The 57,671-nt window shown below is 48.9% G+C and carries 48 protein-coding genes and 1 pseudogene (1 of these 49 cut by a window edge); 23 read left to right on the top strand and 26 right to left on the bottom strand.

Going from position 1 to position 57,671, the window contains the following annotated elements; translation table 11 throughout:
- Positions 1-80: 80 nt before the first annotated feature.
- Positions 81-1,964 (bottom strand): cytochrome-c peroxidase, encoded by a 1,884-nt coding sequence (locus ACYVF1_RS24485; RefSeq protein ID WP_461083865.1) that lies wholly within the window; start codon positions 1,962-1,964, stop codon positions 81-83.
- Positions 1,965-2,079: 115 nt separating this feature from the next.
- The gene (locus tag ACYVF1_RS24480) at positions 2,080-2,868 is read right to left on the bottom strand and encodes a TrmH family RNA methyltransferase (RefSeq protein WP_461083863.1); all 789 of its coding nucleotides are present in this window, start codon (positions 2,866-2,868) and stop codon (positions 2,080-2,082) included.
- Between the two features lie 103 nt (positions 2,869-2,971).
- Between ACYVF1_RS24480 and tamL the strand changes: the two genes are divergently transcribed.
- A complete protein-coding gene (gene tamL, locus ACYVF1_RS24475; protein WP_461083861.1) occupies positions 2,972-5,536 on the top strand; it encodes a translocation and assembly module lipoprotein TamL in 2,565 nt (854 codons plus the stop codon).
- 367 nt (positions 5,537-5,903) lie between these two features.
- On the opposite strand, the gene ACYVF1_RS24470 is transcribed toward tamL, so the two are convergent.
- The 5 genes from ACYVF1_RS24470 to ACYVF1_RS24450 form a co-directional block, all read right to left on the bottom strand.
- Positions 5,904-6,767 (bottom strand): NmrA family NAD(P)-binding protein, encoded by an 864-nt coding sequence (locus tag ACYVF1_RS24470; RefSeq protein WP_461083859.1) that lies wholly within the window; start codon positions 6,765-6,767, stop codon positions 5,904-5,906.
- A gap of 105 nt (positions 6,768-6,872) precedes the next feature.
- The gene (locus ACYVF1_RS24465) at positions 6,873-7,565 is read right to left on the bottom strand and encodes a helix-turn-helix transcriptional regulator (protein ID WP_461083857.1); all 693 of its coding nucleotides are present in this window, start codon (positions 7,563-7,565) and stop codon (positions 6,873-6,875) included.
- 328 nt (positions 7,566-7,893) lie between these two features.
- A complete protein-coding gene (locus ACYVF1_RS24460; RefSeq protein ID WP_461083855.1) occupies positions 7,894-8,094 on the bottom strand; it encodes a hypothetical protein in 201 nt (66 codons plus the stop codon).
- Positions 8,095-8,381: 287 nt separating this feature from the next.
- Positions 8,382-9,920, bottom strand: a complete 1,539-nt coding sequence (locus ACYVF1_RS24455) for a hypothetical protein (protein WP_461083853.1) — start codon at positions 9,918-9,920, stop codon at positions 8,382-8,384.
- Positions 9,921-10,150: 230 nt separating this feature from the next.
- The gene (locus ACYVF1_RS24450) at positions 10,151-10,519 is read right to left on the bottom strand and encodes a VOC family protein (protein WP_461083851.1); all 369 of its coding nucleotides are present in this window, start codon (positions 10,517-10,519) and stop codon (positions 10,151-10,153) included.
- Between the two features lie 104 nt (positions 10,520-10,623).
- On the opposite strand from ACYVF1_RS24450, the gene ACYVF1_RS24445 reads away from it, so the two are divergent.
- Positions 10,624-11,220, top strand: a complete 597-nt coding sequence (locus ACYVF1_RS24445) for a MarR family winged helix-turn-helix transcriptional regulator (protein WP_461083849.1) — start codon at positions 10,624-10,626, stop codon at positions 11,218-11,220.
- Between the two features lie 241 nt (positions 11,221-11,461).
- Here the strand turns inward: ACYVF1_RS24445 and ACYVF1_RS24440 are convergent, their stop codons facing one another.
- From ACYVF1_RS24440 to ACYVF1_RS24425, 4 genes are all read right to left on the bottom strand, one after another.
- Positions 11,462-12,964 carry a RagB/SusD family nutrient uptake outer membrane protein gene (locus ACYVF1_RS24440; protein WP_461083847.1) on the bottom strand — a complete coding sequence of 501 codons (1,503 nt, stop codon included), beginning with the start codon at positions 12,962-12,964 and terminating at the stop codon, positions 11,462-11,464.
- A 41-nt stretch (positions 12,965-13,005) separates the two neighbouring features.
- Positions 13,006-16,527: a SusC/RagA family TonB-linked outer membrane protein gene (locus tag ACYVF1_RS24435; RefSeq protein WP_461083845.1), complete on the bottom strand. Its 3,522-nt coding sequence runs from the start codon at positions 16,525-16,527 to the stop codon at positions 13,006-13,008.
- 25 nt (positions 16,528-16,552) lie between these two features.
- The gene (locus ACYVF1_RS24430; protein ID WP_461083843.1) at positions 16,553-17,563 is read right to left on the bottom strand and encodes a FecR family protein; all 1,011 of its coding nucleotides are present in this window, start codon (positions 17,561-17,563) and stop codon (positions 16,553-16,555) included.
- Positions 17,564-17,643: 80 nt separating this feature from the next.
- A complete protein-coding gene (locus ACYVF1_RS24425) occupies positions 17,644-18,315 on the bottom strand; it encodes an RNA polymerase sigma factor (RefSeq protein ID WP_461083841.1) in 672 nt (223 codons plus the stop codon).
- Positions 18,316-18,635: 320 nt separating this feature from the next.
- On the opposite strand from ACYVF1_RS24425, the gene ACYVF1_RS24420 reads away from it, so the two are divergent.
- The 4 genes from ACYVF1_RS24420 to ACYVF1_RS24405 all read left to right on the top strand — a co-directional run bounded on the left by ACYVF1_RS24420 (position 18,636) and on the right by ACYVF1_RS24405 (position 21,862).
- Complete coding sequence (locus ACYVF1_RS24420) at positions 18,636-19,979, top strand: hypothetical protein (RefSeq protein WP_461083839.1); 1,344 nt, start codon at positions 18,636-18,638, stop codon at positions 19,977-19,979.
- Between the two features lie 192 nt (positions 19,980-20,171).
- Positions 20,172-20,570, top strand: coding sequence for a nuclear transport factor 2 family protein (locus tag ACYVF1_RS24415; RefSeq protein WP_461083837.1), 399 nt, complete (start codon positions 20,172-20,174; stop codon positions 20,568-20,570).
- Between the two features lie 112 nt (positions 20,571-20,682).
- Positions 20,683-21,174, top strand: coding sequence for a hypothetical protein (locus tag ACYVF1_RS24410; protein ID WP_461083835.1), 492 nt, complete (start codon positions 20,683-20,685; stop codon positions 21,172-21,174).
- Between the two features lie 160 nt (positions 21,175-21,334).
- Positions 21,335-21,862, top strand: coding sequence for an AAA family ATPase (locus tag ACYVF1_RS24405; RefSeq protein ID WP_461083833.1), 528 nt, complete (start codon positions 21,335-21,337; stop codon positions 21,860-21,862).
- Between the two features lie 122 nt (positions 21,863-21,984).
- Here the strand turns inward: ACYVF1_RS24405 and ACYVF1_RS24400 are convergent, their stop codons facing one another.
- The 7 genes from ACYVF1_RS24400 to ACYVF1_RS24370 form a co-directional block, all read right to left on the bottom strand.
- Positions 21,985-22,251, bottom strand: a complete 267-nt coding sequence (locus tag ACYVF1_RS24400) for a hypothetical protein (RefSeq protein WP_461083831.1) — start codon at positions 22,249-22,251, stop codon at positions 21,985-21,987.
- Positions 22,252-22,255: 4 nt separating this feature from the next.
- The gene (locus ACYVF1_RS24395) at positions 22,256-23,128 is read right to left on the bottom strand and encodes an alpha/beta fold hydrolase (RefSeq protein ID WP_461083829.1); all 873 of its coding nucleotides are present in this window, start codon (positions 23,126-23,128) and stop codon (positions 22,256-22,258) included.
- Positions 23,125-23,748, bottom strand: a complete 624-nt coding sequence (locus tag ACYVF1_RS24390) for a LysE family translocator (RefSeq protein ID WP_461083827.1) — start codon at positions 23,746-23,748, stop codon at positions 23,125-23,127. The genes ACYVF1_RS24395 and ACYVF1_RS24390 overlap by 4 nt, the downstream gene beginning before the upstream one ends.
- Positions 23,745-24,881: a hypothetical protein gene (locus tag ACYVF1_RS24385; protein ID WP_461083825.1), complete on the bottom strand. Its 1,137-nt coding sequence runs from the start codon at positions 24,879-24,881 to the stop codon at positions 23,745-23,747. The genes ACYVF1_RS24390 and ACYVF1_RS24385 overlap by 4 nt, the downstream gene beginning before the upstream one ends.
- Positions 24,859-25,629 (bottom strand): NRDE family protein, encoded by a 771-nt coding sequence (locus ACYVF1_RS24380; protein WP_461083823.1) that lies wholly within the window; start codon positions 25,627-25,629, stop codon positions 24,859-24,861. The genes ACYVF1_RS24385 and ACYVF1_RS24380 overlap by 23 nt, the downstream gene beginning before the upstream one ends.
- A 175-nt stretch (positions 25,630-25,804) precedes the next feature.
- On the bottom strand, positions 25,805-27,283 hold the full coding sequence (locus ACYVF1_RS24375; RefSeq protein WP_461083821.1) for a sigma 54-interacting transcriptional regulator: 1,479 nt from the start codon (positions 27,281-27,283) through the stop codon (positions 25,805-25,807).
- Positions 27,280-31,191 (bottom strand): ATP-binding protein, encoded by a 3,912-nt coding sequence (locus ACYVF1_RS24370; protein WP_461083819.1) that lies wholly within the window; start codon positions 31,189-31,191, stop codon positions 27,280-27,282. Before ACYVF1_RS24370 ends, ACYVF1_RS24375 begins: the two co-directional genes overlap by 4 nt.
- A 309-nt stretch (positions 31,192-31,500) precedes the next feature.
- On the opposite strand from ACYVF1_RS24370, the gene ACYVF1_RS24365 reads away from it, so the two are divergent.
- The 13 genes from ACYVF1_RS24365 to ACYVF1_RS24305 are packed head-to-tail and all read left to right on the top strand — an operon-like array spanning position 31,501 to position 39,680.
- Positions 31,501-32,001, top strand: coding sequence for a YHS domain-containing (seleno)protein (locus ACYVF1_RS24365; protein WP_461083817.1), 501 nt, complete (start codon positions 31,501-31,503; stop codon positions 31,999-32,001).
- 53 nt (positions 32,002-32,054) lie between these two features.
- Complete coding sequence (locus ACYVF1_RS24360) at positions 32,055-32,573, top strand: hypothetical protein (RefSeq protein WP_461083815.1); 519 nt, start codon at positions 32,055-32,057, stop codon at positions 32,571-32,573.
- Positions 32,574-32,584: 11 nt separating this feature from the next.
- A complete protein-coding gene (locus ACYVF1_RS24355; protein WP_461083814.1) occupies positions 32,585-32,995 on the top strand; it encodes a DoxX family protein in 411 nt (136 codons plus the stop codon).
- Positions 32,996-33,020: 25 nt separating this feature from the next.
- On the top strand, positions 33,021-33,470 hold the full coding sequence (locus ACYVF1_RS24350; protein ID WP_461083812.1) for a YHS domain-containing (seleno)protein: 450 nt from the start codon (positions 33,021-33,023) through the stop codon (positions 33,468-33,470).
- 16 nt (positions 33,471-33,486) lie between these two features.
- Positions 33,487-34,248 (top strand): DUF1223 domain-containing protein, encoded by a 762-nt coding sequence (locus ACYVF1_RS24345; protein WP_461083810.1) that lies wholly within the window; start codon positions 33,487-33,489, stop codon positions 34,246-34,248.
- Between the two features lie 23 nt (positions 34,249-34,271).
- The gene (locus ACYVF1_RS24340; protein ID WP_461083808.1) at positions 34,272-34,775 is read left to right on the top strand and encodes a DM13 domain-containing protein; all 504 of its coding nucleotides are present in this window, start codon (positions 34,272-34,274) and stop codon (positions 34,773-34,775) included.
- A gap of 28 nt (positions 34,776-34,803) precedes the next feature.
- Entirely contained in the window at positions 34,804-35,547 is a 744-nt protein-coding gene (locus ACYVF1_RS24335) for a hypothetical protein (protein ID WP_461083806.1), read from the top strand.
- Between the two features lies 1 nt (position 35,548).
- Positions 35,549-36,109, top strand: a complete 561-nt coding sequence (locus tag ACYVF1_RS24330; RefSeq protein WP_461083804.1) for a YceI family protein — start codon at positions 35,549-35,551, stop codon at positions 36,107-36,109.
- A 32-nt stretch (positions 36,110-36,141) separates the two neighbouring features.
- Complete coding sequence (locus ACYVF1_RS24325; RefSeq protein WP_461083802.1) at positions 36,142-37,356, top strand: type III polyketide synthase; 1,215 nt, start codon at positions 36,142-36,144, stop codon at positions 37,354-37,356.
- 19 nt (positions 37,357-37,375) lie between these two features.
- The gene (gene msrB, locus ACYVF1_RS24320) at positions 37,376-37,876 is read left to right on the top strand and encodes a peptide-methionine (R)-S-oxide reductase MsrB (protein WP_461083800.1); all 501 of its coding nucleotides are present in this window, start codon (positions 37,376-37,378) and stop codon (positions 37,874-37,876) included.
- Between the two features lie 14 nt (positions 37,877-37,890).
- A complete protein-coding gene (gene msrA / locus ACYVF1_RS24315) occupies positions 37,891-38,529 on the top strand; it encodes a peptide-methionine (S)-S-oxide reductase MsrA (protein WP_461083798.1) in 639 nt (212 codons plus the stop codon).
- The gene (locus ACYVF1_RS24310; RefSeq protein WP_461083796.1) at positions 38,530-39,435 is read left to right on the top strand and encodes a UbiA family prenyltransferase; all 906 of its coding nucleotides are present in this window, start codon (positions 38,530-38,532) and stop codon (positions 39,433-39,435) included.
- A 32-nt stretch (positions 39,436-39,467) separates the two neighbouring features.
- On the top strand, positions 39,468-39,680 hold the full coding sequence (locus ACYVF1_RS24305; RefSeq protein ID WP_461083794.1) for a hypothetical protein: 213 nt from the start codon (positions 39,468-39,470) through the stop codon (positions 39,678-39,680).
- Positions 39,681-39,858: 178 nt separating this feature from the next.
- Here the strand turns inward: ACYVF1_RS24305 and ACYVF1_RS24300 are convergent, their stop codons facing one another.
- The 3 genes and pseudogenes from ACYVF1_RS24300 to ACYVF1_RS24290 all read right to left on the bottom strand — a co-directional run bounded on the left by ACYVF1_RS24300 (position 39,859) and on the right by ACYVF1_RS24290 (position 43,667).
- Entirely contained in the window at positions 39,859-42,018 is a 2,160-nt protein-coding gene (locus ACYVF1_RS24300) for an alpha/beta hydrolase family protein (RefSeq protein ID WP_461083792.1), read from the bottom strand.
- Positions 42,019-42,070: 52 nt separating this feature from the next.
- Positions 42,071-42,796 (bottom strand): annotated as a pseudogene (locus ACYVF1_RS24295) (RagB/SusD family nutrient uptake outer membrane protein).
- A gap of 391 nt (positions 42,797-43,187) precedes the next feature.
- Positions 43,188-43,667, bottom strand: a complete 480-nt coding sequence (locus tag ACYVF1_RS24290) for a hypothetical protein (RefSeq protein WP_461083790.1) — start codon at positions 43,665-43,667, stop codon at positions 43,188-43,190.
- Positions 43,668-44,772: 1,105 nt separating this feature from the next.
- On the opposite strand from ACYVF1_RS24290, the gene ACYVF1_RS24285 reads away from it, so the two are divergent.
- From ACYVF1_RS24285 to ACYVF1_RS24270, 4 genes are all read left to right on the top strand, one after another.
- On the top strand, positions 44,773-47,853 hold the full coding sequence (locus ACYVF1_RS24285) for a SusC/RagA family TonB-linked outer membrane protein (RefSeq protein WP_461083788.1): 3,081 nt from the start codon (positions 44,773-44,775) through the stop codon (positions 47,851-47,853).
- A 14-nt stretch (positions 47,854-47,867) separates the two neighbouring features.
- Entirely contained in the window at positions 47,868-49,535 is a 1,668-nt protein-coding gene (locus ACYVF1_RS24280; protein ID WP_461083786.1) for a RagB/SusD family nutrient uptake outer membrane protein, read from the top strand.
- Positions 49,536-50,421: 886 nt separating this feature from the next.
- A complete protein-coding gene (locus ACYVF1_RS24275) occupies positions 50,422-50,940 on the top strand; it encodes a BLUF domain-containing protein (protein WP_461083784.1) in 519 nt (172 codons plus the stop codon).
- 128 nt (positions 50,941-51,068) lie between these two features.
- Complete coding sequence (locus ACYVF1_RS24270) at positions 51,069-53,609, top strand: PAS domain-containing sensor histidine kinase (protein WP_461083782.1); 2,541 nt, start codon at positions 51,069-51,071, stop codon at positions 53,607-53,609.
- Between the two features lie 487 nt (positions 53,610-54,096).
- Here ACYVF1_RS24270 and ACYVF1_RS24265 read toward each other — a convergent pair whose 3' ends face one another.
- The 5 genes from ACYVF1_RS24265 to ACYVF1_RS24245 form a co-directional block, all read right to left on the bottom strand.
- Positions 54,097-54,288: a hypothetical protein gene (locus tag ACYVF1_RS24265; protein WP_461083780.1), complete on the bottom strand. Its 192-nt coding sequence runs from the start codon at positions 54,286-54,288 to the stop codon at positions 54,097-54,099.
- Positions 54,289-54,319: 31 nt separating this feature from the next.
- Positions 54,320-54,667: a hypothetical protein gene (locus ACYVF1_RS24260; protein WP_461083778.1), complete on the bottom strand. Its 348-nt coding sequence runs from the start codon at positions 54,665-54,667 to the stop codon at positions 54,320-54,322.
- Between the two features lie 424 nt (positions 54,668-55,091).
- Positions 55,092-55,700, bottom strand: a complete 609-nt coding sequence (locus ACYVF1_RS24255) for an HD domain-containing protein (protein ID WP_461083776.1) — start codon at positions 55,698-55,700, stop codon at positions 55,092-55,094.
- A 12-nt stretch (positions 55,701-55,712) separates the two neighbouring features.
- Positions 55,713-57,635, bottom strand: coding sequence for a cyclic nucleotide-binding and patatin-like phospholipase domain-containing protein (locus ACYVF1_RS24250; protein WP_461083774.1), 1,923 nt, complete (start codon positions 57,633-57,635; stop codon positions 55,713-55,715).
- A protein-coding gene (locus ACYVF1_RS24245) for an adenylate/guanylate cyclase domain-containing protein (protein WP_461083772.1) crosses the window boundary here: on the bottom strand, positions 57,619-57,671 show its 3' portion. The gene runs 1,621 nt beyond the window's last position; only the last 53 of its 1,674 coding nucleotides appear in the window; the start codon falls outside the window, past its right edge; it ends in the stop codon at positions 57,619-57,621. The genes ACYVF1_RS24250 and ACYVF1_RS24245 overlap by 17 nt, the downstream gene beginning before the upstream one ends.

The following is a 57,671-nucleotide window of genomic DNA, read 5'->3' as shown; positions in this document are numbered from 1 at the left end:
GGCATACGTAACGTTGCCCTGTCGCAACTTTACAACCCTACAACCTTATAACTCTATAACTATTTTACATTAGGAAAGTATCAATACCGCCCTCCCGGTTTTCGGCGATTCCAGGCTGGGTGCCCTTCAACGATGGGTAGTTGACGAGGACGTGCCGTAAGGCCAGTCGTGTCGGTCAGGGCCTTCATGAAAGCAACCAGCGCATGTTGTTCATGGGCGGTCAGGTGGAGTGAATCTTCGGCTAGGGTTTGTCCTTCCAGGTCGATACCGATTCCTTTGCCACCACCCCGGTTGTAGAAATCCACGACCTGATCCAGCGTTTTATAAGCACCATTGTGCATATACGGAGCCGTCAGCGCCACGTTACGTACCGTCGGCGTTTTGAAAGCAAATCGGTGAAGATTTTTCCCGAATGGCCCAAATTTCCCGACATCGGCATCGAGTCGCGCACGGCTTGTTTTCGGGTGTCGGGGTACGCCGATGATTTCGCTCTCCACTTTTTCAAAATGGGGCGGTACGTATCCGTTATAAATTGGGAAAAAGTGACACGTGGCGCAACGGCCTTTACCCAGGAACAAATTGAGTCCCAGCCGTTCATCAGACGAAATGGCTACGTCTTCACCACGCAGATAACGGTCAGGCCGGGCGTTCAGGCTTGTGAGGCTGCGAACGTAGCAGGCAAGCGCGTTACGTATATTTACCGGCGAGATACCGTCTGAGAAAGCGCTGGTAAACAGGGTTTTATATTGTAAACTGGCTCCTAATTTTTCAACGATTTCTTCAGGAGAAGTACGCATTTCGTGCGCATTTTTCAGAACGTCGTGCGCCTGATCTTCTAAATAAATAACCCGTGAATCGTAGAACTGCGCCTTCTGCAAACCGGCATTCAGCAACGTAGGGGCATTGCGATTTACCCGTTTTATAGGGTTTCCGAAAGCCCGGCTTTTACTACGTCCATCCGTAAAGGCACGTTCGGGCTGATGACAGGATGCACAACTACGGGCGTTATTTCCGGATAATAGAGGATCGAAAAACAACGTCCGACCCAGCGCTACCTTCTGCGGACTACTGGCAAACGCCCGAAAATTAGTTACGTAGTCAGACCGAAACGCTCCTGAATCTGACAACGTAGCAGCCGTCGGTGACAGAAAACGGCCACTCGCCGGAGCCGGAATTTTCAGCTCCTGGCGCGTCTGCTGCAAGGCCCGACAGAGCGGGTAAAGCTGCTCCCGAATAAACGTAACACGATCGAACGTATCAAAATCAGTGGCCTCTTCTACGGCCTGAATTGTCGATTGCCAGCGCTTTTCGACCTGGGCCGCAATTGGTTGGTGTAATCGTACCAGATAAGGACGTAGCACCGAATGCATCGCTCGCAGCGACGTAGCAGTTTCGGATAAACCGCTACGTGTTTCGGGCGCATCGTATCCGGTTATGCCCAGCGTTAAAAGTCGAAATAATTGCTGACGAACAGCTTCCAGAATATCGGTATCATTCAGAAGATTGGCGGGTATTCCCTGCTCCAACCGCGACGAATAGGAAATCAATACGTTCAATTCGCGGGTCAGATCTACTTTTTGATTGGCATCGTAAGTGGGGAATAAATATGTTTCTACTACCTGCAAACCAGTCGGTTGTATAACAAACTGACCTGGTTCATAAATTTCAGCTTCCGGCACCGGCGGACCATTGACGTGGGTTGCCAGAAATGGCTGATAAAATTCCAGCAACCATTCGATACGTTTATAAAGTTGACGACTCCGTTTGAAAGCAAGCTGTAGTGAATCCGTTGGGGCGTCCGCAGCGACGAAATTGGCCAGTTGCTGTACCTGTTCATGAAAACGCGTTTTATCGACCATGAACTGCTGGTACACCATCTGCCCTGTGGGGTCGGGCGGTGACGACTTCGGCAGAAATGCCGGGCCAATCAGTACCAGTAAAAACAGTGCTAGCAGTCGATGCATGAACCTGATTATGAGCTTCTTTTCAAAGATGGTACGTATATAATCTCTTGACAAAATGGCACGCGTATCATCATCGAAAATAATGATTTTTTTCCAGAAATAGGCTATTAACTGGTCAATGCGCCCCCGACAGGCTCTGGCTACCGGGGCCCGTAAGCCGCCGAATATTATCCAGCAACACGGCCGTAGCAATGCCTACGTTGAGCGATTCGGCATTACCATAACGCGGAATAGTGACACGCTGCGTTACATACTTCGCTACGTCGGCGCTGATGCCATTCGATTCGTTACCCATCACCAGATAACCCGACACAGCAAAGGCCAGTGAATGAACATCGTGACCGTCTAGAAAGGCACCATATACTACGTTAGTCGGCTGTTTGCTGGCCTGCTGAAGCACCTTTACTACGTCGCCATACCACCAGTTTACGCGGGTGAAGGAGCCTTTGCTGGCCGAAATCACTTTAGGGTTGTAGACGTCGGCGGTGGTACCGGAACATAAAATTTTCCGAATGCCATACCAGTCTGCAATCCGTAATATGGTCCCCAGATTGCCGGGATCGCGTATATCGTCCAAAATCAGCACAATCTCATCTGTTTCAGCCAATAGTGGGACGTTTTCTTTCGTTCTGACCACAGCCAGGGCAGCATTGTTGCTTTCGAGCGTTCCCATACGGGTCAGGTCGGAGGCCGACACGATTTCCACGGGAGTTCGTTGGCGGTCTGTCAGGTGAGCGTTTTCTTTGTAAAATAGTTCAGTAGCCACCACGACTTCGGTTTCGAAGTCAGACTGTAGAACCTCCTGAACGCTTTTGGCACCTTCTACCAGAAACGCGCCGTGCTGCTGCCGGTATTTTTTCTGGTGCAACGACTGAATATATTTAAGCTGATTTTTGGAAAGCATGGAAAAAAAGTATGATATACGATATATGATGTATGACTGGCTTAGGAAGCATATATCATACATCACACATCATACATTAAAAATAAGTCTGCTGATAGTAGTTGTGTCTTTATCGTCCTGTTTTAGCTCGAAACAACTCCGCAGAAATGAATATATTCTAACGTCGCAAACGATTCGGGACAACAAAACCATTTCGGATGAAGACCTGGAAAGCCTGATTCCCCAAAAACCGAACCGGCGACTTCTTGGGTTGCCCATTACCCCCCAGCTCTGGTTTTATCAAATTGGTCAGCGAAAATACGACCGCGAAGCCGCCATTCGTGAGTTGCAGGCCAAAACTAACGAATTTGAACAGCAAAGTCAGTTATTGGCCAATCAACCTGACGCTCTTAAAAAACTGAATCGACGGTACGAGCGTAAATTAAAAAAACTGCGGGTTCGGGCTGAAGAAGGCAATTGGACCATGCGCAACCTTGGCGATCCACCCGCTTATTTTGCCGAGCAGGATGCCAAGGCAAATGCGGCCAAAATGCAGAAATATTTATCCGACAAAGGTTTTTTTAACGCTCAGGTTGGCTATAAACTCGATACGTTACGTCGGCGTCAGATTCGGGTGAACTATCTGGTGGCTGAGCACGCGGGATTCTATCTGCGAAATATTTACTACGAAATTGCGGATTCTAAGGTTGATTCAATAGTCCGGAAATCGCTTGAGGATTCAAAACTTCAACCCGGCGTGCGGTTCGATTTCGACAATATGACGGCGGAACGAATCCGTATCGAGACACTGCTACGTGATCAGGGTTATTATGGGTTCTCTCGCCAATACATTAGAGCTACCGATGTTGATACGGTACGGCGCGGAACAGATCGGTTTCAGCTAGGCGACACCACTAGGCGGAAAGTCGATTTGGTTTTACAAATTGCCAACCCGCCGGGCCGGTCAAGTCATCCGATTTACCGCATTGGCGACGTAGAGGTACGTATCAGCCCCAACGGTGATACCGACGTACTGGGCACAACGCAGGGTCCTACTGTAGCTGGGGCATCGTCTTCCCGATACGACACCATTCAACGAGATGGCATTCGGTATCTGCTGGGCAGTAGAAACATGTCTATGTCGTTGCTGGAAAGTAAAATTCTGTTTCGTCCCAATCAGCTTTATAGCCAAACCAACTATCGTGATACCCAGCGTCAGTTGTTTTTGCTCAACCAGTTCAAGTTCGTAAACCTCAACTTTATCGATACCACGAATCGGCGCTTACGAACACTCATTACGGCTTCTCCGCTCGACAAATACGATTATACATTCGAAGGAGGGGTGTTTGTACTAGCGCAAACTACGCCGGGACCATTTGCCAACGTAACGTTTCGGGCACGCAACCTGTTTGGGGGTCTGGAAACCTTTGAAACAACGGTACGTTATGGTCTGGAATACCAAACTGGTTTTGATACCGATCAATCCAGCAAGCAGATTTTTTATCGATCGAACGAATTTGGCGTAATCAGTTCTCTTACGTTCCCACAAATTCTGTTTCCGGGTCGCGGGCGATTTTTTTTCAACCGATACAACCCACGAACGCAAGTCAGTTTGAGCTTTAACAACACCGTTCGGCCCGATTACAAGCGCTCACTGCTACGTTCGACGATGGCCTACAACTGGCAAACGACGCCATCGAAACAGTTTAGTTTCCTGGTTGCAGACATCAACCTGATTAATGCCAATTTCGATACACAACTAGGAGAAGCATTTAAGGCACAGCTTGAACAACAATCGGAAGCAGGCAGTACAGTTTATTTAAGTTTTCGGAAATCGCTCAGTTCAAGTTTTAGCTTTGCCTACACCTACAACACCAACGTACCGGGGCAAAATCGGCGGGCCAATTTCTTCCGCACGGCCATCGAATCAGGCGGTACTACGTTAAATTTCTTTTCTAATAAAACCATCGAGCACTGGAGCGACTCGTCTGTAACCGGGCTTCAGTTTTATAAATTTATACGTCTAACCGTCGATTATCGTCATTATATTCCAATCCGTTCGCGCACTACGTTAGCGTTTCGCTTTAACACAGGAATTGTGTACGGTTATGGCCCTAACCAGACAGCCCCTTACGAAAAGCTATTTTTTGCTGGCGGCAGCAACAGTATTCGAGGATGGCTTCCCCGTCGGTTAGGCCCTGGTTCTGAAGTGCCTCAGCCAACACGCGATTATCCGACCGTTCCCATTTTTAGCCAGCGAGATCGACGGAGCGAACAATTTGCCTACACCTTTGAAAAACCCGGTGATATGCTCATTGAAGGATCAGCCGAATTACGGGGACGACTATTTAGGCTCGGTGCGGATATTAATGGAGCTTTGTTCATTGATGCAGGTAACGTATGGGCGATTCGGAATAACCCCAGGCGCGTGGGCGAACAATTTCAGCTTGATACGTTTATTCCGCAGATAGCAGTCGGTACGGGCGTCGGGCTACGTATTGACTTCTCTTTCTTCGTCATTCGACTTGATGGCGGTATTAAAGTTTGGGATCCCGCCCGTCGTTATCAGCTTGAGCCCGACGGCCCATTCTATGACGAGCGCTTCATGCTCCGCGAATTTTCGTTCCGTCGGTTATCGACTGGAAAAAATCCCTTGATTATAAATTTCGGCATTGGCTACCCTTTCTAATACGTAGCGTGAGCTTAGGCTCGCAGGTTACCCGTTAAAACTGCAGGCTTACAAACATATTTCGTCTACTCCCCACAGGTATCGGCGCCTGCAAGCCAGAACTATAACCACTTAACACAATTTAACTATGTGTGCCTCAATTAAGCCATAAACGGCCCTTTTTAAAAAATGGGCTAACAGATGGGGACTTTTATTTGCCAAAATGACAAAATTCCTTCGTCTCAAGTGTGAGCGTTTTACGAGATTTGACAATCAGTGGTGATAATCGTCCATTACTCAAAGAATAGTATCTTTTATCATGATTGACTCGATGACTTCCAATTTTGCGGCAGAATCTGACCAGTCATGCAGATTCTGCCGCAAGAGCTTACTGGCTCTGCTCGACGAGTGCGGAAATGTACATCTGTAAAGTAATGCCCCCCCGGATGGGATCATCCGGTAGCTCGTAGGCTTGTGCCAACGTAATAGCTGTCATGGCCGCCATTGACTTCGCGGCTGGCCCAGAAAAGCCCATCTGCTGCAAACTACTCACCCAGGCTTCGCGCGGTGTCTCAACCGCTTTAACTTCTTTGCCCAAAGCAACGCCAAAGGCGGCAGCCACCTCAGCCGATGAGTAACGTTCTGGCCCTTCTACGTAGTGAAGGCCAGTTTGTTCGACCGGTTCCTGCAAAAGGCGAGCCCCTACCGCCCCCAGATCCTGCGGGGCTACCATCGGCAACTTGAAAGCAGGTGGGTAGAGCGTGTGCACCTGACCGGCCTGCTGAGCCGTGGCCAGGGCCATATCCCAGTTACTCATGTAGTAGGCCGCCCGAATGATACTGGTGGGAATGCCCGTCTTGAGCAAACCCTGTTCCAGTTCGTAAAGCACGCCCAAGTCGCCTATCCGATCACCTGGCTGCGCTGCATAGACCGACTCAGCCACGATTTTTTCGAGACCTGAATCGGTTAGGGCGGCTAGAATCGATTGGACACTTCGGCGTTCTTCCTCAGCCGTATCAGTGGTGATGGGGGCAGGTGGATTAAGCACAAACAGGCGTTTGCCCTGCTGAAATATCGTCCGCAACGACTCGGTGTCATACACATTCACAACTGCGACAGCAGCTCCCTTTTGCTGCCAGGCCTCCCTTTTTTTTGCGTCATGAGTGATCACGGTAACGGGCTCTCCTTTATCCAGCAAAGATTGAGCAACGGCCGATCCAACATGGCCTGTGGCCCCCAGAATAATGTACATAGCAATTTTTCGTTTAAAAAGTTGAGTGAAAGGCAGCGCCACCGCGGGTGCCCAGCGCAAAGCTAGGTGGGCTCGCTGACAAGGGTATGTCAGGGGTGGTCGCTTTTATTCACCCAGCATATCGAAATATTGCTTCAAGGTGAGCGGATGGGGGGTAAACGTTTCGGACAGCACGTCCAACTGCTCGATGCGGTCAAGCCGAAAGATGCGATAGGCACCTCGTAATCTACACCAGCCTACTAAGAGCCAGTTTTCCTGGGTGCTCATCAGCAGGGCGAACGGTTCTAAAACCCGGTGGGTCAGTTCGCCAGATGCCGCCCGGTACACGACCTGTACTCGTTGAAAACTGGTCAGCGCGTTTTGCAAGGTAGCTAGATAACGGCTGCTGGATTGGGCATGGGCATACACTTTCAGGCGCGAGGCCAGCCAGTTGGCCTTCTCCTGGGTGGAGCCACGCAGTACAGCCTTGAGCTTGGCAAGGGCCTGCTGATAGGCCTCGATCAGCGATGAATCGGGTTGAGTTTGGATGAGGTGTTCTACTGTAATGAGCGCATTGGCTTCCGTCTGGGTGAACGAAACCGGTGGCAATCGGTATCCTTCGACCAACGAATAGCCCCTGCCTTCCTGGGTCAGAATTGGCACTCCGGCGCTTTCAAGGGTTTTCATGTCCCGGTAGATGGTGCGCACGCTGACCGAAAAGCGGTTAGCCAGCTCGGATGCGGTTATCAATTGCTTGGTCTGTAAGAGGGTTTGAATTGCAACCAGTCGGGCTAGTCGTGTTGGTTCTTCATCAGCCATATGTGCTTATTAACTGAGTGGAAGGCTGAAATGATTAAAGAAGTTGCATCGTTATTAGATACACAAAATGTCAATGTGAGTGACGGAATAACCGTCTCTGGTTGGAGCCATTACGTGACAATCAGAACTTGAGGCTGCAAATCTGAAACTATTGACTGGCCCTTTCGATTCGTCGGCTTTGAAAACCCAGCTAACGTCGAACCTATTCGTGAATTGCCATAGCTGCCAAAGGGTACCGAATGGAGTTGTTGAAACGTTCGCGTGTCCCGGTCAGCCCCTTCAGCAAGTTTGGCAAATACCGATTTAATTTCCTGGCAGTTATCTACAATCAGGAACTAACCGTATTGCCGGTTGAGAATCCAGCGCAGGAGGAGCCATCCAGTCGGCAGCCAAAATATTGATGGCACCGCTTTTTGGCTGCCCATTCATCATGCGATTGTGTTTTTCGGGGAAACTGGTCCTTCATGGGTAATACACCCAGTTTGGTTAGGGTCAACTCGTCCCCCAGACATTGCTGATAAAAGGACATAGCCTCAGTACGATTGACGTCAAATAAGCAGATTGACATTGTCCGTGTTCTACTAGGGCCAGCCATTCGGCTCTTCGAGCAGTTGCCCCCCCAATACGCTCGGCTCTCCAAGCGTCATCTCGGGGTTTGGCGTCACTCACCTGCGTTACTCTGTATTACGTAATTGAGCGAGCTAATTACCCAGTTGTTGACGTACATAAATGAACCTTCCTGCGTCTCACGCAGGAAGGTTTTGTGAGAATATAAAATGTGGATGCAATCTGTTCTTATAGGTAATCAAGTTTAGATTATTTCTTCTCCAGTAACTGCTTCATCAAGGCTTTCATTTCTGCCATTTCAACCTTCAGTTTCTGATTCGCTTTCTCCTGCTCAATACTATACAACGTCAACTCCTCCACCTTCTCCAATAACGTAGCGTTCATCTTTACTAGGTCTACCCCTTCCTTTACCACCTCTTCCGCCGAGGGTACACCCGGTAAGTGGCCATATTCCCGAATATAGGAGGCAACCCCAGTCAATGGGCGTAGTGTATAAGAGTCGGAAAATACTTTATCACTCCACTGGTTGACATTATCAATCGTCAACCGATGTTTGGCGAGCACCGTTTCACCCTGCTCGTTGACGGTCAGAAATTGATCCGTTGCTCCTTGGCGGATGGAGTTAGAAAGGTGAGCAAATTTAATTTTGCCGTTGTTACGTAGATGAATCGTACCGCGTACATCCAGGGGGAATTGAGGGGAATCGGTGCCAATCCCTACCGCAATACTGGTATTAGTCGGATCTCCCAACACAATGGCATTATTTAAGGCAACCCGGGCATTACTGCCAATGGCAACTACGTTCTGCAGATTACTACCGGCCACCTGAGTATTATTGCCCACTAGTACATTATCGCTTCCCGCCGTGAGCGCTGTTGCCGACCTGGGCCCAACAATGATGTTATTATTGCCCGTGGTCAGATTGCTACCCGCCTGATACCCTACGACCGTGTTACTGTTGCCGCTCGTGCTCGATTCACCCGCCCGATTACCGACATAGGTATTTTGGATACCCGTCGTGTTGGCACTGCCCGCCGAGGATCCCAGAAAGGTGTTGACTCCTCCGGTGGTATTATTCGACCCAGTGCCGTAGCCTAGGAACGTATTGAGTCGGCCTGTGGTGTTAGCCTGGCCGCTATAACTCCCCACAAAGGAGTTGAACTGGCCCGTGGTGGTGCTTTGTCCGGCCAGAGAACCTACAAAGGTATTATCCGTACCGGTGGAGTTATTCTGACCAGCTTGATAGCCCAGAAACGCATTGTCGCCCCCCGTATTGGCATAGCCTGTGCCTGAACCCACAAATACATTATGAATACCCGTCACATTGGTATAACCCGATTCATAGCCAATAAACACATTATAATCGGCCCGATTGAAATTACCCGCCTGGTAACCTAAAAAGCTGTTGCCTGTCAGGGTCCTACCCGGGTTGGTAGAACTGACATCGGAACTGGCCCAGTAGGAGGCTGCATTGGTACCAATAAACACATTTTTGGAGCCATTGATGAACCAGCCTCCTGCATTCAGGCCAACGGCTGTGTTTTCGGAGCCTCTGGTGCTGTTGCCTGAGTTGGCCCCCATAAACGTATTTCCGTAGCCGTACGGATAATCAGGCCTATTGGGAATGCCGGGCAAATTATCCAGGAATCCATACGTTGTATTGAAACTACCATAGGTTACATCATTGCCAATACCCATTAGCAGATTGGTTTTATTTCCCTGAGCGCTTAGGGGGGTAATCAGGCTTGGCGCTACCAGTAGAGCGCATAAAAAAAGTAGCTTGTCCATCGATAAACTTGATAGGTTGATCATGTAAGCAATTGACACATCAAGCATTTAAGAAGCAAGAACTTTACGGGGTAATTCAGGGTAGTTTTGAGCGAACGGTCAACGGATAGCATTCGATCCACTGATTGGGAGCCTATGCTGCTGGCAGCACTACCCCGTCTTTAATGACCTTTGTACTTTGGAACTAATCCCCTGCAGGCATAGGGTCCGGCAGCACTACTTGCTTATGCTTACTGGTTCTTAGTCATCCAAAAGCGCAGGATGTTACCGTCAGGATCCTTGAAGCTGGCAATAAAAGCCCCTTCCCCTAAATCCACGATGGGATGAATTAAGGTAATGCTGTGAGTTGATACAAAGCGATCAATGTCATCCACCTCAAAGGACAGGACCGTATTAACGTTCGCTTGCGTATTCCCTCTTTGTTTCAGCACCGCATAATGAATCCCCTTGTAGTCGCATTCCCAATGTTCAGGCGTATTGCCATGCCGGTTCAACGCTAGCGGAATACCTAATACTTCACGATAAAATGTTGCCAGCCGTTCTGGCTCAGGTGAGGACATGATCACCCCCGTCAACCCTTTCACTCGTAATGCATCCATAATTATATCATTTATGATGTTTAATTTGCAAAAGTACATCATTAATGATTATATACCACATAAATGATATTTTATATTTTACATTTACATCAAATATGATTTATATGAATAAGGCCGTTGAACTGCTCAATCTTTGGGCGAGCTATGAACAAGAAAATCCCAAATCGGATTTAGCCCAGTTCTGCCAGGCTTACTTAGCGAGCCAGCAGCCAAAAGATAGTTTAGCTTCCTTTTGGCAATCCCCCCTCCCCCCTGACAAGGCTAGCTTGCTGATCAAAGTAATTGGTCGGATTTCTAAGTTGCATACACTTCATGCGCTGGCTGCTTTTAAAGAATGCGGCCTGAAGAGCTTCGATGAGTTTTTGTATCTGAGTTCGGTTGCTCATATGACCAATCCCAAGAAGACCGATGTGATTTCGGCTCATTTTAATGAGCTATCCTCCGGCTTACTGATACTCGACCGGCTCAAGAAATCGGGTCTAATCCAAGAAGAAGGCGATGCGCTTGACAAGCGGACCAAACGGTTAACGATCACTAGCAAAGGGCAAAGCCAATTGGAAGCCTGCTACCAGAAATTGAACCAAGTGAACCAGCTGTGCTTTGGGGAACTAGCTGAAGAACAACTCGATTTGGTCATTAACCTGTTACAACCGGTAGAGGCTTCCTTGGCTCAGCAATGGTTAGAAGCTAAAATGAAATAATAGAAGGAAGATTACGTCTTCCTGAGTGCTTAGCTCTAATAGTAACCAGTACTCATATCACTATGGCAGGTACGATCTGACCGAGCACTTGGTCTAAGTCATCCCTTTGTCGACTTGATTTACCCGATCACCTATTGATTAACAATCCCATCCTCTCACGTAGGAGCTTGTTGTGAGAACTTCTGATTAACAATGGTAACCTATTGATTTAATTGCCGTCCAACTCAACTAATAGCATACGCTATTGCCAATCGGGATTTTGCAAAAGCTTGGGATTGGCATTGATTTCGACTTGTGGGATTGGGAAATATTTGTGTTTGGGCAGCGGTTTTCGTTCGGGGTAATCGGCATTTTTCACTTTTGGAATCTCGGTCAAAAACTTGCCCGTACGCGTCAAGTCGTACCACCGATCACCTTCCCCAAAAAACTCCCAGGCCCGTTCCCGAAGGACGGCATCAATAAAACCATCTTTGCTCAATCCAGGCGTTAAAATCGGAATGCCGGCCCGTCGGCGAATTACGTTGATAAACTCATACGCGGCTGCTGTTCCACCATTCAGTCTGGCTTCTGCTTCGGCCGCAATCAGGAACGCGTCGGCGTAGCGCAAAACCGGCATATTGTTGCTGTTCGCTGCCCCAACCGATTTTGGATCTTTAAATTTACCGAGCACCACCAGACTATCTTTAGCAAGGAGCCGCGTATCGATTGCATTCTGCCGGACGATGGTTCCTGAACTGGAAACAAAACTGGTATCCAGCAGCAAACGCCGTTTATCGATTGGATTGAAAGACTTGTAAAAAGACCTATACATGTAAAAACCGCCAGACGCCCCGTTTGAATAGACACCAACGCCCGTTTGGGGAGCCACCTGCCAGGCAACAGCCGTATACTTATTGGGCGTTACCAGCCCGTTCGATTCAGCCGCAAAGATGTTTTCCGGACGAGCCTGCGCTTTTTTAGTAACATCATACACATCCACTACGTTGGGCAGCAGAGTTAACTTCCCTGAATCGATCAGCTCTTTTGACTTCGCCAACGCTAACGCCCAGTTCTCGCCATAAAGCGCAGCTTTGGCGTGTAATAAAATAGCCGCCTGTTTACAGGCCCGTCCCGGTACTAAACCTGCCGAATAGTTGGGTAAAGCAGCCGTTGCTTTCGTCAGATCATCGTAAATCTGGGTATAAATTTCGGAGAGTGGTGCTTTCGCGTTAATGGCTCGCTCAATGGTATTGGTTGGGTTAACTTTGAGAGGAATTTCGCCGAAATTTTTCGCTAATGTCCAGTGCATCAATGCCCGTAAAAAATACGCTTCGCCAATTACCTCCCGGCGACGTACCGTATCCATTTCGGTATTAGGTGCTTTTTCAAGCAGCCAGTTTGCTTTTTCAATGCACTGATACGCCGATTGCCAGAGTTGAATGGGCGACTCAAACACCCGCGCAAATCCGGTCTGTACCGAATAGGTTGGCTCGTAGGTGTATAACGTAATAGATGCCCGGCCTACTACGTTACGCGGAAACATGAGGTCACTGGCGGTTTCGGCCAGAAGCGGATAATGACCGCCGTATAAATCGTAAAAACTGCCGTACATGGCAACCTGAGCGGATTCGACCTCGGCGGCATTTTTGTAATAATTGTCGGTGTAAATCTGGGAGAAGGGGGTTTCTTCCAGCGCGCAGCCCGTTAATGCCGTTATTAAGAGGCCGAACAGCGTAAAGGGTACCAATTTTCTATAGTTCTTCATCACCTATCTGAATTAATAGAGGTAGTCTAAATTTTTGATTATCAGAATTCAACCTGCAAACCCACTAACCAGGATTTGGAAACGGGATACACGATGTTGTCGACGCCCACCAACGTATTGGAGCCGCCAAACGAATTAACTTCCGGGTCAAAACCTGTGTACCGCGTTACGGTGAAGAGGTTGTTACCGCTGATGTACACTTTGGCGGTAGTGATACCTTTGATCTGGGGAAGCTGGTAGCCAAGCGTGATATTTCTGGCCCGCAAAAAAGAACCGTCTTCGATGTACCGATCCGTTAGCGGAATGCGCTGGGCCAGGTTGGTCCCTGCGTGTACGTATTCCTGACTCGGATTCTGGGGTGTCCAGCGATTGGTGAGACCACTGAGCACATTCCGCATTCCCAGCGGATTTTCCAGCTGGTAGGCCGCCATGTTCAGTATTTTACTGCCCTGAACACCCGAAAATAACGCTGTCAAATAAAAGCTTTGGAACCTCAGATTACTCGAAAAACCATAGGTAAAGTTCGGTGCCGAATTGGTCAGTACCAGATCGCTGTCGTTAATTCGACCATCCCCGTTTACATCTTTCACTTTTACCCCTCCAAGGCGCGAGCCCGAGCCTTCCAGGATGGTTTCGCTGTTCTGGTAAATTCCGTTAAATACGTAGGTTCTGAACAAACCAATCGGCTGACCGACAACCAGCGAGTTATAAAAATTTACATCGAATTTTTGCAGATCGTCCTGCAACTTGGTGACCTTATTCCGGCTGAAGGAAATGTTGGCCGATACGTCCCATTTCAATTTTTCAGTTGTGATTGGGCGAGCTTTCAGAGCAATTTCCAATCCTTTGTTTTGGAGGGAAGCAAAGTTTCCAAACACCGTTGAATAACCCGACGAGAGCGGCAGATTTCGCGCAAAAATCAGATCTTCGGTACGTTTGGAATAAATATCCATCACCAGCGAAATCTTATTTTTCAATAGATCCAGATCAAAGCCTACGTTTACCTGCGTGCTTTTTTCCCACCGTAAATCTGGATTGGCTACGCCAGTTGGCTGCGTTCCGGTGACATTTACGCCGTTGAAAATATAATCCCGGCCTAAGCCTACAGTGGCCAGCGATTGATAGGCGCCAATGGCCCCCTGATTACCCGTTTGACCGGCACTAGCCCGTATTTTCAGGTTGGAAATGAAGGAATTATTCTGCAGGAAACTTTCTTCTGTTACGTTCCAGGCTCCGGAAATGGCCGGAAAAAGCGCGTATTTGTTGTTACGTCCAAATTTGGATGAACCGTCTACCCGGGCATTGAAGTCGATAAAATATTTTCCTTTGAAATTGTAGGAAAGTCGGCCAAAGAACGACACGAGCTCATCTTTGGAGCGACTGCTACGTGAATCCCGTACCTGCGCCAATCCGATATTTTCGTTCGACGTAGCGTCCGACGCAAATCGTTGTCCGGTCGAATAATTGTAATTGCTGTTATTGGCGATGTAACTGTACCCGGCTATGGCACGTAGCGTGTGATTTGTCTTGAAAACGTGGTCGTAGCTCAGAATACTTTCGTGCATCATGCGGTTGTAATTCTGGTTCTGCTTCATGGCAAACCCACCGCCACCGCCATTGGTCGAAATATCCGTGATGGTCGATGCCGCAATCGGGAAGTAATAATCCAGCAAACTGCCCGTAATCACCGCGTTGAAATTCGCTCGGTATTTTAAGCCCTTCAAGAGGCTGAAATCGAAGTAGACGTTCGGAACAAACGTATTGGTGTGTTGCTGATCCAGGATTTTGGTAAACTGAAGCGGGTGGCGTAAGTCCAGATACAAGCCGCGCAACTGCCGGTCGAAATTGAGCACTTGCCCCGCATCGTCATAAGCCCGCAAAACCGGCGGTGTTGCCAAAGCCAAGCCCACCAGCGAATTGAGTAATCCTCCACCATCGGTGTCTACCGAGCCGGTGGGAATCCGCTGGTTGATCGACTTTGAGAATAACGTACTGGTACCGATTTTCAACCAGTTCGTCGCCTGATGATCCAGATTCAGACGTAGCGAATACCGGTCAAACGACGAATTGATAACAATACCATCCTGATTGAAATAGTTAAACGAAACCAGCAATTGGGTCTTTTCATTACCGCCCGAAACGGTTAGCTGATGATTTTGAATCACCGCTTTTCGAAAAATCTGGTCCTGCCAGTTTGTGCCTACACCGATTGAGTCGGGTCTAGGAAACCGATTCGGATTTTTATACACTTCATTTTCCAGTTCGGCAAACTGCGTTCCATTCAGAACCGGAATGGTTTTCGTTACCTGCTGCTGACCATAATAGGACTCATAACTGATTTTGGTCTTACCGCTCTTCCCTCGTTTGGTGGTAATAATAACAACGCCATTGGCGGCCTGAGAACCGTAGATTGCGGCTGCTGAAGCATCTTTTAACACTTCCACCGACTCAATATCATTGGGATTCAGGTTCGACAGCGGACTGACCTCATTGGCATTCCCGCCCACAATCTGACGCCCGCCGTTGGTATTGATCGGGATGTTTTGCGAAGTATTCTGAACCTGAACACCATCGATGATGTAAAGTGGTTCAGACGAACCATTGATGGAATTTGTGCCCCGAATCCGCATACTGATGGCACCGCCCGGCGCGGCATTACTTTGAGTAACCTGCAAACCCGCGACCAAGCCCTGTAAGCCTTGCGCTAAGTTGGATGCGGGTGTTTGCAGAAGTTCGGCGGCTTTTACGCTGGTAATGGCGCTAGTTACCTCACTTTTTTTCTGGGTTCCGTACCCAACTACGACCACCTCGTCGAGCGCTTTGGTATCTGGCACAAGAGCGATCTCCAGCGTTGAGCGATTTTTCAGGATAACTTCCTGCCGAACGTAGCCAATGTACGAGAAAACCAACGTAGTGTTTCCATCAGGCACTGTCAGTGAAAATCGCCCGTCCGTATCCGTAACGGTACCATGTGTAGTTCCTTTCTGCAGGACGCTCACGCCCGGTAAACCCTCATTTGTTTCACTACGAACAACGCCTTTGACGGTAAACTCTACCGGTTGATTAATGGCATTTGTAATTGCTGGCGTTTGTGTAATGGTCGGCCTGGGAAGCGATTCTGATTGCTCTGAGAGAGAACCGGTAAAGGCTTCAATTGCTGAGCTGGGCTCGCTTTTTCGCGTGGTAGACGATTCATTTACCGAAAAGATAAAATAAATCGTATTGGGCTTTTTATAGCGTTTATACGTCAGCCCGACCGGTTTTAATAAATCGTTCAGCAAGCGGTTGACATCCGTTTTAGAACCATCAGGTGTCGATACGCGAAGCCCTTCCACTGTTTTTTCGTTGTACGTAAAGCGAACCCCAAATCGGTTTTCCAGCTCTTTCAGTACGTCTTTTAACAACTGCGTAGCGGAGGCTGGCTGTGTTAATATCGGATTTGTTCTGGGCGTATCAGATCGTTGAGCAAACGTAATCGCTTGTGCAAAAAGCGTATTCTGTTTACTAAATAAGATGAGGCACAGGCATAGCCTGAAAACGGTACAGTGGAAACGGTTTTTCATAAACGAATCGGGTAAGGAACAAGTATTAGCGACTGATATAAAGCTGATTTTCCTGACGGGTTATTTTCAGGCCATTGGTTGTAGACAGTGCGTCGATTAAATCGTCCAGATTTTCGGACGGCACAACGCCGGTCATGCGTTCCTGCGCGATGTCGGGATCGACGAACGTAACACGCAGGCCGAACGTAGCTTCCAGCCGAGCGGTAACCTCACTGAGGGACGTATTATCGAGAATCCATTGTTGATTTGTCCAGTCGTTATAGCGCTCCGGTTTCACTGACCGTTTCGTGAGTTTTTTCCGTTCGCCTGAAATTTCAACCAGGTCACCGGGCACCATGACAATGCTTTTCTGGTACGTACCCTTGCCCACATCCAGCTTGACTTTCCCGGAATTCAACACGACTTGCGTTGCTCCTTTCCGGCTTGCTACGTTGAATTGCGTGCCCAATACCTCCACATTCAGATTATCGGTATGAACAACGAAGCGCGTCGGCACTGTTTTTTTGACCACCTTGAAAAAAGCTTCGCCGGTGAGCCAGACTTCCCGTGTTTTCCCATCCTGCCAGTTTGTGGCCAGTTTGAGATTCGAATGGGCGTTCAGAATAACTTCAGATCCATCGGGTAGAATGATAGTCTGGGTTTGGCCATAAGCTGTGTGGTACTCAGGAGTTGTACGCTGATTCAGGAAATACAGCATACTACCCAAAAAGGCAATTCCGGTCAGAACCGCTGCCCAGCGTACCCATTGACGGGAGGACCAAAGCGGGCGAACAACGGTTTGGTCTGGATGATTTTGCTGACGAGTTGCGTTGATCCGGTTCCAGACGGCGGCTTGCTCGGCTGGCGTTGGTAAATTTTCGCGGAAGTTTAGGTGTAAAACGAGTTGCCTGGCCTCGGCTATAAGTCCTTGTTTTTCAGGATGCTGAGCAAGCCAATTCTGCCAGAAGCGTTCATTTTCGGAATCTGGCTTCTGAACCCATTCCTGAAAACGAGGGTCCAGGGCAAAATCTCCGGCTGAGTAATCATCGATATGCATTCGATTCAGTTTCGGATTGAGCGTGATTTTACTCTAATCTGGAAACTGACGCCGATCTCATCGATAAAATGAAAATATTTTTAAAAAACAGGATTATTCAAGCAGATAAATAGATTAGTCTGGCTGAAAATGAACAAAAAAGACATGCTATAGCTACTAAAATCACATAAAAGCAGCACCAAGCTTATGGGGGTTATGTTCTTCCGTAAAACTCTTAACGCTTTGGAAATCAGATTGTAGGACGAGTCAATATTCATCGACATAATCGACGCTATTTCTTCGTACGACAAATTGTTGTAGAATTTCAAAAAGATTGCTTCCTTTTGCCGTTGCGTCAACGTATTGAGCGCTTTCAGGATACGTGCATTTTGTTCATCGCTTAACTGTTCAGCAATAAGATGGGCTTCATAGGGTAGTACAAAATCAAATCCGCCAGAAACTGTCCCATTCTCAACTAACCACGGTTTGCGTTTAAGTTGATCGATCATGGTATATCGCATGGCTTTAAACAGATAATACTTGATGGAGGTGGTATCACTAAGGTTTTCCCGCTTTTCCCAGATCTCAATGAAGAGATCATGAATGCAGTCCTGAACTAAGTTTTTATCGGTTGTAAACTTGCTTGCGTAGTTATATAGAACTTTGAAATACCGGGTATAAATTTCTTCGAAAGCGGCTTCACTGCCTTCTTTGAAGGTTTTCCATAATTCGTCTTCATTAACAGTAGTATCTCTCCTTTCAGACAATTCCATCCTGTTACTTATGGTTTCCAGCGAGTTAACTAATCAGTCTACACGCTGAAATAACTCAACGAGATAATTAAAGTTATAAGAAAACGGGAGATAATTCAATCAGTACGTACACAGGGGCAACATTGATTAGCCAGATGAATGAGGCTAAATTCAACTTAGCTTCTGGCCGGCAAAAGCAATCAAGTCCGCTATTATAAGCTTGGAATAGCGGCTATCCTTCTCAGAAATCGAATAAGTTAATTCGCCAATTTTTGTGAGCTTTTTGCTGAAGATGGGTTAATACAAGTATCCATGACATGTATTAGCGAACGAGACTGCTCATGAAACGATTCATTATCTGGTTGCAATTCATTCTGTTAGTCAATCTAATTCTTTCCTGCAAAGCTGATTCAATTAACGGTATCTACGCAGGGATTCAACTGCAAATCAGCGCTTGGGCGGGTGGAGCTATGGAGCGAAGAGACGTCGCTGTTTACTTTCGTCAGGATGGCACATTTACCAATGATTTGAAAGACAAAAACTGGAAAACAGCGGTGAAAAGCAAATTTGCTGTAACCGGAGATAAAGTAGTGCTAACATTCACTGATGGCAAAAACAGAAGCTATAAAATCACATCGAAAGGCAACCTGTCGGGCGGGAACTTTATATTATTACCGCTATCCATGAAAGGCCCTTTGCCAATGTCAAGTTTTCAGTATAAGGGAGGAACGAGTTCCGGTGGCATAGGTACGAACACACCCTATGTTGGTACGTTTAGCCAGAATCGGATTCATTTTGATGGTGAAGGCAACTTCAGCCACTCGCGCACGGGAACGGTGACGATTGCAGGCGATAACATCGGAGGAGGAAACACGAACAAGGACGAAGACGCTGGAACATACGCCTATCAGGATGGGCTACTCACACTGAAATACAATACGGGCAAGACCCAGACGCATAGTTTCTTTTTTACGAAAGATGGCGAAGAAATTGCGGTTATGGATGGACGTATTTACACAAAATATAGCGAAGATAAGGACTCTAAAAAAGCAACTGACAAACCTGTAGTAAACCTCCCAACGGCTTCGGAATTGATCGCAAAAGCCCGCGAAGCGCACGGCGGTAAGGCAATCGATAACATTCGTAATCTGAAAGTCATTTCGCAGATGCGTGGTATTCTGATGGTAACGCAATCGGATTATCAACAACCACGTACCAAAGCCGAAGCAAGGGCATCTGGGCGGTTAGTGTATACCGAATACTGGAATGGGAAACAGGGTTGGTTGTGGCTTCAGGGAAAAAAAACGCCCTTGACTCTGGAACGCATGCGCGATAAGGAAGCCAATCGGTACGCGGGGATTTCGGGGCTGCATACTCAACGGCAAAGCTTTTTACAAAAAGGGGAAGTTAAGGCGTTAAAAAATGGTGGTTATGCGCTGGTTTATCAGAAAGATGGTATTCCGCTAAAACTTATTCTGGACAACAAATACCGGGTGGTGGGCGAAGAAGTTCCATCGGAAGGCAAAACCCTTACCGTCCAGTACGCCGATTTCAAAACCGTAAACGGCCTTTTGGTACCCTTCTCGGAAACGCAAAGTCAGGGCTCGCAACGAAATACGATCAAGTTGACGGATTATCTGATCAATGAACTGACGGAAGAAGATTGGGCGGAACCAACTCCGTAACTCCCCAAAGAGCACTCCGCTTAAATTTTCGACTTTAAAACGCCCCAATAAAGAAACAGATAAAAGAATACCCCTTCGTCTCACATGGGAGGGTATTTTGAGATTGCTGTCTACTTTGTTAAGCTGGCTTAGTTCAATGCAAAGTAAAGGAAAACGCTTGGCTATATACCTTAATCAATTACCCAATGAATAATGAGCGCTACTGAAAATAAACAATTGATGGAGCGTATTTTCTCCGAATTGTCGAAAGGTAATGATCAGCTCTTTTTTGAGGCCATGGACCAAGACATGCAATGGAGGTGGATGGGGAGTGGCCAATGGGCAAAGACTTTTCGGGGAAAGCAGGCAGTGGTTAACGAACTATGGGGAGCCGTCAAGACTACCTTACATCCTCCTTATAGGGCAACCGCTACCCGTATTATGGCAGATGGTGACTACGTAGTGGTTGAAGCGGAGGGGGAGAATGTAACCCCTGATGGCAACGTTTATAATAATCGCTATTGCTGGGTATGCTGGATTCGAGACGGTAAACTTCGAGCGATCAATGAATATATGGATACAGAACTGGTGACAACAACCTTCCGGCGTTAACATTTAACCTGCTCCATCTCAACGAAACTCAATTTATTAAGCCTTGTCAGAGATCGGCCAAAACTCAACACTAGCCCCATCAAGCAGCGGTGCAGGGCTTGAATCAACCCCAATGGATACGAGCCTACCATCCGAAACGTCTTCCGCTGCTGATTTTGACTTTTTAGTAGGTAAGTGGATCATCCATAACCGGAAGCTGAAAACACGACTAGCCAACAGCCATGAATGGTTCGAGTTTGGCGCTACCGGAGAAATGCACAAGATCCTCCATGGGTTAGGTAACATTGATTCCTTTATCACTACGGTGGGACATGCGCCTTTTGAGGGGATGGCGCTCCGGCTTTTCAACCCCCAAACCCGCCTGTGGAGTATTCACTGGGCGGATAGCCTTCGCGCTTATTTAGATGCCCCAATGGTGGGCTCATTCCAGGGCCCTATTGGCTTGTTTCAGGGGGATGATACTTATGCCGGTCAGCCGATCCGGATCCGATTTGAGTGGGATAAAACCGATCCTGCCAAGCCAATATGGCGACAGGCCTTTTCCGCCGATGGGGGTCAAACCTGGGAATGGAACTGGTATATGTACTTTCAGCGATTCGACTAGGATCGTTTCTTTTCGGCCTCATCGGTCGGCAGGGAATCATAGTACCTCCTTGTAGCGGACGCGGATGAATTATCATTCGGGTACTATGTTACTGGGTCATCAGGAGCAGCCCGCTGCCAGAGCCGATTTCATTTAAACAAGCGATTGGGTAACCATGGGTATGAAAAACTATTTGATCGAAGGTGTTTCCGGTACTGGTAAAACCACCGTGGCTCAGGAATTGCGACGACGCAATTTCCACGTCATCGACGGTGACCTGGAATTAGCCTATCGAGGCTACCCCCAGACGGGTAAACCCCTGAGTGAGCTCGACCACCAGCGAGCTCTGGATCATCCGGAATGGGGACAAAAGCACTGGCTTTGGGATATTAACAAGGTTAAATCGGTGATCGCTGATCACCGTACGCCCATTTCCTTCCTATGCGGTGGTTCCAGAAATTTCCGTGATTTTATTGATTTATTAGACGGTGTTTTTATTCTGGATGTTCCTGACCTTGGTGTGTTGCTTAGGCGTATCGATGAGCGCGTGACCCGGGACCCAACGGATTGGGGGGCCAAGCCCGAGGAAAAGGCGCTCATTGCCCGTCTGCATGCCACCAAAGAAGATACCCCTACCCGGGGTGTGTTCATCGATGCGACGGCGCCGGTCGACCGGGTTGTGGACGAAATTGTATCCAATTGCACCTAACGACTTGCTTTCTCATCAAAGTTTGAGACACGGTTGTCCACCAAATAACTGATTCATAAATCCTCTCGCTACGTGCAAAGAAAAGACAGGCGATGGCAATTACGCCACAATACTGCCCTGTCCTACCTGTGCAAACTATTCGCCAAGCGCATCCCAATACCTACTTCATTGATGTGAAATCGGCGGTCGGGCGTGCGTTCCTGATCGGGAGCATGGTACTGATAGCCGTATGTCGGCTGGCGGGTTTCATCGACAATCGAAAGGCTGATTGTCGCGTGTTTTAAGGCTCGAAATGAAATTTCGGTTTTCCATTGCGACAGGCGTTGCTGATCAGATGCCGTGTGGATCAGCAACCAAAACAAACAAAAAAGAGGTAGTTTTCCTGGCATAGAGTTAGGATTTAAGGGCAATCCCCAGGAGTACCGCTCGGATATAGGGAAAGCGGGTCCAGGGAATAAAATGGTTGGCTTCTTTCAACCAGATCAACTCGACACGCGCCGAATTAACGAGCATTTTTTTTGCATAGGTTGAATTGGGGGGCGGTACCAGCGGGTCTTTATCACCATGCATGATAAAGACAGGGCAAGTGATTCGTTCAAAAGCGGGCTGCATGGTAAGAACATCCCGCTTGAAGAGTCGCAGTTCATGATTACTGGCCCGAATGGCACCCGGCAGTAGGTAGCGAAATGGGGCCGCATCGAGTATTCCTCGCCAGCGTTCGCGAGGTTCGTCGGCCGGAGATACAGATCCAGCCAACAGAACCAAGCCGGCAATGGGTAAGTCGGGGTTGTCGGCAGCGAGTTTGATGATCATTGGTCCACCCAAACTATGGCCAATCAGGTACATCGGTTTGCCGTTCTCCAACTTGTGCAAAACCAGACTAAGCAAGTCCGATTGTTCTTGGATACCTGTTGAGTATCCGAAATTACTAGTCCCAAAGCCTGGTCTGTCCAAGCTTACCATTCGGAAATGTTCCAGCAAAAGGCTGTCTTTAAGGTAGGTTTCAAAAGCGTTCCAACTACCGGGTGAGCCATGGACAAAAATGAGGGTTGGCCGATTAGTATCGCCAATAGCCATGTAATGTAAGGTTCGGCTCGCCACAGTCAATTGTTGGGGTACCAACGTTAGGCCCTGTTGCGCAAATTCTGTTACCGCTTTTGAATCGGTCGTTCGAAAGCTCATACACCCCTGCGCCATCACCAGCCAGGTCAACATAAGTAAGCCCAGTAAACTATAAAATCGGCACTGCGTCAACCACGCTTTCATAGAGGATTAACGAGCCAGACCAGACATTGAACAACCGATAAACCTACCAGCAATAGCCCCGTGAGTTGATCAATTCGGTGATAGTATTTCGTAAGCAACTGCCTGACCCAGCTACTTAGCCAGACAAATACCCACAATCCAAGCAGGGTTCCGATGGCAATTCCTGTTATGTAAGTCAACATTTCTAACGGACTCATCAGACTAACCCAACCTTTCTGAATAAGCAGGGTGGTATAAATTGTCCAGAACGGGAATGCAGCCAGATTAAGTAAACTCAGCAGGATACCCAGTTTAAAGGGATGAGCTTCCTGTTGATGTTCAGTCGGTATCGCATTTGGTTTTCGGAGGTAATACACGCCCATACCCAGTAAGACGGCGGCCGTGATCCCGTCGGTCAGGTATCTGACAATGCCGTTCTGTACCACTAGCTGCGTGAGGAGCACCGCCAGATAACTGTACACAAACTCGACTAATCCGCAGGCCATCACAAACCCAAATGCCGCCCACTGCCCCTGCCGTAGCGTGATTCGCGTCACGGTTACGTTGAGCACTCCTGGCGGCAAAGTCCCCAGAAAGCTGACGATCAGTCCGGCGAATAACGTGCTGATAAGCAAGTTCATAGCGTTGGCTTAGGTTTGCGATACGTTTTAATCCGCCGATAAATAGACCGCGCTTCCTCCAAAGTCATGTAAGGCACACCCAGACGGTGATTTTCGCGGCTGATAGTATAAAGAACGTGCCAGTGCTGAAGCAAAATCCGCCACCCTTGCCACAGCGAAAAGCCAGGATGATAGATGTGCGCCGGCTCAGCCCCGGCCCCGTTCAGTTCCAGAATTCGGATGTATTTTCCCCGATAAAGTTCCTCAATGGATCGGCACCGGAGATCGTATCGACCGTAGTAAAACCCATCAATCGATAAGCTAATCTGGTCGAAAACCGCCACTAGTTCAGGAGTAATCAGATGGTTGGCATTCAGAAATTTAGTACCTCGGCAGTGGTTGCCAATAGGCATCAATTGGACAACTTGCCCACGATCCAGTACGTCATTTAGTTGCTTCTCGTAACGTTTCGTCAGGGCAGGAAGCTGGAGCTGGGCGCGGTCACTTTGGCAAATCAGTTGGCGCATGGTTGATTGACCATCGCCCGTAATTGACAGAAACTCTTTTTGTACCACCGACGAAATCGTCCCTGTTTTCTGATTCGGCATTCGGTAGTAGAACACCCCTAACTCAATGGATTCGTCGACGTATTGCTGCACAATCAGATCCATGTGATTCGTGCGCAGATAATCTGATAGTTCATCTTCATTATACAGCTTTTCGACGCCCCAGCCCCGTTCACCCTGATTCGGTTTGGCAATAATCGGAAACCAGAAACCAGCCAGCACCATCCGATTCAGGATTTGATTTATTGAAACGGAGTGCCTGAAAAACAGGGTTTTGGGTTTGTATACATCGTCAATCAAGTCCAGGATATCAATTTTAGATTCACCAAGAAAACCGCCACTCTCAATGGAGGGATTCGCGGCTGAAAAAAAGAACAACGACCGGGCTTTAGCCGCCAGATAGAGATAATAGGCGAAAACAGGAATATACACCACTGCAAACGGCCAGTATTCCCAGTTGTACAGGCGAATCCGAAAGCGGCTCAGCCACTGGCGCATATGGCCCATTTTAGACGAACCGCTCGTAACCTGATGCACCGGATTTCGGTTTGGCTGGATGGGACGTTCATTGAGCAAAAACGTGTTCATTGGTAGTAGAAAGTTGTTGATGACCTATCGTATTGGTCAGTAAATCTTCGTAGCACATCGTGGCATTATCGCCCTCCTGCTGAATGGTGGTCAGGCTGATGGTTTGCATCCCATTTCCCCGGTTCATCAGCACACCATTGACCGTATCGCCTGCACCCGCCTGTTTATGAAAATCACGGATAGCCGATACCTTAAACCCATCCGTCGGTTGCTGAACAAGCCAGCTACCAAACCACTGTTGCCGCCGGGCAATCACCTCATCTGAATACAAGGTAACCGACGACCAGATGTGGGGGAGTTTCGGATTGAGCTGACGGAAGTGAGGATTTTGCCCGTCCCAGCGTAATTCCCAAAGTCGCTCAACGGGATGTTTAAAGCGCTGGTAATGAGTTTCAGGCTGAACGATGATGAGCGTAAAGGGTTCGAGACCTATAAAATTGTAGGCCGCGAACCAGTCCGCAGGTGAAGGATAGTCAAAAACCGACAGGACAACCAGGCCCCGGCTATGGCGGTAAGGTGCACGAGGTGTATGTGCTCGAAAGGCCCCATTAAGCAAACAAACGGTCAGTTGGGACGAAGCGGCCACCCAGCTACCCGCACTTTGCGGGTCTTTGGGGTAACAAATTGTGTGATAAGCCGACCGATAACGAACGGGAAAAACAGCTGCCGGGCGAATCGTTTTTTCGTCCCGGCTGGATGTCAGCAGAAAGCCAGTATGAGTCTGCGGAAGATAAGTGACCGTACACATAACCGAATGATTGGTGTCCGGTTAGTACGTTGACAAAGCATGTACCAGCTATTTTTTGTTATTTAAAATATTGATATATAATGCTTTATCTGACATTGATTACAAAGTTAGTTCTTGTTTAATAACGATATTTCGGGAGTGTCGGGATATTTCGGGAGTTCGTACACTACCTAGGTCAGTACGGTCGTACAATACCTAGCTTTTTCATTTTCGATTCGAGAGTAGTGGGGATGACGTCCAGAATCCGGGCAGCTCCGTTCTCGCCACTAACTTTCCACCTGGTTTGCTCTAACACGGAGATAATGTGATCGCGCTCGGCCTCCTCCAGGGTACGGGGCGTAACCCGGCGAGCGAGCGCACTATCCTGACCTACGCCTGACCAGTCACCGAGCTGGAGCTGGCGACCCGGTGAGCTAATCAATGACCGCTCAATGATGTTTTCTAATTCCCGAACATTGCCTGGCCAGTTGTAGGCCATCAACGTATTGATAACCGACAAGGGAATAGTATCGATACGTCGGTTCATGATTTGGCCATATTTATCGCAGAAGTGCCGAACTAACAACGGAATGTCGTCTTTTCGTTCTCGCAGAGGTAAACTCCGAATCGGGAATACGGCTAGCCGGTAGTACAAATCGGCCCGAAAGCGACCGGCCTCCACTTCCGTTTCAAGCGTGCGGTTGGTGGCAGCGATTAGCCGCACCTGCACCTTCAGGGTTTTGGTACCGCCAACCCGCTCAAACTCACCTTCCTGCAAAACACGTAGCAGTTTAACCTGCATATCCAGTGGCATTTCGCCAATTTCGTCCAGGAAAATCGTTCCGCCATCGGCCAGTTCAAACCGGCCAATTTTCTGAGAGTTGGCCCCCGTGAAAGCCCCTTTTTCGTGGCCAAACAATTCACTCTCAAACAGTGTAGGCGGCAGTGCTGCACAGTTGACTTTGATGAGCGGTTGATTTTTGCGCGAACTTCGCTGGTGAATGGCCCGCGCCAGCAATTCTTTCCCAGTACCTGATTCGCCCAGCAGCAGCACGGTGGTGGGCGTAGGGGCAACCTGTTCAACCTTGCGGAGAATGGGGGCAAAGGCTGCACTCTGGCTCACAATCTCACCGAATCCGCCTGTTTCCCGAATCTCCTGCTGGAGGTATGAATTTTCGGCCTGAAGATGATTTTTTAGTGTATCGAGTTCAGCTAGGGCCTGGGTCAGTTCCGCCGTGCGTTCGACCACGCGTTGCTCTAGACGTTCGTTCGTCTGCTCCAGTTCGCGTTGCAACTGCCTGATGGTTAAATGGGTCTGCACACGAGCCATCAGTTCCGGCAATTGAAATGGCTTTGTAATGTAATCGACCCCGCCCATGTTGAAGCCATTCACCTTGTCGATGGTATCGGTCATAGCCGTCATAAAAATAACCGGAATATCGCGCGAGAGGGGATTATTTTTCAGTTGTCGGCAGGTCTCAAAACCATTCATGCCGGGCATCATTACGTCCAGCAAAATCAGGTCGGGTTGGACGTATTTTATCTGTTCGAGGGCACTTTTGCCGTCACGCTCGGTCAATACCTGGTACCCATAATGGCTTAATGCATCGAATAAAATACTGATGTTGTGGGGAGTATCGTCCACAACCAGAATGCTGGCAGGTGCTGGTGTCATAGGGTAGTGTTCAGGCAATCGGTCAGGTATTGTCGAATGCGTCGTGTGTCGAATTCATTGGCCCATTGGCGGAGTATATTTACAAACGGCCGGTATTTGGCATTCATGGCCTCAATGGCCAATAGTTTTTCTACGATTCCACGAATGTCGCTCTGATTCGCTCGTTCGAGCAGGCTTTCGAGTTGTTCGGTTGGGGGCAATACCAGTTCGGCCTGTCCGGAAGCAGTTGGCGAAACCGACGTAATGCCGGGTTCGTATTGCCACGTAAGCGCCAGATGCTGGCCTATTTTCGTAAGCAGATTATCGACATCGACGGGTTTCGCCACAAAATCATCGAAGCCCTCGCGTAAGCTCCGTTGCTGGTTTTGCTCGAATACGTTCGCCGAAAACGCAATGACTTTTGTATTCGCCAGTTCGGGCCACCTCCGCAGTTGCTGTAAGGCATCGAAACCGGTTAATTTAGGCATTACCAGGTCCATCAGAATCAAGTCGGGGGGCTGTACCCGAACCCTATTGAGCGCCTGTTGACCATCGACGGCTTCGTCGACCAGAAAGCCAAGCGATGTGAGCAGGGCGACAACGACTAATCGATTATCGACATGGTCATCGGCTACAAGCACGCGCCGACGCAGTCCCTGATAACCCGTAATGCGTTCGCTTATGGGCCTGGGTACCATTCCCGAGCCCGATGAATCCGCTGATAACGGCAGGCTGACCGTGAATGTACTGCCCTGATTCGGGGTACTGACAACACTTAGATTACCACCCATCAGCCCTACCAGTTTATCCGAAATGGCCAATCCTAATCCGGTTCCTTCGATAAACTGTTGCTGGCCACGTACCTGATAAAAAGGCTGGAAAATTTCAGTCAGCCGGTCGGCTGGAATACCGATACCCGTATCAACCACCTGAAAAACAACCCGATACGCCCCCGGACGAATTTCCTGGCTGGTCACTACAAGGGAAACTTTTCCTTTTTCGGTAAACTTTACGGCATTGCTCAACAGGTTGTTTAGCACCTGCATCAGTCGTTTCTCGTCGCCCAGCACTGTGTCGGGTACGTTTGATTCAGAGACGTAGGAAAACGCAAGCCCTTTCTGTTCAGCGCGCGCCCGGAAAAACAAAGCTACCTTCATTAGCAGGTCGGGCAAGGCAAACGGAGCCCGTTGAAATTCGAATCGCTGGGCTTCGATTTTGGCAATATCGAGTACCTCATTGATGAGCGTCAGCAGGTGTTCGCCACTGGTGCGGATAACGCCCAGGCCGCGTTGCTGGCTGTCGTTCAGGTTAGTATCGCGCTGCAGAATCTGCGTAAAACCCAGAATTCCGTTCAGTGGTGTACGGAGCTCGTGGCTCATATTGGCCAGAAATTCACTCTTGGCCCGGTTGGCCGATTCGGCCACTTCTTTGGCCATCTGGAGCCGAACTGATTGTGCCAGAATCTCTTCTTTTTGTTCGACAACCTGCACCGTTCGGTCATGCACCAGTGATTCCAGCTTTAGCTTATCACGGGTAAGCCGACGGGTGTAGTAGCGAACCACCCCTGAAACCAGTGCGCAAAGCAGCAAAGCATAGACTATATATGCCCAGGGCGATAGAAACCACGGCAAGGCAATCTCGAACGAAAAACTACTTTCGCGACTCAGTTGTCCGTATGGATCACGCGCCCGAACCCAGAAGGTGTATTTACCGGCCGGTAAATTCGTGTAATCTTTACGGGTTTCGTGGCTCCATTTCGACCAAACTGAATCGTCGGGCATTTGGCCTTTACCCATCAGACGTACCTGAAATTCATTGCCGCCCTCGCCTACGTAGCTGGTAGCGGCAAACTGGAACGAAACGGCGCGGTAGCGATAAGGCAATACCATACGCGGTGAGTGTGCATCAACTGCATGACCGGCATAGACCAGCGAGTCATTCGCCAGCAGTCGGACTGCCCGAATAAGTGCCGGATAGTCGGGTGGCATCACCATCTGGGCACCATCGTAGCGATACAAGCCTTCGTCGTTGCCGAGCCAGACCAGTCCATTGGCTTCGGGGTAAACCACGTAGCCACCCTGCCGAATGGGTTTTAGACTTAACGTATCGGCCTTCCATTTACCCTCGGCTTCAGGTCGGAAAACAACCGGCGGATTGGCGAACCAAAGGCTTTGTTCTTTGCCCTCGGCCAGGTAAGGCGCGTCGGCGTTCAGATTTTTCAAGATAGAACCGAAAGAGTTATCCGCGATAAAGCGATTCGCTTGTGAGTCAAACCTGTACAATTTTCCCCCCGCCGTAAAAAGCATCCCTAGCGAAGTCGGAAAAATATGATTCCAGTTGGTCGATGCTAACCCCTGTCCAGTACTAAAATGCCCAACAGGACTTGTTAATCGAAGTTCACTACTCGGCTTAAGTTGATAAAAACCAATACGTTGCGTACCAATCCAGATCGTTCCGTTTCGGTCTTCGGCCAGCGACACGCATTCAGTTTGAACTCCCGCCAGATTGCCGACATATTGCCAATGATTACCGTCGCGTCTGTAGAGTCGAACGCCGATATTCGTTGCCGCCAGCAGGTAATTGGCAAAGCGACGGGGACGTAGCAAGGCCATAACGGGCTGATCGTCGGTGCGCAGTATTTCGGCCACGTGATTCTGCCGGATACGCCAGATGGCACCGGAACCACCTGCCCATAGGTCAGTCCCATCGGCCAGCAGCGACCAGCAGGAGGCATCCGTGCCGGGTACCGTCTCAAACTGGTGCTTGGCATCGGTCCAGCCGAATAGGCCAAGCCCCGTACCAATAAACAGCCTTCCTTCGTGTCGACGGATGGCCCGCACCGTTGAGCGCACGTTCAGGCTACTTTCGAATCGGCTAATGGGCAGGTTAATTTCGATCCGGTCAAGACCGCTGCCGGTTCCGACCCAGAGTGATTTTTCGCGGTCGTAAAAAAGGCTCAACACTACGTTCCTGTAGAGTCCGTTGCTTTCATTGATCCGTTGCACTTCGTTTCCGGCTTCGTCCAGAATTCGAGCACCATCGGTGGCACTGCCGATCACGTAGCGATGCGTTGTCCCGTTGGCAATATAAATAGCCCGAAAAATACGGGCTCGATGTAGCCACGCATCAGCCTGGGTGGGTAACGTAGTCAGCAAGGCGCGCTGGGGGTCATAGACAAACAGACCACTATGGCACGTAACAATCATCAGGCGATTGCCAACGTAAGGCAGAATGGCTTCAACCCGTTCGTGACTGAGCCGGTCTGTATTCGACAGGGTCGTGAGATGATCCGATAGCGTTGAATTAGCTGCGACGCTTGCCTGTAGTAGTTGCCCCTGTTTTGTCTGGACGATAAGCGTATTCTGAGCAAGACTGGCGTGACGGATGCCTGCCGGTACATTCCAACGTTGGTCTGGTCGGAATCGTTTAGATTTGACCGGATGCCGTCTATTCCGATCAGATCTAAATTGGTCGGTTCGGTAGGCATAGATAACCTGATCCGTACCAAAATAAATTAGACTGTCAGAACCGAAAACCCAGACCGTTTTCTCTGTAGTAGCTGGTGCATCAGGTAATTGGTCGCTTAGAGAAACGTAGCATCGCTTACCACCGGGGTCGATGCGAAGGAAACCGAAATTGGTGTCGGTACCAATATAGATTGTGTTTGTTGAGTCAATGGTAAGCGCGCGGACAGCTTGCCCCGGCACGTCGATTAGTTGCCAGGTGCTGCCGTCGAAGGCCAGCAAGCCATGTTGATTTCCTACGTATAAAATGCCCTGACGATCCTGAATAATGGCGCGACTTTCGGGGTGGGCGTGGTAGGTAGTGGGTGCGTAATGCTGAATGAACGGCAGTCCGGCAGGCTGACTTTGGCCGGAGCGGACCATCAGCAACAACAAAATCATTCCAAAAAGCCGTATTCCGCGCATAAAGAACTAGTCAAAGCCTCGCCAATCAGTCTGCAATTGTCATTCCATGTTCTTATTACGACCAGAATGCCCCATTCTGAGGTTTAGTCCGTCATTACGTGCTGCATTCCTTGTCGGTTATTAGCCACATTTTTACGAAATATCAGGAGAATCCCGAAATATCGCTACTGGCCGGATTGGCACAGCAGGATTCTTAGCGACTAAAACCGCTTTCAGTGACCTGTAATGGGCATTTTACCCCTTTGGGTGGACATGGCATATTGTTTGGTTTTTCGGTTGATAGAAAATTTATTAAAGCTACTAAGAATCATGTTCACTTCTGGCAACTATCGCAAGGCTATACAGCCCATCTGGCTCATCGGAAATTTACTGCTTTTCCTGTCTTTATCAGCAGCTCAGGCGCAGACCGACCCCGTTCGGGTTAAGCAGTTTAACCTGGACAAAGGCGTCGCGATTCAGGGCTACGATCCCGTGGGTTATTTCGTGAATCATAAGGCCATCAAAGGGTCTTCGCAATTCGCCACTACGTACAAAGGTGTTACGTATCAATTTGCTTCGGCAGCCAACCGCGATGCGTTTTTGAAAACCCCCTCGACCTACGAACCATCTTACGGCGGCTGGTGCGCCTACGCCATGGGCGCTACCGGCGAGAAAGTCGAAATCGATCCGGAAACCTTTGAAATCCGCGATGGTAAATTAAATCTGTTTTACCACACGCTGTTCAATAATACGCTTCCGAAATGGCAAAAAGACGAACCAAATCTACAGCGGAAAGCCGATCAGAACTGGGCCAAAATCGCCGGAAAATAAAACCTCGGTTTCCAGAAAACGACCTGCGCAATTCGCTCATCCACTCATTTCTAATGAAGCTACAGGAAATTTCGGCTGATCTTTTTGATCAACTCATCAGCATCAGCTCACAACTAACCAACTACGAATACGCTCAGCCACTCGACCTGCTGTTTGGTGCATCCGTTGGCAAGCATGTTCGCCATGTACTTGAATGCTACGCCATTGCGCTTACAGGTTACCAAACGGGCCATATCAACTACGACAGCCGGGTTCGGCAACTGGCTCTCGAAACAGATCCGCAGGTTGCCATCGATACGATGCAGCAAATGTCGAGGCTGCTCGAACAGTGTAGCAGCGATCGGACGCTTCGGTTCGAGGCTTCCTACTCGCCCGACACCGAAACCGATGTGTCCATATCGACCACGTTTTTTCGGGAATTGCTCTATAACATCGAACATGCCGTCCATCATTCGGCTATCATTCGAATCGGGCTGGAAACAGCATTCCCACAGGTGACGATTCCGGCCAATTTCGGTATCGCCTACGCTACCGTACATCACCTGAAAAAGACTTCCTTAACAACCGCATAACCCGAATCAGCATGAATTATCAACTCATTATCTTCTGGATTGCCCGACTGGCGGCTGCTATCATCATGCTACAGACGCTGTATTTCAAGTTTACCGGACAACCCGAAAGCATCTACATTTTTTCGAAAATGGGCATCGAACCCTGGGGCCGGTATGGGTCGGGAGTGGCCGAACTGATTGCGTCCATCCTGATTCTGATTCGGTCGACATCCTGGATTGGGGCCGGACTGGGGCTAGGCGTCATGCTTGGTGCCATCGTATCGCACCTGACCGTATTGGGCATTGAGGTGCAAGATGATGGCGGTTACCTGTTTGTGCTGGCGCTGGTTGTGGCCATCAGTTGCCTGACCATCCTCGTCATCACCCGACACGACTGGATGCTTATTATCAATCAATGGCGTCAGAAAACCTTATATTCATAACTAACCTAACAACTATTTTTTTACCATGAGAACGGTCCTTTTTCAACTGATTATCCTTTTCTTTTTGTCTACGGCAACGGTATTTGCTCAACAAGTCGAGGTGTTTGCTACCGACAATCAGGCTATTCGAGGCTATGACCCGGTCGCTTATTTTACAGAGAGTAAAGCCGTTAAAGGAAGCTCAGATTTTAGCTATCCGTACAAAGAAACTACCTGGCTGTTCGCCAGTGCTGCCAACCGCGATGCCTTCAAAGCCAATCCGGACAAGTACATGCCTCAGTATGGGGGTTATTGCGCGTATGGCCTCTCGCAGGGTCACAAATCGCCTACCGATCCCGAAGCCTGGACTATCGTCGATAACAAGTTATACCTCAATTATAACCCTAAAGTGAAGACGAAATGGGTTCAGAGTCAGGCCGAAAATATTCAGGCTGCCGACCAAAAGTGGCCAACCTTGAAAAATTCAAAGGAGTAAGTAAACCTCAGAAACTATGTCGAATCTATTAACAAGTGCTCTGTTCTTACTGGCGTTTGCCGGAATAAACGTTGCCTGGACGCCAAATAAACCTCCAGTCCATGCAAAGCGGGAGCCGGTAGCCGTGGTCGAATTATTTACATCGCAAGGTTGTTCGAGCTGCCCATCCGCCGATCACCTCCTGACCGAAACGCTGGCAGATGCCGCGAAAACAAATCGGAATGTTATCGGGCTATCGTTTCACGTCGATTACTGGGATCGGTTAGGCTGGAAAGACCCGTTCAGCAATCATGCGTTCACCAAACGGCAGTATGAATATGGGGAGCGTTTCAAACTAAGTGGCGTTTACACTCCTCAGGAAATTGTAAATGGGCAACAGGAATTCGTTGGGTCGAACCGAGTCAGGCAGTCCAATTTGCTGGAAGCCGCCCTGAATCAGCCTGCCAGCGCTGGCGTGCAGTTAACGATTGCTTCACCTTCGGCTACTACCCGTTCGGTTAGCTATAAACTTGATGGCGATTTGGCCAATGTCGTGCTTCATATCGCCTTAGTCAGTAAGGTAGCCGTTACAAATGTGCAACGGGGCGAAAATGCCGGGCGAAAACTGATTCATAACAACGTAGTCAGAAGTTTTCAGACGGTGTCGGCTTCACCCGAAGGCTCCGTTACCCTAACGTTCCCTGATGGATTCGAACCCGCCAACGGAGCTATCGTGGCCTACGTACAAGGGCAACAACGGCTGGATATCCGGGGGGCTTCGCAAGTCAATCTAAACTAATCTTACCTTTCTCCAATACGGTCATGGTTATAGCTGGAATGCTCCGATACGTTCGGGGGTGGGGGATTTTGTTGCCTATGCTGTTTGTCGTCTGCCTGTCAGCCTGTGTCAAAAACGTTGAGTTAATCCCCGTAAACACAACGTTAACACCTGGCACCAGTACGCCGGTCAGTACATCGACTACATCAGCTACTACTGTCGATAGCAAAGACCAGAAATTGATTGCCCAGGGGACATTCGTCAATCGGGTTCATACAGTAAAAGGCACCGTAAGTGTCTATAAAAAAGGGAATTCACGCACATTGACATTCACGAATTTCTCAACTGATGGTGGCCCTGACCTACGGATTTACATCACCGAAGATGCCGCCCTGACCAATTTTATCGAGGTGTCGAAGCTGACGATGACTGGTAATTTTTCGGTGGATCTCCCGGGCAATTATAGTCCGGCTCAACATAAAACCGTGCTCATCTGGTGTAAGTCATTCAGCGTGCTTTTTGGCTCAGCTACGCTCACACTCAACTAATTTACCCCCGTTCATTTTGCAATTCTTCATGAAAAAATTCTGTGTGCTTTTACTACTGCTGTTGCCCGATTTTGGCTTTGCCCAGTCGAATCCGGCCATCAGTCAACCTGATTTTAAGAAAATCACGGAGGTTCTCGATCTAAGCCTGGCTTCAAACGGTGATTTTACTACGGCGGCCTTATCGTTCAACCGGTTACATGGCTTAGGGAGATCGCACCGGTTCAGGATTGGGTATGGTTTGCGTTTTACATCGGCCTTTGGGAGCAATACCGATTACCGAACAGCTCCTGCCCGATTAACCTCTGGCAGTCAAAGTTTTGCTGCTCTGGTTAGTGAGGATATTATTGCCAATATCGATACGGTTCGGTTTCCTAAAACGCAGATTAATTCACTCAACATCAGTATTAATCTGGAATACGCCATATCCCAAAAGTTTGACATCGGCATCAATATCGACGCCATTGGTTTTAGCTTCGGCGCTACCCAGACCGGAACATTTATTGCCAACAGTCCGGTTCGGTCGTCGCTGAGTGGCACCGCCCAGGAAGCCAAACCAACGACGTTTAACCTGTTGCTTGTCAGTGATAGCGACCTGGGTAGTCTAAACTCTGAAGCCTACGTTCGGTATAAATTCAGCCCACGTGTCAGTGTTCGGGGAGGCCTTAGCTTCCAGTTCAACGAATACACGACCACCCGCAAACTTACCTTCGAAAATGACCGGTTCCGCAGTAAAAATGCCATGCCTTTACTCGCTATCTCCTACCATTTTTAGCATGAAAAAGCAAAGCTTATTCCTCGTTTTGGGAATCCTATTTAGCCTGTCTGTGGTTGCCCAACCCAACTGGAAAACCACAAAGGCAGCCGTCACCTTTAAGATCAAAAATGCTGGACTGAACGTCGATGGATCATTTGGTGGATTTTCGGGCATGCTTGTTTTCGATCCAGCGATGCCCGAAAAAGCCCAGCTTTCGGCCAGCGTTGATGCAGCTACACTTGAAACTGGCGTGAATATGCGAAATAACCATCTGAAAAAGGAAGAGTATTTCGACGTAGCTAAGTACCCGCGCATAAATCTTAAATCGACACGGATCGAGAAAAAAGGAGCAACTGCCTACTTAGGTACGTTCGCCCTGACGATCAAAGAAACGACCCGTACCGTAATGATTCCATTTACAGTTACCCAGACTGGCATGATAGCACAGTTTGTGGGTGAGTTCGTCATTAATCGGCGCGATTACGACGTAGGTGGCCGGAGCCTGCTGATGGGTAGCGACGTAACGATAAACCTTTCTATTCAGGCACAATCGACCGGAGCTGTAGTTGCCACCAATTAATCGGGCCGCTGCAGCGGTCGCTTTTCAACGCTATGCCTTTACCCGGAAGTTTTATCAATGCCTTTGGCGTAGCGGTGCCAGACTATGCACACGCACAGTCTCAACTGGCCCAGTTCATGGCAAATGCGCTTCAGCTTGACGAACCGGCTCGTCAGCGGATGATTGCCCTGTACCGACAAACCAAAATTAGTCGTCGGTTTTCGGTATTGCCCGATTATAGTCAGTCAGTAGGTCAGTTTACGTTTTATTCGAACAGCCCGAACCTGGAGCCATTACCATCAGTTGGGCAGCGGATGGCGGTCTACAAGCGCGAAGCTCTTCCACTCGCATTACGGGCCGTTCGGGCTTGCCTGGCCCATTATCCAGCGTTTTCGATATCCTCCATTACGCATCTAGTGGTCGTGAGCTGTACCGGCTTTTACGCGCCGGGACCTGATATTGACCTGCTTGAGGCTTTAGGCTTGCCGGGAACTACGCAGCGGCTGTTGATTGGGTTTATGGGTTGCTACGGCGCCTTCAACGGGTTGAAAGCCGCCGATGCTATCGTCCGGGCTGATCCGAAGGCGAACGTACTGGTCGTTTGTGTTGAGTTGTGTACGATTCATTTTCAGAAGCCCGAAAACCCTTCCAACTGGCTTGCAAATGCGCTGTTCAGCGACGGCGCTGCCGCCGTATTGGTTCAGGGAACGGCTCGCCCGGAACAGTCCTTTCAACTGCAATCCTTTCATTGTGATCTACTACCCGAAAGTCGTGATCAGATGGCTTGGACGATTGGGGATCACGGATTTGACATGGTGCTGACATCGACTATTCCAGACCTGATCCGGCATCACATTAGTCGGCTACTTCAGAAGATATTGGAAAAGAATGGCCTTGCTGCATCCGATGTAGACTATTTCGCGCTCCATCCGGGCGGTCGACGGATTCTGGATCTGATCGAACTGGAACTGGCACTTGAGCGTAGCCAAACCAGACACGCCTATTCAGTCCTGAAGCAGTACGGTAATATGTCGTCGGCAACGGTACTATTTGTCCTGAAAGCCATTTGGGATGAGCTGGCTGAACTGGTCGTCAACGCGCCCGAAATAGCTTCATCGGGTTACTCGAAACGCATTGCCGGAGTGGCCTTTGGGCCGGGACTCACGCTCGAATCGATGTTATTGCAGGCCCACGTTAATCCAAATCAAGTTGCTGATAATCTGCAGGATGAGATCCCTAAAGATACGTTAGAACTAATCGAATTTTAAATCATTTTTAAACAACACAATGAACCGGACCACTTTTTTTAGATGCCTGGGAGCACTGGCGATTGTTGGACCACTTGCAACCGCTTCAGTTCGTCAAACTACTGAATCGATTGACGAGAGTAAACCACCACGGCGGGTCGTAAAATCGGAAGCTGAGTGGAAGAAAATCCTGACGCCTGATGAATTTGCCATTGCCCGGCAACATGGTACCGAACGGGCTTTCAGTAGTCCGCTGGCCAAAAATCACGAGCGGGGAGAATACCGCTGCGTTTGCTGCCACGAGCCCTTATTTCGGTCGGAAACTAAATTTGAGTCGGGGACGGGTTGGCCAAGTTTTTACGCCCCAATCAGTAAGAATGTAGTCAAAGACGTGAAGGATACCAGCTATGGCATGGTCCGAACCGAAGTCCAATGTGCCGTTTGTGATGCCCATCTGGGTCACGTTTTCAACGATGGGCCTGAACCAACGAGTCTGCGTTACTGCATGAACGGTGTATCGCTTGAATTTGTCAAAAAATAATACAGCTAACTCGTATGAAAAAGGGTCAAATTATTTCGTTATGCCTGCTGTTTATAGCAGGGTATGTGCAGGGCCAGGACGCATCGTCAGCAAAACTACCCACGCTTAAACCGGGCGAAGCTATTGCTACGTTTGCCGGGGGCTGCTTTTGGGCGCAGGAAGAAGGTTTCGATCAGCTTGCTGGCGTTCGAGAAGTGGTATCGGGTTATTCGGGTGGTCACGTTAAAAACCCAACGTATCAGCAGGTCGGCACCGACGAAACCGGACATGCGGAATCCGTGCAGGTCTATTACAATCCGTCCGTAATCAGTTACCGAGAGCTGTTGACGGCGTTTTTCGCTGGCCATGACCCCACCACACTCAACCGGCAGGGACCCGATATTGGACGCGACTACCGGTCTGTAGCGTTCTACCGGACACCTGCTGAAAAAGCCGAAATTGACGCTGCTATTCGGCAGGTGAACGCCGAGAAGCATTTCGCAGGGCCGGTCGTAACGGAAGTTGTTCCTTTCACCGTGTTTTATCCCGCCGAAAACTATCATCAGAATTACTGTAAACTACATCCCGATCAGCCATACATTCAGAACGTATCACGTCCGAAGATCGACAAGTTGCGGAAGGCCATGCAGGGTAAACTGAAAACGAGCATTTAAATGGAAACCTCTGTAGTGAGTCGCTCGAAAACCTCGCCGACCATGAGCCTGCAAGCGGTTTGGCTACACCTGCGGGTACCGTTCTCCTTTTTTCTGATGCCCGTTTTCTGGTTCGCGCTGAGCCAGTCGCCCCAGCCTGACCAGGCGCGAACCTGGGTCGTTCTCGGTATCATTCACCTGCTGCTGTATCCGGCAAGCCATGCGTATAACAGCTATTACGACAAGGACGAAGAAAGTATCGGACTGCTAGCCTCTCCGCCCCCCGTCGACCGGACGCTATGGTGGGTTGCTTGGAGTCTAGATATTCTGGCGCTGCTGTTGGGTACGTGGGTTGGCTGGCCATTTGTCGTGTATCTGCTCGTGTACGGCCTGTTCTCCAAAGCCTATAGCTACGACGGAATTCGGCTGAAAAAATACCCGGTTGTAAGCTGGCTGGTTGTCGGTACGTGTCAGGGAGCGCTAACGTATTTGGCCACGTATCAGGCCATTAATCAAGTGGCTATCGCTACGTTGATTCAAGCCGATTTATTGCTGGCGGCTGGACTCTGTACGTTGAATATTCTGGCAATTTACCCGATCACGCAGGTTTACCAACACGCCGAAGATGGTCGCCGGGGTGATTTAACGTTGAGTCGCTGGCTGGGTATTCGGGCTACGTTTGGCTGCACTGCCCTGATTTTTACGCTGGCTACGGCCGGATTTTACTTCTTTTTCCGGGGACAAACACCCTTCTATTATTTGCAGCTTTGCCTGTTACCAGCCACCCTGTTTTTCGTGATCTGGTATAGCCGGGTTCACTGGAATCCACGCTTAGCGAACTACCAATCGGCCATGCGGATGACGTTGCTGGCTGGTGTCGGACTGAACCTTTTCTTTATCGTTTACTGGCTTATGGCAGACAAATGAATTTAGTTGAACATGGTAAGCTACTCGTAAACATGAACTTACAGGCCCGATCTAACCAGAAAGAACTACTGGACAGCGATGCTATTCCCTTTACGGACATCAGCCAGAATATGCTGGGGCTGAATCGGATCAATCACTTGCTTGGCGGGCATCGCACCACGCTCAAAGGGTTCCGCTTCTTTGGATTAGATTCTGATGAATCTCGTAAAAACGCTCCTTTTTCTTATGAACAAATAAATTGGTAGAGCAATTTATGAGTCTTAGATACGCCGTTTCGCCCGCACCGATGCCTTACGTTTGCCACCAAAACCCTTCTACTCAGCGAGCAACCCCCTACTGTGCTATTGCAATTCAATACCGGCCTTGTGCATCAAATTATACACAATCCCAAGTAATAGGATTTACCGCCAAAGGGGTGGTAAATTACTGTTTTTGTAGCCAGTTGTTAATTTCTTCCGTGTAATTTGGTGATTTCAAGGATTGTAAAAGACTTAGCGTTGCTTTTCCTTTTGTTGATCTCAGTGCATTTTTATAGGCCTCGCCGGCTCCTTGCGGGCTGATTTCTTGATTTACTGCATCAGTTGGATTGATGATCAGAATTTTTCGATTACCTAGAAAATTAACCAGATCTGGAAGATCATAAGACGGTAAAGCACCAGCCACTGCGGAAAGTATAAACTTCGTTTTATAATTCTTTTCAGCCGTAATGGCTTGGTAAGAGATCAAGGAGTTCAACAGAATGAGCTGACTAAATTTATTGCAAAACACGGCAGCATGAAGTAAGTCGGGGCCAAGCGTCCTCCGGGCAGCTACCGTAAGCGGTTGGGAGAAACCCTTTATTTTTCGTATGTGATTTGCCAGAATTTCGATTTCTTCCGCTCGTACGGCAACCACGCTTTTATGCGTCAGTAGGCCCGTAAACCATAAATTTATCGGGACTCCCTCAATCACGGAATCACCACCTTTGATAAAACCTGGGCTTAGTTCGCCTATTCCACTCAAATCCGGAATAATTAGTTCATACCCGCCTTTAGCCAATTGATCGGCCCATTCTCCGGCGCTGGTGGCAATTGCTTTGCCCCTATCGTCAAGTAGCACCAGGGTTTTAATAACTTTACGCGTTGGCTTTAGCCATAGTACTGGAAACAAATAATTTCCAGCCCCTTTTACCAGGTATTTTTCAATCGAGTACGCATCCCGGTGCAGACGGCCAGAAAAAACCAAATCGCCACGCTCGGGCGGTTTTTCGTAACCCGTTATCGTTTTGACTGTTTCGGGAAGGGTAGCAATGACTTTTCTTTGTCGGGCTTTTGCACTTAAAAGATGTTTTTGAGTTAGTGAGAATAATGACTCGCTTTGTAATGACGTATAAACCTGTCCGGTAGGAGTGACATTTAATTCAGCTTCTTTAAAAAACGGGACGTTTAGATCCGTAGAACTACCGGGATTATTCAGGTATTTTTGAAAAAATTGGTAGCAAGCTTCTCTATTTTTAAGCGTTGACATATGCTCAGCGTCATCCTCCACCATGGCTAACTCAGCCCTTTTCCCAAAAGCGGTATAGGCTCTTTGCGCTTCATGAAACAGATCACGGGCTCCCTGAATACTGAATATATCCCGCGTCGTACTGACAATCAGTGTTGGTTTTGGAGCCCGGACCTCTAGATAATCAGCCAAATCAATCCCGTTTTCAAGCCCATAAAGTAGATTTTGCTCCGCATCCTGGGGCCCTTTGGAACGTAGTAACTTATCGTACGTAGTCAAATAACATTCCGGTGCAGCGGCTAAGATCCTATTGTCCATGGCTGCAATGTAGGTGCATTGCGTACCTCCTCCCGAACGCCCCGTAATCCCGATCCGGTTTGAATCTACCTCCGGTCGGCTCACCAGATAATCGACCGCCCGAATGCCATCCCAGATGAAATAGTTAGCCGGTGAAAATCCAGCCAGAAATGATTGAACACCCGGATACGAATGCTCGTTAACGGCCGATTGTTTAACGACCGAGTCGTCGCCGTACTGCCTCCGCTCACCCTGACCAATGGGATCGAAAGCCAAAACGATGAAGCCTTTTTTAACATAATTAAGGATAACATGCTGATAGACATCAGCCCTAAAACCGGTTGAGTGATGTCCGCTGCAATACACAATTGCCGGTAGTTTTCCCGTTCGGTTTTTAGGCAAAAAAAGAGCGGCTGTAACAAAGTAATTAGGTCTTGATTCGAAATAAAGCTTATCTACGCTAAAATCCTCCCGTTGAATGCTTCCCGTAATCACTGGGTTTAGCTGCGTTTTTTCGGGAAAAGGGCCAATTAAGGTTGATAGTTTCCTGCGAACTTCGACTTGCCGTTTTTGCCAGTCAGCCTTCAATTTTATCTTATTGACGGCTATTTTTCGCTGAGTAAGCTGGTCAAAAGCCCGTTGGCATAAATGACGGTACAAACTGCTGGATGGTGTATCCCCTTCGTAATTCCAGTACGGAAAAACGGATAGTTCCTGCTGGGCAAAACTACCGTGAGAAACCAATAAGAGTAAACCGATCAACCAACTTCTACATAAAAAGGAATGGAAATTAGCACACATAAAATCGTTGGTTAATAGCCGGGGTTTGCTCTAGGGCAGGGTTGCGTTCAATCTACGATTGTGGGATTGGAACCAAATAATTTCGTTGTTTAAAAGCACATGACTGAAAAATCTCTACTTTATATATCTTTTGCCCCTTAGCCGCATTGCGGCTGATGACCATTTTCCTAGCCGGTACATTATCGGTTTGCTCGGCTATTTTCCATCGACGCACGTCAAAAAAACGATGTTCTTCAAAAACAAGCTCAATCTGCCGTTCGTGCTAAATTCGCTGGAGTAAAGCTTACCCACTTTCAGTAATGGCAGGCATACTGACACTTTGACGACTCCGAATTTGATTAACTAATTGACGAGCCTTCGTTTCATCCCCCAATTGATAAAGTGCTTCGGCATAGCGAATGAAAATCCAGGGGGTGTTACCAAGATTTGTCGTGCTAGGCCACCCGATCGTTTCATCGACAAATTTGCGGACACTATAGCTTGTAAAGGAGGCATTCCAACTTTCAACCCCTTCACTGGAATCTGGCCCTCCGGGTAGGTATGAACCTAACTCCCGATTTTGCCAGGGAGCGCCGTCGTATAAGATGCAATTATAAAACCGTGATCCACGGTTTTCGTAGGGATTTTGCGGATTATATTCAGGGTCATTGGCAGGTAGTTTACCACTTTTCATTTCAAAAGCCTCAACCAAATTATGCAAGGGATTAATTTGGTCGTCCCCCCTTAGCCATTCGGGTAAAAATGCAGGTCGATAGGCTTCCTTTAACGGTGTGTCCACCAAAAGGCTACCCTTTCAACTCATGAGTAGCCGATTGAAGGCAGTACGTTTTTTCAAGTGATTCGGAAGGGGTATGGACGTTGTGATCATTGCATGTTGAGCGTCAGACAAGGCAAGGAGCGCATCTTGGGACAATCAAGCAAATGAAATCGTATACCTGTGAGGTGGCTGGTAACTATTAATCGTCTTGCTATAACTCCTTGCCTAGTTACGTGATAGATGAGCTAAACTGTGGCAGGAAGATGTTTGAACTCTTTAAAGATTTATATAAAATGAAAAGAGGGACACTAATTGGTTTAACGTAAATAAAGCCGGTGCATGTCATAAACTGGAGACGTAGCACCGGTTTAAAACCCGGTGTAACAGTATACTAAGGCTTAATAAACAAAACTTACACTTTGTTTAACGTCACTTTAAAGTTTTGTCCAGCATTTGTCCAAGTTAGGATTAGTTGGGTATAATTACCCGTTCCGCCTGGACGGTAGTCCATATTGATATCCTGGGCCGTACCCACGTCGGATGTCAAGGTTAGTTTAGTCCCCGTCACGGCCCACTTCCCAGTAACTAATTCATCGGTGGTGTTTCCCGACATGCATTTACTTTCGTCGGTTTCCGAGAACGTATGATCACTGTTAAAATTATAGTAAAAGGTAATGTCGGAGCAGTTGTAGGAAAAAATCTGACGAAGATAAGCCAGGTAATCTCGGGTACCGTCGCTGAGTGGTGGATCAACGATAAATGCAACCATCTCCCACTTGCCCGTTACGTCCACTATCGGCGTTGGAGTTGAGCCCTTCTTCGAGCAGCCCGTCAATAGAAACGTAAATAAAATGATACTGGAAAAAGCCTTCAAAAAACAATGCGATTTCATAAAATGTCAAATTAAACGGTTGGAATTAGTTTTGGGTATCCTGAATCAGCAGGAACTGATTTTTGCTGATAGAATACGGAAGAGAAATTGCAACATTAAGTGAGGCCAACCGTGAAACCTTTCGTGAACGGTTCGTTTTTTTCGAGAGCGGTATAATTTCAGGTAGATTCCGTTGAAATTTTGACCATAAAAAAGCTCGTCCGTCCATACATGAACGGGCTTTTTAATTAGGTGACACCGGGGTTAATTAGTTCAACTCAAAAAGTGGTTCTTTAAGTATGCCAGGTAGGTATCGAAGCCGCAAGTCCGCTCATATAGATACAGGGTTGGCAACCTGGCGCGTTTACCTACTTTGCCATTGGTAAGTGTGACAGCGCTAATGTAGATTCGGTTGACGATATACACTAGCTCTACATGGGTAGTTCTCTGTTAACAGGGCGCACGTCTCGAGGGAGGGCCGCTGGAGCGGTGTAAAGGTTGTTGGTTGTGCCGTAACGTAACGTTATCTTCCATCAGCCCTCGCGGGCGTTGGGAGGACAGCAAAAGTAGCGCGTGTTTGCGGGCTTTCAGTCGACAGTCAGCATGTTTCGATAAGTAGGTTGTTTGGCTCGGTATGCGGCTTCAGTCGCCACGAGAAACGCTCCCATTTGTATAACCGAAAAAGTACATTTGGCACGTAGCTTCTAACAAACTGACAAATTATTTTCAGGACGGGTCAATTAAAAAATCGTTCAGAAAAACCTCCGAATAAAACTCGAACGAGACAATTTCACACCAGAAGTAAGACCATCAATCCTTGTTTGATCATTATCTGAACCTCATTATTCTGGGATTACTAAACTAATAACTACTAAAAATAATACTACTTACCCGCCCCGGCAGACTTACTGATTTCCGAGTGAGCCCCTGATATATTGTATAGCGTAATGTCATTTTTTTCCTGGAAACGGCCTAACTGCAAACGTTACCGGGAACGAGTGCGCAGAAATAATCAAATAATACCTTGGGAAAATGCCGACCAGTGTATACCCTTGTTAAAAACGGATTAAAAACGAAGTCAATTATCAGTAAAGGCTTTCCCGAAATATTAGTAAACTCAGGTTACATGAAACACATCTTTTCTACTCTTTGTATACTCCTGTTGGTGATTGCGGCACAGGCGCAGGGCACGCGGCAGATTACGGGTCGGGTGGCTGATGAACAGGGTGGAGCTCTGCCCGGCGTTAGCATCGTCCGAAAAGGTTCGCAGCAGGGAACCACGACCGATGGCGACGGGAAATACAACCTCTCGGTATCTAACCAGGACGCTACGTTAATTTTCTCGTACATCGGCTACCTCACGCAGGAAGTGCCCCTCGGCAACATCACGACGCTGGATATTGTCCTGAAAACGGATACTAAGTCGTTGAATGAAGTGGTTGTCGTCGGGTATGGTACACAACGTAAAGCGGAGGTGGCTACGGCTGTTGGAAGTATTGAGGGACGTACTATTGCCGAGCGAGGTACAGTAAGTCCATTACAGGGTGTTCAGGGGCAAATTGCCGGGGTCGATATTTCGGCAGGTTCTGGCCGGGCAGGGAGCAATTATTCTGTTCAGATACGTGGTCAGAACTCGCTGGCGGGTGGACAGCCGCTCTACGTAGTAGACGGAGTAATCGTGCCGGATATCAACTTTTTGAACCCGCAGGATATTGCCAAAATGGACGTATTGAAAGACGCGGCTTCCACCGCCATCTACGGATCACGCGGCTCGAACGGGGTTATTCTGGTCACCACAAAAGGAGGTTCCTCGGTCAAAGGGCGAGCAACGATTTCGTACGATGCGTATATGGGTATCCGTGAAGTAGCCCGTATGCCGCGCTTCATGACTGGCCCCGAATGGTGGGAGTATCGCCAGAATACGTTCATCTCCCCCGAGTTGATTGCCGGACGTACCAATTACACGAACACAATTGGCTCACTCGATAATCCGCTCATTCAGCAACGAGTGGCAAATAACGACTACACCGATTGGCGGAGTCTGGTGCTACGTACCGGCACACAGGCCAACCACTGGCTGACGTTTTCCGGCAACAGCGACAAGAATACGATTCAGTATCTGATCGGCGCTGGCTATCAGAAAGAGAAGGGAAACCTGCTTAACGAAGACCTCAATCGCTACAATTTCAAAGCCAGTCTGGACGGGAAAATAAATGATACGTGGTCGGCGGGGATGAGCATTAATTTCTCACTGTCCGAAATAGAGCGGGGTAGTGACGATGCCGTTCGGAATGCGTTCAACATGGCCCCTATTTTTAAGCCATACGACGACAATGGCAACCTGATTTTCCGTCCCGGCCAGATTCCGGTACCGGGTAGTTCGGTCATTTCCAGCGTAACCAGTACGGTCAATCCACTGCTTGAAATCCCCAATACCGAAAACAATACCCGCCGGGCGTTCGGCGTCGGAAATATTTACCTGAAGTTTGCGCCCGTAAGCTGGTTGGAACTGAAATCAACGTTTGCGCCAAGCATGAACTTTGAACGTAATGGTCGCTATTGGGGCTCGCTTACGGGCGTTGGGGAAGGTTTATTGCCGGATGCACAACGTAGTAACCAGCAATCGCTGTCGTACATTTTCGACAACATTGCCACAATTCGCAAGAACATCGGCGACCATAATTTTACCGTTACGGGGCTGTACAGCATGCAGAAAGATCGCTTCGAAAGCGATGGTCTGCGGGTAAATGACCTTCCGTTCAATTCGTCGTTTTATAACCTGGGTTCGTCGACCAATCGCCAATCGGGTGTCAGCGCGTTCAGCCAGTTTTCGATCATTTCGTACATGGCTCGTCTGAACTACGCCTACAAAGGCAAGTACTTTGCTACGTTGGCAACTCGCTGGGACGGCTCCTCCAAACTGGCCGACGGACACAAATGGTCGACCTTCCCATCGGCGGCCGTTGCATGGCAGATTTCAGATGAAAATTTCTTAAAATCGGCGAGTTACATTACTGAATTGAAGCTGCGTTTCAGTGCCGGGGTAGCGGGAAATAACAACAACATTTTCCCGTACGAAAGCCAGATGACGCTGAGCGATCCCGCTTTTTACGACTACGGCGGTACGGTTGCACTCGGTTATGGGCCCAGCCGTTTACCAAACCCGTCGCTGACTTGGGAACGTACGCGTGAGTATGACTTGGGCTTGGATTACGCCTTCCTGAACGGACGGATTTCGGGTACGATTGATGTGTACGACAAGCTTTCCCGTGGTGTTTTGATGAACCGGGATATCCCTATCGAAACGGGCTGGACAGCCATCAAGGACAACGTGGGTTCGGTACGTAACCGAGGGATTGAATTCTCACTACGAACCGTGAACGTAACGGGGAAAAACTTTACCTGGAATACTTCCTTTACGTTCTCCCGCAACAAAAACGCCATCGTCGATCTGCTCGATAAAAAAGAAGATCTGGTTGGAAACTGGTGGTTTATCGGGCAACCTATCAACGTCAATTACACCTACGTTTTTGACGGTATCTGGCAGGAAGGCGAACGCGAACAGGCGCTGAAATACGGTCAGTCGCCGGGGCAGGCCAAGTTGAAAGACCTCAACAACGACGGAAAAATCAGCAGCACGAACGACCGCGCGATTATTGGTCAGAAAGACCCGAAATGGACCGGCGGTTTCTCGACCCAGTTTACGTTCAAAAACTTCGACCTGTCGGCGTCGATGTTTGCCCGCCAGGGAGCGCAGGTGTTCAGCGCGTTCCACAGCCAGTTTCTGAACTACTCTGATCGCGGCACGGATAAACTTTACACCGACTACTACATGTCGGCTAATAAGGTTACACCTACGCGTCAGTCTAATACGTATCCGCAGCCAAACAACATTGGACCTTACTGGACGGGCGTTAACGGCGTCGGATTTTACAAGGACGTATCATTTGTGAAAGTGCAGAACATTGTGCTGGGTTATACGATTCCTTCTACATTGTTAGAGCGGGTCGGTGTCCGGAGTTTACGCGTGTATGCCAACGTACTGAATCCGTTCGTCTGGACTAAATACGACGGTTTTGACCCAGAATACGCCAGCGGTATCGACCCAACGACCAGCTCGAACGTCTCCAACACGACTACTGGTTCGGTCAACAATACCGGCCCCAGCACCATTACGTATCAGTTTGGCCTGAACCTCAAATTTTAATCGAGACACAATTTATGAAGACTATAAAAATTGCCGGTCTGCTCCTTGGTCTACTGCTGTCGGCAGGCGGCTGCAAAGACTTTCTGGAGGAACAGAATAAATCGAATGTCGTAGCCGATCAATATTACACAACCACCGAAGGGTACGAGAAATTGATCAATGCTACGTATTCGTCGCTACGTACCGTTTATGCATCACCCTGGGTTTTCTGCGCGGGAACGGATATGTACGTAACGGGCCGGTCAACGCAACCCGAGGGCCTTAGTGAGTACCGGAACCTGATCCCCGACGATCCCGAAGTGCTGACGTTTTATACGAACGTTTACAAGTCGATTCAGCTGGCGAACACCGCTCTGTATTTCAACGACAAGACGACGAATGTAGCAACACTTGGCGCTCGTAAGGGAGAAATGAAGTTTCTGCGAGCATATGATTACTTTCTGTTGGTGCAAACGTTTGGCGGTGTGAGTCTGGTAACCGATCGCTTTACGGCTCCTGTCGAGTCGTTCAAACGTAACACGGCGCAGGAAGTCTATGAATTCATTATCAAGGAAATGACCGAAGCGCTGGAGCTCGTTCCGGAAACGACGCCCAATTTTGGTCGCGTCACGAAACGGGCGGTACGTCACATGCTGGCAAAAATCCACCTGACGCGTGGTTACGAAACCTTCGCTGGTGCGGATGATTTCAAAACAGCCGCTACGTATGCCGATGCGGCCATTGCGTCGCAGGCGCTCACTACGTCGTTTGAGACGCTGTTCTATCCTGGCAATGAAAAGAATGCGGAAATCCTGTTCTCGATTCAATGGGATGCGGCTTCGTTACCAACCGCTACCACGGGCGGCAATACGCAGGCCGCTTATTTTGGTCCGTATTTTGGCGGTCAGGGAGCCGTTGAAGGATACCCATACCGAACGTATACGCTTTGCCCGACGATGTACACGTTCGACCTGTTTACCCAGAACGACGCCCGCTTCGACGCTACGTTCATGATCATGTATTACCAGCGTTATTATGACTACTACACACGGGCTAACGAACGTAACACGTTGACGGTGAAATACTATTACCCACCAAAATGGGCGAACAGCGCGACTGCAATTGCGGCCTGGAGAGCGGCTGATCCAGCCCGCCGGACCAACACGATTATCTATCCGTATTCGGGTACGCTCTGGGAAGCCAGCCAGACCGTTACGTTGGATAATTTCACCCCATCGGTCAAGAAGTTTGATGACCCATCGGCCCAATTTGGGGGCAACACCAGCACGCGCGATTTCTTCATTGCCCGTTTGGGAGAGACGTATCTAATTGCGGCTGAAGCCTATTTTAAATCAGGCAACACTGCCAAAGCTGCCGAACGTATCAACGAGGTTCGGCGTCGGGCGGCCAAAGCCGGTGCCGAAGCTGCAATGAAAATCGAAGCCACAGACGTAACGATCAACTACATTCTGGACGAACGGGCTCGGGAACTGGTCGGAGAATACCACCGCTGGTTTGATCTGAAACGTACCGGAACGCTCATTGCCCGCGCGCGTCAGTACAACAAGGACGTCAATAAATGGTATAACAACGGCGTCGATCCATTCCAGGGTGCTGGCGGTCAAAGTAAGATTTTGCGTCCCATTCCCACCCGCGCCCTTGATTTGAATCAGGGAGAATTTGCGCAAAACCCGGGTTATTAATACGTTTTATTATACAGAAACAGCCTGACACAGTTTGTGTCAGGCTGTTTCTGTATAATACATTGTCTCTCCTCTAGTACCCATCCCGTTCATTTTACAGGAGACTGTTTCGCATGGCTCCAGCTCGCGAGCCTCATCCGGACAGTCATAAACTGACCTGGAACAGAGGCCGGGGCCTGAACGATTATTACGTAATATTCATAACCCGAGGTAAGGGTATATTTGATGCGGAAAATCTGCAACCTACTGAAGCAGTGTTTCTTTCTTTTTCCGGGTGTATGGCATCGCTATAAACCCGATGTCAAATCAGGTTGGGAAGAATATTAGGTAGGTTTCAACGGATACTACATCCAGCAACTAATGGATAACCTAAACGTCAATCCAGCCAGGCCATTTGTATTTTTCAAAACTGTTCAAGAAGAAAAACGGTCTTTCACCCGTCGCCTTTCGAAAGCAGGAAAGCATATCCTGACATTTATCGATAACAAGAGCCTCTTCGTATGTTACTGACCAGAACCGACCACATCAGGCTTTGCAACTCATGACGCCAGTTGAATATCGACAGGCGGCTTAAAGGACAGCAAAACTGGCTCATCGAACAGGGTAAGGAAATGACGATATACAATTAGTCAAATTCACCAGCACATGCTCCAGCTTGAACCTAGCTTACTGGCTGATTTGGGTGAATTGGAGCGGAAACATCTGCTGCGAACGCTCCAGTATCTGAACAACTACCATTTCCCTTTTTTATAAAACGTAGGTTGCTGGAAACTGCCTCAATAGGCTTAAGTAGTCTGGCTGAAGCAAAGGTTATTCCTCTCATAGGCAGGTACATAGTGAACTCAGAAGCCTATCTGTTGCCCCTTCCAGAAAACACTTACTTGTTTTGCTACGTTTATTGCTGCAAAATACGTCTGCAATTAACACCCCTGCCCAGCGATTAATCGGATGGGCATTAACTTTTCAATCCATTATTAGACCGATGGACTATTGCATTACCTACTTCAGCACCGCCGTCGAAACAACTACTGAAGCCGATGTGATCGATATTGTCGACTTCAGTCGCGAAAAGAATGCTCGCCTGGGCATCACTGGGGTGCTACTGTACCTCAATGGACAGATCGTACAGGTGCTGGAGGGCCAACAGTCGGCCGTTGAAGCGCTCTACAATAGCATCCAGATCGACCCCCGACACACCAACGTTCGAACGGTCATCAGTCATTCCATTTCTCAACGCTTGTTCAGCCAGTGGTACATGGGTTATGAAACGCTGACTACCCAGCAGTACGATGAAGTCAGGGGGCTGCTACCGACCAGCTCCCAGGAGATAGTCTCACCCGATTCCCAGCAGTCGGTAATCCTGCGGATGCTGCAACGTTTTTTTGAACTCAATCATCATCCATAAGCTGAAGGCCGGTATCATCCGATTGCTCTTGTCAGGGGTAAGTATGTGACTCAACTAATTTTAGGTGCCTACTGACAAAACCGTTTTATTAAACCTTTCGTTGGTAAGTTAAGTAGTGTTTTCTCTTGATGGATCAATCCTCCGCTTTTCCTTTTTTACCGAACAGCCTGGCTGAGCAGGAACGCCTGCGTTATGCTATCCAGGCTGCCCAGGTAGGCACATGGCACCTCGACATCGGTCAGCAGCAGGTGTGGTGGGATCAGCGGTGCCAGGAGTTATTCGGATATTCGGGAAACACGGCCATTGCCTACCAGCAATTACTAGCACTGGTGCATGAACAGGATCAGCAGCGCGTTGATGAAGCCCTGCGGGCGACGTTTGATCCCACCACGGCCGGTTATTACGATGTAATTTTCCGAATTGGTAACGCGCCAGATGGGTCGATTCGCTGGTTACATTGCCAGGGCCGGGCGTATGTGGATGTGATGGGGGCAGCTTTTCGCCTGTCTGGAGTGGCCCGGGATATTACGGCTCAGGTACAGACCCAGGAACAGTTGGAAGCGAGTAAAGCCCGATTTCGTAATCTGGTTCTTAACTCACCTACACCCACAGTTTTGTTTGTGGGGCGGGAGTTGGTAATCGACACGGTCAACGCGCCGATGCTTCAGATCTGGAAGAAGGATGCATCGGTAACGGGCCAACCCCTGCCGGAAGTAGTGCCTGAATTAGCGAGTCCTTCTCTACTAGAGCAGTTGCAGCGCGTCTATGATGCCTCGAACGCGCGTTATACTACAACGGAGCAAGAACAACTGGTGATCGACCGACTGTGGGAGCAGTCCTATTTTAACTTCGCGTTCAACCCTGTTTATGGTCAGGACGGTGCCGTTTTTGGGTTTATTCATACAGCTACGAATGTGACGGGTGAAGTACTAGCCCTTCAGCAATTACAACGTAGCGAAATTCGTTTTCGGTCCCTGATTGAAGAAGCTCCCGTAGCGACCTGCTTACTAGTTGGTCCTGACTTACGCATTGAAGTTGCCAATTCAGCCATCCTGGAACTTTGTGGGAAAGATAAATCGGTGCTCAATCAGCCTTTAGTCCAAGTTCTACCCAACCTTGACGGTCATTTTTTGTTGAGCCGTCTTGAGGGAATACTGGCTTCAGGAGCGGATTATTCGACGCGTGGAGCTCCCGTCGACTTTGGGGTAGCTGGCCAGTCAGAAACCTACTACGTTGACTGGACGGCGAAACCTTTACTGAATGATCAAAATCGAGTCTACGCTATCCTGGTGATGGCCACCGATGTCACTCAGCAGGTGGTAGCTCAACAGGCTATGCAACGCCGGGAGGCTCAGAAAACGTGGCTGCTGAAACTAACTGACCAGCTCCGTGAACTAACCGACCCAGGGGTAATGTATGATCAGGTGGCCAGTCAGCTAGGCGCTTATTTGGGGGCAGGGCAAGTTGGTTATGGCCAAATGGGAGAAGATGATAGCTACTGGATAGTCCGGCCTACCTACACGCGCGATGGCTTTGAGGACTGGCAGCTTCCCCACCGCTTCGCTGAGTACACGTTCCTATTGACGGGCTTTGAGCGGCAGCAAACCATCGTTCGTTCTGATATCGCGCAGGACACAACGCTCACCCCTGACCAAAAAGCGGCATATCAGGTCCGGCATGTGGGCGCAAGCGTCACCCTGCCCCTACGAATCAAAGGCGAGCCGATCACGATACTGTTCGTGCATTTCCCAAACCCACATGCCTGGACAGCGGATGAAGTCATGTTGCTGGAAGAAGTAAGTACCCGCCTGATAATCGCTCTGGAGCGGGCAGCGATTGAAGCTTCCCTGCGGGAAAGTGAGCAGCGCTACCGACTATTAGCTGAGCAACTGGAGTACCGGGTGGACAAGCGAACCGATGAATTGGTGTTGGCTAACCAGGACTTGCAACGCTCTAACGATAACCTGCAACAGTTTGCTTACGTAGCTAGCCACGACTTGCAGGAACCCCTCCGCAAGATTCAATCGTTTAGCACCCTGCTGCGCGCAGAATACGCCAATCAACTCGCTGGAAACGGCCTGGAATTACTGGAGCGGATGCAAAAAGCAGGAGAACGCATGTCCACGCTGATTCGGGACTTGCTGACATACTCGCGTATCTCGACCCGCCAGCAAAGTTTTGACCTGGTCTCCTTGAGCGACATTTTAACCGGAGTCCTGATTACGTTCGATTGGCAAATTGAGCAGACGGGTGCTCAGATTCAGTTTGACGAGTTGCCAATGGTGAAGGGCGATACGATCCAATTGAGTCAACTGTTTCAGAACTTGATTGGTAACGCCCTGAAATTTGTAGCTCCTGGTCAATCACCACTGGTGCAGATCCGATATTCGCAATGCTCACTGAATGCGTTGCCAGCTCAGGTGAAGCCTGGTATTGAGGTGGCCACTTATCATCAGATCAGCGTGGCGGACCAGGGCGTGGGTTTTGATGTCAAATACCTGGAGCGCATCTTCCAGGTGTTTCAGCGGCTGCACGGTCGTAATGAATTTTCGGGTACGGGTGTTGGGCTGGCTATCTGCCAACGAGTGGTGGAGAACCACGGGGGCGCTATTACAGCGACCAGCATCCTGGGGCAGGGAACCACTTTCTGGGTTTATTTACCAGCTTGATAAAGTATATTTTCCATTGATCTGATATTAATAATCTGCCCATTTGGAGTAACACTGAATGCTACTTGTTGTGGCGATTGCCATCGTAAAACGCCTGTAACATCCGCAAAATGGGATTGTCGGAAAGCAGCACCCCCGCAAACGTATCCCGTTTCAGAGAAATGATGGACTTGATTTCGTGAAGATATTGCTCACTGATCGTTTCGTAGCCAAGTATCCATTGATTGATAATATTATTTAAAATTCAGTTGTCAATGTAATAATATTCGTGCACGTTGTACCCTGTCAAGACTTTACTATTTACTCACTATTAGGACAAAAGATCGTACTGTTGTATTCTGCCTATAAAGATATATAACCTTTTTTCGTCACATTTCTTTATAAAATAATACAAAAAAGGCTCTATTTTAGTTACCTTGAATTACGTACAACTATAGTTCGATGAATACCTTTTAAGGGGGTCGCAGCTGCTGAGCCAGTCCCTTTTCTAACCCAGTTGGCCCCGCCCGTACTGGAGATCGGCTAAAGGCTGATAGTCGGGGCTGCCGTCTATCGTTACGTTGGTAGTAGCTGTAACGGTCTGGCTGTTATTATTAACGGTGAGCTTAAAGCTCTGAGTACCTAGACCAGCCGCCGTTACGTTCTGACTGAACGACGTAGTAGACGTACTTCCCGTCATACTCGTACTACTGCCATTGGAAAGCGTATAGTTATATGCCCCCGTTACGTTGGTGAAGGAATCGGACTACCGACACAGACGGAATTGGGACTAGCCAAAAGATTGGTGACCGTAACGGGGGAGCTGTACTTTGCAGTTTGACCACTCGGTAATCATACCGTACATTATTACTCCTCACATCTCCATTTGTAGAGATTGTATAGCCCGCCACCCCATACCACCCATCGAAAATTGCCGTGAGAGCTGTGGCCAGATCAAGGTTCGTTCCGCCCAGGGCTTTCTGCCAGACGAGAGCACCCAGACTGCTGATCCGGACCACCCACCAGTTAGTACCTTCATGAATGTTAGTCACATCTCCACTAGCGGTGGTAGAGTTCATTTGGCCTGCTACCACAAAATCTCCATTGGCGTTGGCCGTAATAGCATATGCTAGCTCTGAGCTCGTTCCACCTAGGATTTTCTAGCAAAGCAGCGAGGGGGCCTGGGTAAGGGCAGTCTAGCTCTCCCGAAGTAGACCCAATAATGGAAACCAAAGATAGAACCGATGCACCAGGCCGCCTGAAAAATAGCTCCTAGTCGAGCTTTAAACATCCTGACACAATCTGATTCTGTGCGTAGACTTGTGTATACGCGCTGAAAGTAGAAAATGGTTCATAATGAACGTTGGTAAAAGAGAGGTGATGACTAAACTGAAAATGTTCCGGTAAGTACGAATCCTGTTCGCTCGCTCACAAACATTATTGTTGCATTCTCCCCCCCCGTCGCATCGGTCAAAAAATCCCGAAAATTCATGTCCTGCCGACTTAGTCGGCTGCAGGTTGCCAATGAAAAACGCCTTGCTGTGCTTCAAGAGCGGCTAATGTCTGCTGTTTGCCCGTTTCACGCAGTTGCTGATTCGTAGTGGTGAAATACCGGTGACTCGTCAGAAACGAACGTTGAATCGAAAGCCACTGATCAGGTTTCGGCAAGAAACCAAAGGCCAGCCATTCCGAAAACAGCAATTGACTGATAGGCCAATAATCGTCGCGTCCCAGGTAGTCCAGGTCCGCATCGCACAGCACAGCTTCCAGCAACGTAGCGGGCTTCTGCGGAAGCCGTGTTGCCCGGATAAGTTGGCAAACCAGCGCAATCTGCCCAGCCGAATAGCCAAATAGCGGCAGGTGCTGCGCGGCTATTCGGCAACTTTCGGCTTCGTGATCGGCATATACGTGCAGGAAACCTGCATCGTGATAACAAGCTGCCGTGCGCAACAAAGCCAGTAGCTCATCATCGATGATGCCTTCGGCGTGGGCAATCCGGTCGGCCTGCTGCACTACGTCGTGGGTATGCTGAACGGCATGGTAGGTGAGCCGGGCTGGCAAATGAGCCGCCAGTTCATTCAAGATGTACTGACAGGCGAGGTGAGTCTGCATGAGTTCGATCGCTTATGACCGCAATTGAGCTAATTCGTCGGGCGTTAATTGGTTTAGGATTTCTAAAGCGTGTTCGTAGCCTTTCTGCACGATGTCATCGTAAGACGACCAGTTCATGATACCGTAGCGACTGACATCGGGATTGAAATACAGATCAGTATGCCGAATGTTTTCGTTACGCCGGGCGCTACTGTATAACAAGGTGGCATTGAGCATAATTGACATTAGCGAGGGCAGGCGGTATTTGCGCTGCCGTGTAGGCCGGAACCGATCCCGCAACATAGCCGAGGGGCTGGGAATCTGCTCCATATTTAGTTTTCGGGGCTTATCGATACTCAGGTCAACCCCAATTACTTTACCCACCCCCAACCGACTCATAACGTCGGCGGGGAAGTTGTTAAACGTACCACCATCCACCAGCAGATCGTTGCCATCGATAACCGGCGGAAATACGCCAGGAATGGCCGATGTAGCCCGCAGGTATTTGATCATTGACCCTCGGGTATGCACTTCTTCACGGGCCTGGGTATAATTGCTCGACAACGTAAAGAAGGTCAGCCAGCTATCTTCAATGCTGGGGTTGTCGTTGCCCGTAAAGTCGGCGATACAGGTCTGAATCATCTGCTCGATACGTCGGCCCCGGATGAGCGAAATAAAAGGTAGCAGATTATAGTCTTTGGTGGGGTTGAAATGGGCCGCCTTTCGAAGGTGTTTGGTGGTCTGATCAATGGCTTCGTCGAAGGAGAACGTAGCCGCTACCAGCCCCCCGACGCTTGTTCCCCCCACAAAATCAAGGGGAATCTCCCACTCTTGCAGAGCCCGCAACACACCGATATGGGCAAACCCTTTGGCGCCCCCTCCCGCCAAAACCAGCCCAATAGCCGTACCACTCAGAATCCGGGCGAGCCGGGCCATATCGCGGGTCAGAGCAGGGCGAATGTGATAATGCGATTTCACCGCCGGACGTAGCGCCAGCCAGTCGGCGGTATTGCGCGGATGGGCGGTATCGGTGGGATGCAGGAAGATGAGCGTGTGAGGAATCCCCGTTCGTAACTCGTTCACCAGATACTGGGTTTCGACGCGGGTCAGATCGGGTACCTGCCGGGCATCAGCCAGCAGCAGTATTTCATCGGCCTGACGCAGACACCGGCGCGTCCATTCTGACAAAATCAGTTCATGGCCCGAGGGGGTCGTCGGGCATGCGTCTGCTACGTATAGCATGAACTCGTGCTGCGACTCCTGATCGTCGAGCCACTGGGTTAATTGCCGGTACGCCATCGGGGTATTTTTGTCGGACTGGGCGAAGTCGGGCTGGTAAAAGTAGTTGTCTATTTCGACGCTCGATACGACAAAAGTCGACCCTTTCCGACCCAACTGGGGCACCAGTTCGCTGACAAACCGGGCAGCCTGACCGCTGGATTCTGATGCATTTTCGTGTAAAGCCAGCACACAGATGTTGACCGGCCTTTTGGTCACTTTTCGCTGACCCTGCGAGGTGCGAAGCCGGTTAATGATGAGTTTGGTAACGTTCATCGACACGGCTGGATAGGCCGCAATAATCTGTTCAAAGGCACTTTGCGAGAGTTTTACCAACACACTGTCGCGGAGGGCCACAATCGTTGCGCTACGTGGATCACCGGTAAAAATAGCCATTTCACCCGCCGTTTCGCCCCGAATAATTTCACCAATTACCAGATGGTTGCCCTGATCATCGGTTACGTAAGCCTGCAGCCGACCACTTATTACGAAATACAGCGAGTCGCCTATTTCGTGTTGTCGAAAAAGAACTTCGCCCCCCCTGATTTCCACCCACTCCAGCATTGGCTCGAGCAGGCTCAACATGGTTGTATCGAACTCACCGAAAATGCGATGCAGATTCGTTAATAGCTGTTCTTTCTGATACGTATTGGCTAGAGGTTCAGTTGTGAGTCGCATAGGAGTTTTCAGGTTGGTGATTTAACAGATAGCCTG

Source organism: Spirosoma flavus (genome assembly GCF_054778555.1).
This window is presented reverse-complemented; position numbering and strand designations above follow the sequence as displayed.

What these genes read in the sequence shown, in the direction of transcription:
- ACYVF1_RS24375 (WP_461083821.1), bottom strand. Translation starts at nt 27,283, where the DNA reads ATGACACCAGCACCTGCCAGCATTCTGGTTGTGGACGATACTCCCCAC.
- ACYVF1_RS24280 (WP_461083786.1), top strand. Translation starts at nt 47,868, where the DNA reads ATGAAGACTATAAAAATTGCCGGTCTGCTCCTTGGTCTACTGCTGTCG.
- ACYVF1_RS24440 (WP_461083847.1), bottom strand. Translation starts at nt 12,964, where the DNA reads ATGAAGAACTATAGAAAATTGGTACCCTTTACGCTGTTCGGCCTCTTA.
- ACYVF1_RS24450 (WP_461083851.1), bottom strand. Translation starts at nt 10,519, where the DNA reads ATGGATGCATTACGAGTGAAAGGGTTGACGGGGGTGATCATGTCCTCA.
- ACYVF1_RS24415 (WP_461083837.1), top strand. Translation starts at nt 20,172, where the DNA reads ATGAGCGCTACTGAAAATAAACAATTGATGGAGCGTATTTTCTCCGAA.
- ACYVF1_RS24470 (WP_461083859.1), bottom strand. Translation starts at nt 6,767, where the DNA reads ATGTACATTATTCTGGGGGCCACAGGCCATGTTGGATCGGCCGTTGCT.
- ACYVF1_RS24335 (WP_461083806.1), top strand. Translation starts at nt 34,804, where the DNA reads ATGAAAAAATTCTGTGTGCTTTTACTACTGCTGTTGCCCGATTTTGGC.
- ACYVF1_RS24285 (WP_461083788.1), top strand. Translation starts at nt 44,773, where the DNA reads ATGAAACACATCTTTTCTACTCTTTGTATACTCCTGTTGGTGATTGCG.
- ACYVF1_RS24420 (WP_461083839.1), top strand. Translation starts at nt 18,636, where the DNA reads ATGAAACGATTCATTATCTGGTTGCAATTCATTCTGTTAGTCAATCTA.
- ACYVF1_RS24260 (WP_461083778.1), bottom strand. Translation starts at nt 54,667, where the DNA reads ATGAACTCTACCACCGCTAGTGGAGATGTGACTAACATTCATGAAGGT.
- ACYVF1_RS24380 (WP_461083823.1), bottom strand. Translation starts at nt 25,629, where the DNA reads ATGTGTACGGTCACTTATCTTCCGCAGACTCATACTGGCTTTCTGCTG.
- ACYVF1_RS24270 (WP_461083782.1), top strand. Translation starts at nt 51,069, where the DNA reads ATGGATCAATCCTCCGCTTTTCCTTTTTTACCGAACAGCCTGGCTGAG.
- ACYVF1_RS24330 (WP_461083804.1), top strand. Translation starts at nt 35,549, where the DNA reads ATGAAAAAGCAAAGCTTATTCCTCGTTTTGGGAATCCTATTTAGCCTG.
- ACYVF1_RS24365 (WP_461083817.1), top strand. Translation starts at nt 31,501, where the DNA reads ATGTTCACTTCTGGCAACTATCGCAAGGCTATACAGCCCATCTGGCTC.
- ACYVF1_RS24480 (WP_461083863.1), bottom strand. Translation starts at nt 2,868, where the DNA reads ATGCTTTCCAAAAATCAGCTTAAATATATTCAGTCGTTGCACCAGAAA.
- ACYVF1_RS24350 (WP_461083812.1), top strand. Translation starts at nt 33,021, where the DNA reads ATGAGAACGGTCCTTTTTCAACTGATTATCCTTTTCTTTTTGTCTACG.
- ACYVF1_RS24360 (WP_461083815.1), top strand. Translation starts at nt 32,055, where the DNA reads ATGAAGCTACAGGAAATTTCGGCTGATCTTTTTGATCAACTCATCAGC.
- ACYVF1_RS24400 (WP_461083831.1), bottom strand. Translation starts at nt 22,251, where the DNA reads ATGCCAGGAAAACTACCTCTTTTTTGTTTGTTTTGGTTGCTGATCCAC.
- ACYVF1_RS24305 (WP_461083794.1), top strand. Translation starts at nt 39,468, where the DNA reads ATGAACTTACAGGCCCGATCTAACCAGAAAGAACTACTGGACAGCGAT.
- msrB (WP_461083800.1), top strand. Translation starts at nt 37,376, where the DNA reads ATGAACCGGACCACTTTTTTTAGATGCCTGGGAGCACTGGCGATTGTT.
- msrA (WP_461083798.1), top strand. Translation starts at nt 37,891, where the DNA reads ATGAAAAAGGGTCAAATTATTTCGTTATGCCTGCTGTTTATAGCAGGG.
- ACYVF1_RS24410 (WP_461083835.1), top strand. Translation starts at nt 20,683, where the DNA reads ATGGATACGAGCCTACCATCCGAAACGTCTTCCGCTGCTGATTTTGAC.
- ACYVF1_RS24290 (WP_461083790.1), bottom strand. Translation starts at nt 43,667, where the DNA reads ATGAAATCGCATTGTTTTTTGAAGGCTTTTTCCAGTATCATTTTATTT.
- ACYVF1_RS24455 (WP_461083853.1), bottom strand. Translation starts at nt 9,920, where the DNA reads ATGGACAAGCTACTTTTTTTATGCGCTCTACTGGTAGCGCCAAGCCTG.
- ACYVF1_RS24425 (WP_461083841.1), bottom strand. Translation starts at nt 18,315, where the DNA reads ATGGAATTGTCTGAAAGGAGAGATACTACTGTTAATGAAGACGAATTA.
- ACYVF1_RS24435 (WP_461083845.1), bottom strand. Translation starts at nt 16,527, where the DNA reads ATGAAAAACCGTTTCCACTGTACCGTTTTCAGGCTATGCCTGTGCCTC.
- ACYVF1_RS24345 (WP_461083810.1), top strand. Translation starts at nt 33,487, where the DNA reads ATGTCGAATCTATTAACAAGTGCTCTGTTCTTACTGGCGTTTGCCGGA.
- ACYVF1_RS24250 (WP_461083774.1), bottom strand. Translation starts at nt 57,635, where the DNA reads ATGCGACTCACAACTGAACCTCTAGCCAATACGTATCAGAAAGAACAG.
- ACYVF1_RS24310 (WP_461083796.1), top strand. Translation starts at nt 38,530, where the DNA reads ATGGAAACCTCTGTAGTGAGTCGCTCGAAAACCTCGCCGACCATGAGC.
- ACYVF1_RS24265 (WP_461083780.1), bottom strand. Translation starts at nt 54,288, where the DNA reads ATGACGGGAAGTACGTCTACTACGTCGTTCAGTCAGAACGTAACGGCG.
- ACYVF1_RS24340 (WP_461083808.1), top strand. Translation starts at nt 34,272, where the DNA reads ATGGTTATAGCTGGAATGCTCCGATACGTTCGGGGGTGGGGGATTTTG.
- ACYVF1_RS24445 (WP_461083849.1), top strand. Translation starts at nt 10,624, where the DNA reads ATGAATAAGGCCGTTGAACTGCTCAATCTTTGGGCGAGCTATGAACAA.
- ACYVF1_RS24300 (WP_461083792.1), bottom strand. Translation starts at nt 42,018, where the DNA reads ATGTGTGCTAATTTCCATTCCTTTTTATGTAGAAGTTGGTTGATCGGT.
- ACYVF1_RS24485 (WP_461083865.1), bottom strand. Translation starts at nt 1,964, where the DNA reads ATGCATCGACTGCTAGCACTGTTTTTACTGGTACTGATTGGCCCGGCA.
- ACYVF1_RS24430 (WP_461083843.1), bottom strand. Translation starts at nt 17,563, where the DNA reads ATGCATATCGATGATTACTCAGCCGGAGATTTTGCCCTGGACCCTCGT.
- ACYVF1_RS24255 (WP_461083776.1), bottom strand. Translation starts at nt 55,700, where the DNA reads ATGCAGACTCACCTCGCCTGTCAGTACATCTTGAATGAACTGGCGGCT.
- ACYVF1_RS24460 (WP_461083855.1), bottom strand. Translation starts at nt 8,094, where the DNA reads ATGTCCTTTTATCAGCAATGTCTGGGGGACGAGTTGACCCTAACCAAA.
- ACYVF1_RS24465 (WP_461083857.1), bottom strand. Translation starts at nt 7,565, where the DNA reads ATGGCTGATGAAGAACCAACACGACTAGCCCGACTGGTTGCAATTCAA.
- ACYVF1_RS24385 (WP_461083825.1), bottom strand. Translation starts at nt 24,881, where the DNA reads ATGAACACGTTTTTGCTCAATGAACGTCCCATCCAGCCAAACCGAAAT.
- ACYVF1_RS24390 (WP_461083827.1), bottom strand. Translation starts at nt 23,748, where the DNA reads ATGAACTTGCTTATCAGCACGTTATTCGCCGGACTGATCGTCAGCTTT.
- ACYVF1_RS24395 (WP_461083829.1), bottom strand. Translation starts at nt 23,128, where the DNA reads ATGAAAGCGTGGTTGACGCAGTGCCGATTTTATAGTTTACTGGGCTTA.
- ACYVF1_RS24405 (WP_461083833.1), top strand. Translation starts at nt 21,335, where the DNA reads ATGAAAAACTATTTGATCGAAGGTGTTTCCGGTACTGGTAAAACCACC.
- ACYVF1_RS24370 (WP_461083819.1), bottom strand. Translation starts at nt 31,191, where the DNA reads ATGCGCGGAATACGGCTTTTTGGAATGATTTTGTTGTTGCTGATGGTC.
- ACYVF1_RS24325 (WP_461083802.1), top strand. Translation starts at nt 36,142, where the DNA reads ATGCCTTTACCCGGAAGTTTTATCAATGCCTTTGGCGTAGCGGTGCCA.
- ACYVF1_RS24355 (WP_461083814.1), top strand. Translation starts at nt 32,585, where the DNA reads ATGAATTATCAACTCATTATCTTCTGGATTGCCCGACTGGCGGCTGCT.